Below are 56,987 nucleotides of genomic sequence, written 5' to 3'. Positions count from 1 at the left end.
GTTAAAGGGATCAAGACTTTTTAGACGGGCCAGCCTCTTGATGCCGGAAATGGCGCCTGGACCAAGGCCGGCTAAAATCGCCGGGCCGTCTTCCGTGATAAAGTCCGAAAACCCATCATCAAGATCGAGACTAAAGAGCTTCTCGAAGTAAGGTAAGGCATCGGGCTCTCCCAGGGCGCCCAAAAGGTACATGGCATGGATAGGGGCCCAACCTTTGGGCCATTCGGCGTTATGCAACTTTTTATCCAGCATGATGGCAGCCAATGGCTTTAAAGCCTTCTTACCGAAGGAAAGGATGTTTTGGGGCAATTCCTCAGGAACATCCAGGCCGCAACTTAAGAGCGTTTGGAGGCTTTTTTTGGGAGAGCCGAGCCTAAGGCCGAACATCGCTTGAAATTATAGCGCACAGGCACAGACCAACAACCTAAAATTTGTTTTGCTTGTATTTTCCACGGCCCTACACGCTTAACGTCATCATCCGCATCAAATCTACTGGAAGAACTATTTAAACTCTCCGGAAATCATATCGGCAAGGTAGACAGTGGCAGCGCCAAGTTCGTCCATAGAGCCGGCTTGCACGCTGCGGGAAGCTTGGATTTCGGCCGTCTCTATATCAACTACATTGACGGCGAGATGATACGTATTCTTTATTTTGGACACTGTTCCGTAAGCCATTTTATCCATCTTTAACAACCTTCCCAGGTTGACGGCGCAATCGTCCGTGGTGCAGACGGCGATCTGGAACTTCTGTTCGGCAAGAACCCTGCTCATGCTGGCTCGGTCAGTGACGCGGAAAAGCCCCGTATTGACAAAGGCCGCCCGCAGAAAATCAAGCACCATCAAAGATTCCTTCTCTTGAACGTCTACTCTTTGCAAATCAGCAATGCCCAGATTGATTTTATTGACCGACGGGTGCGGCATCTTGGCAGAGGGATAAGGCAGGGCGTCCGTTGCCAGCCGGAACCCTTTGGTCCAATGGGGTTTTTCCCCTGCGGGTTTTAACCAAGGTGGTATTTCATTTTTTTTAAATCCTTCGATTATTTCCAAAATTTCAAAACCGTATTTTTTGGCATGCTGGCGTCCCACGCCATCAATGGCACTCAGGTCATGGATTGAGGAAGGCTGGTTAATCGCGACTTTGTGCAAGGCCTGCAAAGGGAAAGCGGGTGTAAAAGGTAGACGCCGGTATTTCTGCTGGGAGTGCCAATACTGCAGGCGAGCCAAGAGTTCTGGATTTGGCTCCGGTGCGGAAGCTTCCACTTGAGCTCTAATAACAGAGGTCTGTTTATTTTTGGGAATCGTAGAGCACCCTGTTGCAAACGACAACAAGAAACAAAAAAAGACAACCCCCAATGTCTTTAGCATGACTCTTCGCCTTTAGAGGTTACCAGGAGGTTGCCCCGAATCCGTTCCCCCTCGGTTTCCTTCCTGATCAAAATGGTTTCTTCGGCTTCCCGGAGCTTATGCAGCGCCTGGGCAAGCAGACTGATCGGGTCGGACGGTTCGTCGCCGTTGACCTCTATTTTGCGGTTTAAGGCGATCGCTCCCAGGGCTTGATGGAGATTGAGCCCGCGTTCCATAGACTCCTTGAGCCAGGGAAGTCTGGAGAGCTTAAAGATCGCTTTATTTTCGATGCGCCGGACATTCTCCCGGGAACATCCAAACATACCGGCCAGCCTATCTAAGGTGCGGTAGTCTCCATCCAATACACCGCTTCTTAAGGCAAGGAACAGAGCCTCGCGGGAAGTAAGGGTGGAAAGAATCGTGGGGATATCATTGATCTCATTAAGGGATTGGATTGCGCTGCAAGAGGGTCCTGAAAGGAGTTCCAGATAGGGCTTGGCAACGCTCGTTATTTCCTCAAAACATATATCCCCACAGCCCCTGATCCAGATCAATCGGTCATTTTTTAAGAGTTTTGCCAAACCCCCCAGAGTTTTAACCCTGGCCACCATCAAAATATTGCGCGCCCTGTTACTTAAAGGAAGAAATTCAACGGAAATTTGGCTGGGATCCAAGGGTCCAGGCCTGCGGTATGGCCGCCTAGGGTTATTGTGTTTGGGAGGCGCAAAGCCGGCATCTGTCTTTTTGTTTGTTTCCCCTGCTGTCGCGTGTATTCCCTTTAGTTTGCCTCTTTGTACCCCCAAATCAATCCCCGTATCCAAAATCAATGTCCGGAAATCCTCTTGTTTTAACAAAGCATCCTTCCAGTCGTTTTGAGCAAGGAAAATGAGGCAGGCCAGCCAGCGAAGCCCAAATCTGGGGTCCTCCGGAAATTGATCTAAAAGCTTGTCTATTTCCTTCCCGTTTAGGCATCGGATCAAATCCTGACCGTCTTTTGTGTGAAGCGCTTGGTGCCAAATCCTCTGATGCAAAGAAGCGATCTTCTTATTGCGACTATGGCGAAGGATGGAGCAATGTGAAAGAAATCCTTTAACGCTGATTGTTTCTGGGTCCAGTCCCTCCAAAGTATCTTGCAGTTTTTCCGTCACTAACTCATCGCATTGTTCACACATCAAAATACCTCGCTTAAAAACGGGCCGTCAAACTCACCCTGTGCGCATTCCCCAACTCCCCAAAAGGAGTAATCGCGTAATCTAACCTATAGCCCATCATCCGCATTCCAAACCCTGCCCCCAGCCCGGAAAGGGCTTCGCTGTTCAGCCTACTGCTTAGGGCATAGCCTGTTCTCAGGCTGAAGGATGGGATCAAACTATATTCCGTCCCAACAGCCCAAGTAGTTTTTCTGTCATAGATGCGGTGCTTGATATCGGCAGCCAGGGTCAACGCGCCCAGGACATGCACCCCAACGCCGCCTGCCGCTGTTAATGGCAGTTTTGTCTGCTCATTGATAAATTGAATCCCTGGCCCTATATTCTGGAGAGCAAAACCGATAGAAACCGGCGCCTGGTTCATGTAACGAATAGCTCCCAGGTCTAGAGCAACCCCTTGCGCCTTATCGCTCGATATCTGACTTTGGATCAGTTTAACCCCTAATCCCAATTGTGTTCCCACAACAACCCTTCTGCTTAAAGCCAGATTAAAAGCGCTGCTTCTTGGGGTAAAGCTAGAGGTTAATCTACCCTGCTCATCTCTGCCCTGCTGATCTGGATAAGACAACATGGAAACCCCAAAGCCAAGGGTTCCGATTCTTGAAGGAACCCCCATGCCAAGGAAATCGTAAGTGGAACCTAATAACCACTCTCCGTGCATGGCGGAGAACTCTTTTTTGTGAAGGCTGGCCAATCCCGCCGGGTTCCAGTACAGGCTGGTGGCATCATTGGCAATGGCAGTGTAAGCGGAGCCTAATCCAATGGGTCTGGCTCCTACCCCGATCTTTAGGAAAGAGAACCCGCTTTGGTTCTCCGCAAATACAACGCCTACCAAAGCAACTGCCAGGACGATCCAGAGGGCCACCTCCACCGCGCGTTTTTCTTTTCTCCCTACTATCATGGTCTTTTTCCTTTTTAATCTTTTCTTCCCCGTCTTCTTAAGCGTCTGCCCGTTTCTTCTGGCCTGGATCACATAAAGGTAAACGTCGCTGGGTAAATCCTGATCCAGGGTGTATTCATAGGCGTATTTAGGCCCTGCGCCTCCTCGATCCACTACTTGGGGGACGCCTCCTATCGCAGTCTCAACAACCTGTTCCCCGCTCATGTCATAGACGCGTATAGCTATCTCATCCGCGATTCCCGCTTCAATATGGAACACCGGCTTCTTGCCTCCCCTGGCAGGATTAGGGAACACAAAGACCTCTCCCCAGGCAAAAGCTGAGTTTGAGGGAACCATAGGAGCCAATACCGCATAGAGGCTAAAGTGATTCGTTTGCGCTTTTGCCAGTTTAAGACCGGTATCTATGGCGATGCCGGACAAGGGTTCCCATTGCTGGGTCTGGGGATTGTAATAGGCGACTATAAGATCGGATTCCTTGGCTCCTGCCAGTTCATCGGCATTGTACGGCAGGGTTAGGGTCACCGGCTGATTAAAGGTTGTCCCTTCCGGTTGGAACTCTATGGCTTGTCCAATGATTTGGTAATATGGACCAGAGGAACTATCAGAGGCAGCGGGCGCTGCATTGCCCGCAATGGAAACCTTGGCAGATGGCGCTTTTGTTTTTGGCTCCACCGTAATCGTAATGGTTTCCGAGCCTACGGCATTAGCCGGAATCTCCACCTTGGCTCCCTGGGGGTGAACCACAATGCCGCCGGAGGTCTTGGTAACGGTTTTAGATACCTTGGTTGTTAGAGAACCGTCTTTTGTCAGTCCCGACCGGGAGGGATCGGATTCCCCCTGGCTGGCAATTACCACCAACTCTCCCTCAACCCCAAACTTCTTGACCTTTGCGTTATTAGAGTCCGCAACGAGCAAGTCTCCTTCTTTGGTGACTGCCAGGCCCCCCGGGTGATTTAAAGATTCTGGATCGTTCTTGGGAACGGAGAAAACAAGAAGGGGATTCCCCTGGGGATCAAACTTCTGGATTCTTGAGTTGTTTTGATCGCTGACATAAACAAAACCCTTGCCATTGATAGCTATACCGTCCGGCTTATTAAATTGCCCTGCGGATAATCCGGAACCATTGCCAAGCTGCCTTTTAAAGCCTCCGGTGGAAGAGAAAATTAAAACCCGGTCATTGTTCCTGTCCGTGATATAGAGCTGGCTCTGGGAATCTACGGCCAATACCCCCTGGGGCTTATTAAAGTCTTGCTCTATGGCTGTTGTGACGGCCTGGAGGATTTCCCCTGTAGTCGTGCTGATCTTAACGATCCGGTCATTGTTTCTATCGGCAACATAAAGATTGCCTTGGGAATCCAAAGCCAATCCATGAGGCTTGTTAAAGTTATAGGGGTTTCCGGACAGCTCCCTAATAATGCTTCCGGTAGAGCTAAAGACTAAAACCCGGTCCTTGTTCCTGTCCGCCGCATAGAGGTCCCCGGAAGCCTCCACCGCCACTCCGGTGGGTTTATTCATGTTGCCGGCGAGATTGTTGCCGCCTCCCTGGGTATTTCCATTGCCGCCGGAGTTGCTGTTCGCGTTGCCTTGACCGTTGGCATTTCCATTTTCCCCGGCATTGCCGTTATTTGTTTGAGAGTTGCCGTTGGAATTACCGCCTGCATTTGAATTTGCCTGCCCATTTCCGTTGTCGTTTCCCCCGGCATTGGAATTTGTATTGTTCTCTTGCCCCGGAGGATTATGGTTGGGGTTATGGGATAGGGTTTGGTAACCTAAGGCTGTTGAGGCGCTTGCGCTATCTGCGGAGTTGGAAACGGTTATCCCTGCGCTGTTGTCAAAGAGCTGGGGGCTGTTGCTGCTTGTGCCTATTGTGATCTGATAGGGACTGGGGCCGATGGCAAGTAAAAATGTTCCCGAGCTGTTAAACTTCTGGATTCTGTCATTGTTTTGATCGGAAACCCAGAAATCCCCGTTTCTTGGGTCCACGGCAATGTAGCTGGGCTGATTGAACTCTCCTAAGCCTTGTCCATGCCGGCCCAGAGATAATAAAAGTTTGGGTTTTGAAACAATGACCTGGACTCTTTGCTCCGATTCATTGCCCACGCAGTCTTTGGCTGTTATCTTTAAAGTATAGACGCCTTCCGGAAGACTGGAAGTGTCCCAGCTTGCCAAGACCGCGTTTTCCAGACTTACTTGTGTAACGGTATCAATAATCGTGGTGAAGCTCACGGGGTCGCTCCCTAAGCCGAACTCCACCCTGTAGGACTCAAAATGATCGAAGATTTGATTGTTTAAGTGGGTTCCCTTGTCCTTGACTGTGCCGATAACCCTGATTTGGTCCCCTCCCACCAGCTTGCAGAGTCCCGGGTTTTCTGTTGATGTTACTGGGGATATGAACTCAATGATAGGCGGGGTGTTGTCTAGAACCACGGTTTTGGATTTGACTTGCTCGTTATTGCCCACATTGTCCACGGAATAAAACCTCACATCAACAAAGCCATCCGGGGTGGAAGCGGAAACAAAAAATGGCGTTTCCGTGTTGGAGCGGGTGTCGCGGGATAAAAAGTCGGCATTATTGAAATCTTTAAAAAAGCTCTTGGCCAAGCCCGAGGCCAGGTCCTTGACAATGGGATCGTTGGCGTTGATGGTTAGAGGGGTCTTGGAGCTGATGACGGTCCCATCTGATCTAACGCAGGGGGAAGAAATGATTAATTGGCTTTGGGGAGGCGTGGCATCCACATAAACCGTAACCCCTTTAAGGACCTCGAGATTCAAAACATTGTCAAAACTCTTAAACTCCACTCTGTGTATGCCTTCGGCTAAACCAAAGGAAAACCCCGTGCCAAAGGGGGCATTGGGGTCCAAGGGATCAACCGCGATAAAGTCAATCGCGGCCTTTTCTTGGGCTGAGGGCTCGATCAAAGAACCTAAGGGAGCGCCGAGCGGCACGCTGCGGTAGCGCGTGACCAAGACCCCGGAGGCGACTTCCTCTGCCACGGGATCAACAGAGGGCAGTTGATAGAGAAAACCGGGCAAGGCATATTGCTTGATCCCAGGGACTTGATCAGGGAAAGAGCCGCCAAAGCCGTTCTCAAAGAAGGGAGCACTGGCTCTAAGGCTGGTGATTGGGGGCGTCGCGTCCACATGGAGCCGCTGGGTTTTAATTGCTTCTTCATTGCCCAGCCTGTCTGTACTTTTAAAGTCAACTGTTCTTATTCCTTCAGACAAGGTAAAGCTTGAGGCAAACACACCAAAAGGGGCGCCGTCTACCCTAAACTCCGTTGTTGAGACGCCCACAGCCACGGAATTGACCAAGGGATCATCAGCGTTGAACCCGATCAAGGTACCGGCATTGATGAATCTCACGGAATCAAGGACAAACGTGGGCGTACCAATGGCAATGACAGTTTGAGGCGTGGTGTTGTCCACTGCGACTGTGGCGATTTTAATGCCTTCCCTGTTGCCGATGATGTCATCGGCAAAAAAGCCTAAAGTATAAAGCCCGTCCTCGTCTGCGGCCAGCGTAAAGCTTGAGATGAACGTTGCCCCTTGGCCGGGATTGGGATTAACAAAAGTGGAACGCTCCACGCCATTGACCAGGAGCTTTTGCAAGGCCACCCCAAGTCCAATTTCATCCCCCACTGAAATCAAATCATCAATAGAATCTAATACCAAAGGCGTGTTCTTGGTGAAAAAGATAAGGCCAGGATCGGCCGGTGTTGTGCCAGGTATTGCCGTTGTAACCTCAACCTTGGGATCACCCATTTTTATGGCTGTTCTTGGCGGTTGGATGTCGTGGATCACCTCAAAAACGCCGGAAACCACTTTCGTCGAATTATCCACCCAATCCTTGGCCTGGGCCTTCAAAACCCACAATCCATCATCAATGGAAAAAGGATCGATGAATTCCCCGGAATGAACGATGAGCGAGGTTGCGCCCCGCAGAAGGCCCCTGTTTTCCAGTTCTGTCAGTTCCAATCTTGTGAACCGAGGATTGGGATCAAGGTTATCCGTTACAATTACATTAATGGGAATGGAACTGATGGTGGCAATAAATTTATCCCCTTCTTTTGGGGAAGTTATGGTGATTGCCGGCGGCCTACCGTCAGAGAGAATCTCTGCTTTATTGATTGGCTCTTCGTTTTCCAAAAGATCTGTGGATTTAAACTGGATCGCGTAACGGCCCTCTGCCAAAGTAAAGCCAGCGCTAAATAAAGCAAGGGGGATTTCCTCCGGCGTGGTTTCTGTTGCGAGGACAACCCTAAAGCTGGTGCTTCCAATTCCTACGGCCACTTGATTAATAACCGGATCATCGGCTAAAAATTCTATCGGGGTTATGGCGCTGACCACGGTGATACTATCAACCGTTACGGCGGGTGTAGAAACCTCGAGCTTCGTCATGGGCGGCGTATTATCCAAGGCTAATTTCTTGGATTTCTCTTCTTCCAGATTGGATACCAGGTCGCTGGCGGTAAAAGAAATGAGTTTGACTCCATCCGCCTCCTCCTCCAAGGCAATGGGATTGGAAAATAAGCTCCCCGACACAGGGTTCGGATTTATAAACTCTTTTGGCGCTCGGCCATTAAGAGAAAACTTCTGCAAAGCCACCCCAAAACCCCTAGCATCCCCTACTTTAACCAAATCATCAATGGAAGTCAGAAAGTTGCGGGACCGTTTGCTCACAAAAACCAAATCATCTTTGGCAACTTTTGGCTCGCCTACTTCCACCATGCTTCTGGGGGCAAGAGTATCATGTACCACCTCAAAAACTCCTGAAGTTGCGAATGTAGAATTAAATACCCAATCCTGGGCGCTGGCCTCGGCTACCCAAAGCCCGTCATCCAAGACAAAAGGATCGATGCCGGTTCCATTGGCAGCCACAAAAACCGTGGCTCCTTGTTTAAGCCCTTTATTGGCTACTTGGCGCAATAGAATGTCCTGCGCCAACTGAGGGGAAGGATCGAGATTATCGTTGAGCGTTACCTGTATTGCGACCGAAGAAACGGTGGCCGCGAATTTCTCCCCGGCTCGCGGAGAAACAAATTGAATCACCGGCGGCAATGTATCCACCGTAAGTCTGCCGGTTTGATCCTCCCCGACGTTGCCCGCTAAATCAAGACCTTCAATAACAACAGGATGAAGGCCGGAGACACTCTCCTCTTTTGCCGTAAAACGGAATTTCCAGGACATGCTGGGCGGAAGATTACCGTCAAACGCCGGAGAGCCTCCAATCGTGACGGTGGGGCTGCTAATCACCCGCTCCGAGCCGATAAAGAATATATCCGCCAAGGGGCGCTTGGGTCCAACTACCGCGGTGCTTACCAAAACCTCGCGTTTAAGCTCGAAGGAAACGCCGTCCAAAAGAGGCGAGGCCTGTTCCAGCGAGCTTCTCTTTAATGTGGAGCGGAACTTGATCTTTCCCGAAGTTATATCCGCTTGGGAAAGCTGGGCAACCGGCAGAAAAGTTAAACTGTCCATGGAGAACTCATGTAGGATTTCCCCTTCCTTCACGTCCTCGAACGCCTTAAAACCATTGATCTTTGTAACCTCCGGCAAGAACACAAAGGATGTTTCCACGCTTCCGGCTAAATTGCCCTCTAGCTTCGGGGTCGGGTCAAGGGGCGTGGTGGGATTCATCCGCAGATAATCGATCTCTAAACCGTTATCCTTGGCGTTAAAAGCAAAAAGATTTAATAGCAACTTGGAAGTGGTCTGGCTTCCCAGGCGTGCCGGCCCCTCCAAGGCCTTGGACCCGTCCACATATAGCGCCACCTGACCTTCTTTTAAAACTATTCGATAAACGTGGAACTCCCGGACATCTACGGGAACACAGGGGAAGGTATTACCTATGCGGAAACAAGCCTGATTTGGTTTTAGAATTAAATTAACCCTGGATCTGCCTCCCGTTACAAAGAGGGACGTTTCAAAAAAAGATGAGCCGGGATGTGGGACCAGTTTCAGTTTAGTTCGAATTTCGACGGTAAAACCGGCTATTTCGTCAAGCCCTATGTTAAACCAAGATAATTCGTTGGTGTCGTCGCTGTGCACAAAGGGATCATTGATTAATAAGCTGTAAATTCCGTTCTCCAACGACTCCCCAATTCTTCCTGTTTGCAATAAGACATTCATTGGAGGCTGGTTGTTTTTAGGAAGAACGTCCCCCTCATAACGGATGGTCCAGAAATCATCCGGAGTATCAGCGGCTATAACGCGGGTAATCAGGCGCAGGGAGCCATTGGCGCTCTCTAAACCATCTACAACGTTCTTAGAATCCTCCGCTTCCAGACGCACCGCCTGTGCTCCGCTAAAGGAGGGGCTCGTATTGTCAATTACGATCGTTACCGTCTGCATTGCTTCCTCATTGGCCACCTGGTCTATAGACTTGAATCTTAAAACAAACCTGCCTTCGGAACTGAAGGAAATGGGAAGGGTGGGATCAAAGGAGTTTAGCGTGCCATCATCAATACTAAATAAAGTCTGCCGGACGCCGGATAAATTGTCTGTTGCTACAAACCCGAAAGTATCCCTGCTGGTTGCGTAAAACGTGCCGTTCTCCCTAAAAAGCGGCCGAGAAGCAGCCAGCGTTGTCTTTGGCGCCTCGGAATCCAGCGCAATTTTTACTGTTTGACTTGACTCCTCAATACCCCCTTGATCCACTGCGGAAAAACGAAGGCTATAAACCCCGTCCGGAGCGCCGGCCAAGCTGAACTCCGATTGGAAAGCCTCTCCCGGCCTTGGCGCAGGGTTTATAAATTTCCTCGCCAGAACGTCATCTAGGGCAAGCCGTTGGCGCGCCACCCCTAGCCCTGTAGAATCAAACACCTGGAAACGGTCATCTGTCGAACTTAATGCAAGCATGGTTTGAAGGCTTACAAAATCTACATCCCCTGCCCCAAATCTTGGTTCCCCCATAGAGAGCAAGCTGCGGGGCGGCTGGGTATCATGGAGGATTTCAAAAATACCGGAGGCAATGCGGGTAGAGTTTTCCACCCAATCTTTTCCCTCGGCCTCCAGAACCCACCGGCCATCATCCAAGGAGCCGGGTTCCAGGAACTGGCCGCTGGCAACCGCAAATACAGTCGGGCCTTGAAGCAGCCCGGTATTCTCTCTTTGCACCAGTTCCAAACGCGTAATCCTGGGGTTAGTATCCAGATTATCTTGGATGTTTACGCTAATGGGTATGGTATGAATAGTTGCCAAAAACCTTTCTCCGCCAACAGGGGAAGCAATGACAATCTGCGGCGCTTTGGTGTCTATGTTCAACCTTCCGGTATTATCCTCCCCGGTATTGCCCGCCAGATCGGCTCCAACAATATGAATAGAATGACTTCCATCGACCATTGCAGAATCCGGCGTAAATCTAAAATTCCAGAGAAAACTGGGTGGGTTGTTGCCGTCAAATGCAGGGAATCCGGCAACAGTTACCGTTGGGGGGCTCTGAAGCTGCTCCGATGTGATGAAGGTGATCCGAGCGATCCCTCCTTGAGGACCGGCAACTGCCGTGCTGACCATAACATGTCTTTTTAGGTCAAAGGAAACGGCGTCGAGCATTGGAGAAGTCTTATCCAGCGAGGCCCTTTTTATAGTGGAACGAAATTTAATTCTTCCTGCGCTAATATTTGCCTCGGAAAGCTGGACAACTGGCTTAAACACTGTTCCATCCGTAGAAAACTCATGAGTTATATCTCCCTCGTTGACGCTTTGAATGGTTTTGAAGCCATTGACGGCATTAATCTCCGGAAGGTTTATAAAAGGCGTTTCCACCGTTCCCTCAAGCTCTCCAACCAATTGAACCGGCGGCGGGAAAACTCCCTGGTTATTGACTCGAAAATAATCAAGCTCCACCCGCCCCTTTTCCGAGCCATTGCCGATTTGCATCTCCAGAGCTCTGCCTGCAATGGAACCCAAGGACTGGGCTCGGCCCTCCACAATCAGCTTGCCGTCTATATAAAAAGAAATCTGCCCAACCTTCGAGGTTACCCGGTAATCGTGGAAAATGGCCGCATCCAGGCCCAAACGGGCAAAAGAGCTGAAGCGGCCTACCTCTATCGTAACATTGGGAACGTGCGCTATGATTTCCGGAATTTCTCCCTCAAAAGAAAGCGAAACATCGCCAGCAGTAATGGAGATACGGTGGTTATAATTTCCGTCACGATAAGCTAATAAGAAAGGAACGCTGGGGGCTACCTTAACCCGCCACGCTGCGGTGTGGCCGACAGCAAAGCTCATGCCGGCATCGTTCTGCTTTAACTGGAGAATTCTGAAACTCCCCCCCGGGACAAAAGAAAAATTAACCACGTAATTGTCCTGTTCCAGCGACTCATCAATAGTACCGCTGCCAAAAATAAATCTGGAAACGCTAAAAGGAGGGCTGGTTTGGGAAGCGAGCCGGTCTCCTTCCCATCGGAAGGTCCAGGTTTCCTCCCCCGTTGCAGCACTGACTTGCGTGGGGAGCCGCAAGGCCCCATCGAATGTTTCCAATTTGACGATGGTATTAAGCGGGTCTTCGGCCTGAATAGTCACGGCGTTGACACCAGAGAAGGTAGGCGGGGTATTATCAATGATGAGGGCAACGGTGCGTTCTGCCTCCTCATTGCCCAACTGATCCCGTGATTTAAATGTGATCTCAACCCTTCCCTCCTGGGGAAATGTCAAGGGATTACTGGGATTAAACGACTCAAATGGTGCAGCGTCGATCCTAAATAAAGTTTCTTTGACTCCGGAGAGGTTATCTCTTGTCACAAACCCAAACGTATCGCGGCTGGTGGCGTAAACCGTATTGTTTTCTTTAAAGAGCGGCCGGGAACCGGCAAACTCCGTAAATGGAGCCGTATTATCCAAAGCAACGGCAATGGTTTGGGTGGACTCTGCTTGATCCAGGGCATCGCGGGCCAGAAAGCTTAGTTGAAATACCCCATCCAAGATATCCGATAGAGTAAAGCTGGAAACAAACACCTGGCCTTCTTGGGGATTAGGGTTTTGAAAAAGCCGATTAAATAGACCGTTTAAAGAAACTGAATGACTTAAAACACCAACACCCTTTTGATCCAGCGGCCGCAATGCGTCATCTATGGAATTTAGGGTCAACAATGTTTCTGAGCGGACAAAGGTTAAGGGAAAAGAAACGGCTGCTGAGTCTAGGCGGCTTAATTTAAGATCGTTTGGAGAGGCTGCTATAAAAGCCGGTGTCCCGATTGCCAGATTTGACCTTGGGGTCAGGGTGTCATGGACCACTTCAAAGATGCCGGATAATACCTTGGTTGAGTTAGCAACCCAGTCCCGGCCTTCCACCTCCATATTCCAAGAGCCGTCATCCAGAGCCCTAGGGCTGATTTGATCGTCGTCTTTGGCAAAAAACACCGTCGGCCCGCGCAACAAGCCCTTGTTTTGAACCTGAAATAACTTAATAGCAGCGGCGGGCTTTGGGTCTAAATTATCCTGGATACTCACGTTAACGTTTATTGTGGAAACTTCCGCAACAAAAACATCGCCACCCCTCGGAGAAATGTTATTGACTTGAGGTGCAAAGGAGTCAATGGTCAAACGGCCGGTGTCGTCAATTCCAAAATTTCCGGCTAAATCATTGCCGGAAATAACGATCGGGTGAAGGCCAGGGGGATTGTCTTCCTTCGCTTGAAACCTAAATTTCCAGGACAGACTTGGCGGCGCATTTCCATCAAACGCTTGGCCGCCGTCAATAGTAACCGTCGGGCTGCTGATCAGTCTTTCCGAGACGATGAAGGAAATAAACACCGGGGAGGCAAGCCCCGCCGCCGATGTGCTGACCAGCACATCTCTTTTAAGTTCAAAGGCAAGGGCGTCGAGCGACGGCGACTTCTTTTCCCCGGAGACTCTCTTGAGAGTAGAACGGAATTTTATTTTTTTGGCGCTTAGATCCGCCTCGGCTAAACGGCCCACGGATAGAAAGGTATTCCCATCCGTGGAAAACTCATGAACGATCTCCCCTTCTCCAACGTCCTGGAAGGCGGCAAAGTGGTTGATATTTTGTATCTCCGGCACCTCAATAAAGGGAGTCTCAATCGCGGCCTCTAAAACCGGTTTGACCGTGTCCGGGGGAAGCGGGGCTTCGGAACCGGCCGTATTGATCCGGATGTAATCTATTTCGATGCCTCCCGCGATCGTCATCACGCTCTTTTGAGCAAAAAACCTGAAAGGCGAAACATTGAAGCTGACCGGAGTCGTTTGGCTAACCAGAGCGCCATCCATAAAGTAATTGACCTGATTTTGTGATACCTTAACCAAATATGTGTGAAACTGCGTAAGATTAAGGTCATCCAGACGGACCGTGCTGCCTCCGAAGAAAAAGGCCCGGTTTATACCGCTTTGCGAAATCCTAAAGATGCTGACGCCGATGGTCTGGCCTGCTAAATCTCGGGAATTAAAACCCCATTGACTGTTATCCTTAACCCGGGCGCGTACCTCCATGCTGTAGCCTTTCTGGGGATCAAGCGAGAGCGTGTTGAGCGAATATGCCGCGAATGTGTCGCCTGGCGGGGCCGCCTGAGTAATAGTTAAATCGAAAATACCGTTCTTAATCTCTTCTATGAAAAATTGTTCATTCGGTTGAGTGCCGATTTCCCTTTGGAAAACAGGATCATTCTGACTGGGAAGGACGTCCCCTTCAAAACGCGCCACGCTGCCTGAGCCCGGGTCTGCCGTTAATGTCCCTAAAACCAAAGAACCGTTGATTTCTTGAAACAACGCTCGGGAAAATATGTTATCCGCGTCCTCAACTTCAATCCGCACTCCTGTTGTGCCGGAAAAATTGGGCGGGGTGTTGTCGATAACAATGGATAAAACATTCTCCGGCTCTTGGTTGCCCAACTGATCCACGGATTTAAAGGCGATAAGAAATTTTCCTTCGGAATTAAAAGATAGCGGCATTAAGGGATTAAAGACAGCGAAGGAACCGCCATTGATGCTCAAAAGGGTTTCCCTTACGCCAGAGAGATTATCCTGGGCCACGAATCCGAAAGTATCCCTGCTCATGGCGTAAATGGTGTTGTTTTCCCTAAAAAGAGGCCGTCCGGCAGATAAAGCCGTTGCCGGAGGCAAGGTATCCAAAACTACGGTTCTGGTTATAGTGGATTCTTCAACGCCAACCGCATCCTGGGCCGTAAAACCCAAAGGGTAAACTCCGTCTGGAAGCCCGAATAAAGTAAAGGTGCTGACAAAAGGCATGCCTTTGCCGGGCTTGGGGTTGACAAAAGCAAGCGCCGCCATATCGCCCAACGTTGCCCTTTGAAGGGCAATTCCGGGGCCGGAGCTGTCGTCAACTTGAAGCAAGTCGTCTATAGAGCTTAAAGAAAATAATGTTCCCATCCCGGCAAACTCCAATGGGAAAGAAAGTCCCTGGGTATTTAGAACGCTTTGCCTTAAGTCGCCGGCCGATGCCGCAACAAATCCAGGCTCAAAAAACATGGTGGTTCTGGGCGGCAAGCGATCCACAATAATCCTTCCTGTCCCATCGAACCCGGAATTTCCCGCCAGATCGGCGCCGGTAATCTCAATGGGATAAGATCCGCCAGCCAAGTTGGAGTCCAAGTTAAATTTAAAGTTCCATAAAAAACTGGGTGGCAGATTGCCGTCAAAAGCATGAAGTCCTGCCGCCGTTACGGATGGGGTATGCGTCAGCCGCTCGGAAACGATAAAGGTGATGGTGGATGCCGTGATCTTTGGGCCAAGAACCGAAGGATTGCTTTGGACCAAACGTTTTAAACCAAAGGAAATGGAATCCAAGGAAGGAGACCTCTTTTCCGCCAAGGCTCTCTTGAGACTGGAGCGGAATTTGATCTGTCTTGCGAATACATCGGCTTGAATCAACTGCGTGACAGGTAGAAAGGTTGTCCCATCCGTGGTGAATTCATGGATAATTTCCCCTTCCCCAAGGTCCTGGGCCGCCTTAAAGCCATTGATCCGGCTAACCTCCGGCAAAGGAATAAACGGTGTTTCCACGCTACCCTCAGTTGGCCCCTCAAATACCAACTGGGGATGAGTTGTTGGAGGAAAACTGCCCTGGTTATTAACCCTCCAATAGCCCAATTCCGCCTGCCCCCCGACTCCGGCCTGGTAGTTAAAGGCTAAATCCATTTCTCCAAAACCGAAGGCGATGGAAGCAACTTCTATTATTCTCTGTTGATCCACAAACAGGATGAATATGCCGTTTTGGGAGATTACCCGGAAAGTATGGAATGTATCCATGGAGCCCACAAAAAACCTTTCAATGAAAGGAGACTGAGGAAGGCTCACCTCCAGAAGGCCGCTCTGGAAAACTCTCATAAAAAAGACGTTGTGATCCGCGATGCGAAAATTGACAAAAGCGCCGGAGCCCATAAATGCCGGATTGACCGACATGCGCATCTGCCATTCCACGGTGTAGCCTGTGGCTGAACTTAAATTAAGATTCTGCGGCCTCAAGCCTCCCGCGCGAAAAGTCTGTGCCTGGCCCTCAAATAAAATTTTATAGATGCCTCCCTCTGTACTCTCTTTTATGGATGGGTCCATAAATGGAGAACGAAACAAACCAAAAGGCGGATCGTTATTCATGGGCAAACCATCCCCTTCAAAACGGAATGTCCAATTTTCCGTGGGTTGCCCAAAAAACGTCGTTGTCGGCAAAACCAAGGAGCCATTGGATAACGCCAGTTCTCTGATGGTATTTCGAGGATCTTCGGCCTCCACCATTACCGGCGCTTCGCCGGAGAAGGTGGGCGCAGTAGTATCCACAACAATGGTGAAGGTTTGTTCCGGCTCCACATTGTCAAAATTATCAATCGAATGGAAACGCAGTTTAAACTCCCCCTCCCTCTCGAATCGAATCGGCTGCGTAAATTGCGTTTGCGTCCCTTCCTCAATTCTAAACAGGGTTTCCCTTACACCGGAGGCCGCATCCTGAGTCGCCAAAGAAAAGGTGTCCAGGGTCGTGGCATATAAAGTGTTATTTTCCTGAAACAAGTTCCGCGAAGGGACGAGAACAGTGACAGGAGGAACATCGTCCACTATAATCGCGACGGTTTGAGCGCTTTCCGGGTTTTCCAACGCATCCTTCGCGGTAAAAGAAAGAATATGAGCGCCGCCGCTTACCCCCAATAAACTCATCGAGCTTGCCAAGGGGGCGCTAAAATCCGCGTTGTTAAAGCTCTTGACTAACGCATTATCTATAAACACTTCCAAGGACTTAACTCCTGCGCCTTTTTTATCCCCAATCGTAATCAAGCCATCCTCGGATAAAAAGCTAAAAATAGTTCTGGGACCAACAAGAATGGGATCGGTTTCAAGTTTGGGCTCTCCTATGGTCAGGACGGATTGAGGCGCTAAGCTGTCTATCGTGATTCGGCCGGAAGCATCCGTTCCCAGATTGCCCGCGAAATCAAACCCCTCGATTTTAATGGGGAATACACCACTGGATTGATCTTGTGGCGGCCTAAACCGGAACGTCCAGGATAGGCTTGGCGGAATATTTCCATCCTCGGCTTGGCCCTTATCAATAGTCACGTTGGGCGCTTGGGAAAGCCTCTCCGAGGCGGTAAAGGTAATCAAGGATGGGCCGAATGAATGCGGCCCGATCATGGCAGGGTTCGCTTCCACCAACCGGGCGATAACGTCAAATGCAATAGAGTTTAAACTAGGCGAGGCATTTTCCAGGCTTGCTCTCCTTAAAGTAGAACGAAATTTGATTTGCCTCGTTGTAAGGTTGACGTTCGCAAGTTGGGCGACCGGCAGGAAAGCGGCTTCATCCGTCGTAAATTCATGAAGGATTTCACCCTCCCCCAGAGTTTGTATTGCCGCAAAATTATCCAGCTTGGTAACCGTAGAAAAAACAAGGAACGGCGTCTCAACAGACCCTTCCAGTTTTCCCGTCACCTGGGTTACGGGGTTTATTCCCGGAGGCTGCGTCTTTTGGGTGTTGGCGCGGATATAATCCACATCAATCCCTCCCCCGCCTGGGTCAAAACTCAACCGGATGGCAACGCTATTAACCGATCCAAGCAAAACCTGGGAAAGGGCGGTGGCTTGCCCCATAACGAACAACTGGTGATCCACGAACAAAGAAAAGGAGCCTCCCTGAGATGTGATGCGGTACGTGTGGAATGCGTTGGGAGACACCTCCATAGTGGCCAACCTCACGAATTGGCCCCCTTCAAAAACGGGAACCTCCACCGTATTATTGAAAAGCCTGATAAAACTATTGAAGTTTTGGCTTCGCAGGCTCATATTCATGATGGCATTGGGCAGCATGCGTATTCTCCATTCCGAGGTGAAGCCTTGCTGGTCATTAAGCGTGGCCGGCAGGCTAAAACTCAACTGGCCGCCGGAACCGGAAGCCGGCGAAGTCCCAAAAAGAATGCGGTAGACCCCGTCTTCAATCTTTTCTTTGATGGGAGCTTCTGGCCGAATAAAGGAACGATCCACCATAAACGCCGGGCTGTTATTATCCGGCAATACCTCCCCTTCATAGCGGATATCCCATTGGTCATCCGGAAAGAAACTGACGGTATCGGTCTTGAGCCTTAAAGCGCCGTCCGCCAAATCCAAACCCTGCATAGCATTGGAGAGATCCTCCGCCTCTACGCTGATCCGGGCCGCCTCCGAAAACGTGGGAGGAGTATTCTCCAGAACAAGCTGGATGGTTTGAAGGGGCTCCTCATGTCCCAAATTATCCACGGACCGGAACTGAATTTTTACCTTTCCCTCCTGGGAAAAACTGAAAGCCTGAGTGAATCGAGTGAGCGGCGCGTCATTAATGCTAAAGAAGGTTTCCCGAACCCCGGAACCCGCATCCGTGGCCACAAATCCAAAAGTATCCCTTGTGGCGGCATAAACCGTGTCATTTTCCCGGAAAAAATTACGGGAGCCGCTAAAAGCACTGCCCGGAGGCAAAGAATCGAGACCGATTCTTTTAGTCTTTACTTGCTCGGTATTTCCTATTCTGTCTTTTCCAAAAAAGCGCAGGTCATAAATTCCATCCGCAATGCCCAATAAGGTTATCGTTGCCGTAAAAACGGCAGCCATAGGATCAGGATTGTTTATCGTGGTTGAGGAAATGCCTTCTAAGGCCAAATGTAAACTCTGAACCCCGGTTCCCAGCTTATCTCCAATCCTGTTTAAATCATCTTCCAGGCGAAACTCAAGAGGGGTAACCGGAGTCACGAATACAGGCTCTACCCCGGATTGGGGCTGCCCGATGGAAAGGGAGGTCCGCGTTGGGAAAAAATCGCCGACTCCGATGCGAGCCGTTTGATCGCGGCCCTTATTGCCGGCCAAGTCTACCCCCTCAATGACAACCGGCAGCGGCCCAGCGGTGTTTGCGGGAAGAGTAAAGTTGAATCTCCAAGAAAGACTGGGCGGTTTATTGCCATCAAATGCTGGCTCGCCTCCAACGGTTACCGTTGGGGATGATGCGAGCCTTTCCGAAGATGTGAACTCAATAAGAAGAGGTTGATCCTGCCTAAGGGGCTCAAGCAAGGTAGGAGTAACCACAATACCGCGCTCGGCATCTACAAAGACGGCATCCAAGGAGGGGGCTTGCTTTAAAATCGAATCTCTCGCAAGGATGCTGCGGAACTTTATTTTTCTTTCCGGCAGCACTGTTTTGGGCAATTGCTCAATAGGCTGGAAAACAGCCCCATCTAAAGAAAAGGCGTGTGCTATGGTGCCCTGCCCCAAACTGCCGGCCTGCCGGAAGTTGCTCACAAAATCAGCATCAATAAACGGCGTTTCAATGGTGGCGGATGTTCCAACCACCGTTGGCTCCGTGGTTAACCGAAAATAATCAATTTCCGCGCTTGCCGGCTGGCCCGACCCTTTGCAGCTAATAGCAAGAACAACATTGCTTAAAAGATCAGGGGACGCTGAGGGGGGTCTTTTACTTACCAGATTACCGTCTACCAATAAATCTGTCGCGCCACCTGGTTGCTTTTTAATTTGAAAGGTATGGAATTGGCCGGCGGCAAGCGCAACCGGCGCTGCGCCAAACAACGTAGCCTCAACGGCTGAAGTATTAAGGGATTCGAAAGAGCCCGGACCACTGACCAAGACGCTACCCAACGCGCTTCCCGACGTCTTAAACCTGGTTTCCAAAACGTAGCTTCGGTCCGGAAGGGTTGCGTTAGGCCGGAGTATTAACACTACAAGACCAAAAGATTGCAGCGGATTAGTGGAAGCTGGGCAGGCATCTAAGTTTATGCGATAAATACTGTCCCCCAGAAGGGTTTCTGTGCCTCTTGAGAGGGTTTTGTCAAAGCGTCCAGGCTCCGTGTTTTGATCCGGAAGCACATCCGCCTCCCAATGGATGTTAAAGCCGTTGGGCGGCACCAAGGCGTTTTCCGTCAACCGGATAGAGCCATTGGCGATCTCAACCGCCTCTAAAGGAACAATAAGGTTCGCCGGATCCTCAGCGTCGACTTTAACCGTAGATACCCCGGAAAAGTCGGGCGGCGTATTATCAATGACAATGCTTTGCTGCTTTTGCGATAAATTGCCCACTTGGTCCAGGGCGCGGATGGTAATAAAGAAATTGCCTTCTTGTTTCAAGGAAAGAGCATGGCCGGAGGCAATGCTTTGAAACGGTTCGCTGTTGATACTCAGACTGATAGATTTGACACCGGAGAGCCCGTCCCTGACCGCAACATGGAATGTATCCGAACTTGTTGCGTAAAAAGCGCCGCTTTCCTGAAAAAGAGCCCGGTTTGGTGTTACCGTGATTTCAGGCGCAGTGTTATCCAACGCAAGCAACCGGCTCTTGATGCTTCCTTGGTTTCCAAGGTTGTCTACGCCAAAAAAGTCAATGATGCGGCTTCCATCATTGCCCACCATGCTGAAAGTTCCCCCAGTAACCGCAAAAGAACCTCCAGCCGTTCTATCCTTAAACGAACCGCCGGCCCCGCCCGAAGCTACACCGTTAACCAAAGGATCAACAGAATTAATTTTAAGAGGGGTTCGGGAAGTGACATAAAGAACCGTTCCCGATGAAAAAGCAAGGCCGGGATCGTCGGCAATAAGGTCAGCGTCCGGCGCAGTATTATCCAGCGCGATAACCTGTGTTTTTTGCGCCTCCCTATTTCCCAGTCTGTCAATACTCAAGAAATCCACGAAACGCAGACCATCTTCCCCGGCGATGGTGAACGGCTGGGAAAATGTTTCCAATGGCGGCAGGCTTTCTTTGCGTACCCGAAACAACGATTTTTCGATACCGCTGGCGTCTCCCGCCTCAATTCTTAAGGAAGTCTTGGAAGCGACAAAGAGCCGCTGATCAGGGCCAATGAACTTGGGCTCCCCGGTAGCCAAAGTAGATATCGGGGGGCTGGTTTCCTTGCCCCGAAAATGAAAAGCGGCAAACAAGGAGGCTTTCTCGGTGGTGGCGATAAGTTCCCCGGAAGTCAGATCAAAAGTCGTTGGCAAAGGCTCCCAAATGTTGGTTGCGGTATCGTATCGAAAGATGCTCATTTGGCTCGGATCATCCCCGCTCTTGGGGGAAGGCTTTATCCGAAGGACCGCTACCAAAGGACTAAAAACGGTTCCATCCGGATTAACGTCAAAAAAGGCGCTCGTCCGCAAGGGAGCAAATGAAGTTCCTGCGAATTTTGCCCCAACCAAACTCAAACCCGTGGGCACACCCGTGGATTGAGCAATCGTCATGTTCAAAGAGGAAGGAAAAATTAGTTGTGCCCGGCTTAAATCACCGGCTGCGGCGAGTTGGGTCCCGGCATTAGGATACTGGACCAAGGTTCCTTCCTGCAGGACATTAAGGCCGGTAACTAAAAAATCAAAACCGCCGGCGCTGTGCCATTCTATGGCCTCCAGGCTGTAGCGAAAGAGCGCCACGGTGCTTCCCGCCACGCCGCTCCAAGTCATGGAAGAGCTGCTGATCGTGTCCACCGTAACCGATGACAAGGTTATGGTGTTGTCATGAATGATGCTGCCTGCGCTATCCCTTATCTTTAAATTGACATGGAGTCCCCGGTCTGCTCTGCGGAATGTCTTAAAACGCAAGACAAAAGGCGCGGTAAAACTATTGGCGTCATGAAACGTCTCGCCAGTTTCCGGCACCAAAGCGGGATGCCGGCTGTCCACAGAGACGAAGGAATCAACAAAGACGCTAAAAGGCTGCGACTCAAACGGCGGAACGATTGAATTGGATTGAATGCAGCCCCTGTTATAAAAGAAGGTGCTGTTGGGAAACGCCCCTAACCGCCATTGGCCGTCCGTGATATTAGAAGGAAGCGTCAATCGAAGAAGGCTGCTGGAGTCATTGACGCTAAGACCCTGCGCGGAAAGCGAAACGCTGGTCTCCCCCCCGGAAATCCTCCTCAAAAAAAGATCGCCGCTTACCAGTCGGACCACGGAGTCGGAAGTAAATGGATAAAGAATACGCTTCTGAAGCTGAGAATTGACCAAATGGGGCTTGGCCCTATGGTCTGTGCCAATAACGGGGGCTCCGGTTTCCCATTGAAGATCCCGCTGAATAGTTATCGTTGAACCAAAAACATCAAAAGCCTGAAGCACAAAAATCAAGTTTCTCCTGGCTGAGACGGCCGGATCGAAGACAAGCTGACTATTGGCATCCCGCCCATCCCAACTGATTTGGGACCGCGTCCGAAATGCTTGGAAATCATCAAAAAAGACAATCGGATTTGAAGGCGCGGGTTCCAGAATGGTTGCGGACCTGCCCTGCGCAAATAGTCCGGCCCTGCCGCTAAATTTAGGGATTGTTACTTCGGCCACAAACCTGCCGTCCAAATAGCTTTTAGCTACCCCTCCTTGGAACCGAATCTCCAGATGGTGCCAGCCTGGACTCTCTTCTCCAATACCCAATGAAGCGGCGACACCCCCTGGACCGGGAACAGACGTATCAGTGCTTTCGAGGTAAATGCCGCCAAAACCTCTTGAGGCCTTCATAAGAACGGAAACGCTGCCCTCTCCCTCGACTCCTGCGCCAAAAGAATCGGTTCTCACCAGGCGGCCTGAGAATGCTGTCGTGGAGAGCCTTAACATAAAATTGCCGGTACTTACGTTGGTCACAAAATCGGAATCGCCAAACCCTCCCCACCCCGCCGCGCTACGATTGTCAAAATTATCAATGACATCATTGGCCGCCATCTCCCTTACGATAAAATTGGGATCTAAAAGGATTCTTGCCTTGCCGCGTATCGGCCTATTCTTGTTAAACCGGACCTCTAGGTTTTGAATGCTGGAATTGGAAGAAGGATTGATATAAAAAGGATCGTCAAAATTCGGCTGGACTGTTCCGCAGAATAAATTCTGGGATTGCGCCATTTGTTCGTTTGGTATTTGCAATGGAGCGGCAATAGCCTTTGTTGCCGCCACCGCGGGCAGTTTTTGCACTGCGTTGGCTGCCCGGCTGAAAACGCCGTAATGGTAAACCCTTCCATCTTCCAGCGGGCCTAGGGCGGTTCCCTTGTCAAACGCCGGCGGGCTCGTAGTCAGAATAAATTTCCCTCCAGCCAGGGTGCGAAACCGGAATTCCCTGTTATTGGCGCCGGTGAGAAAGAAGTCGACGTTGGGATCGCCTACGGACACGCCATAGTTAAAATCCCGTAAAGTAAAATCGGGAAAAGTTGGCGATCTTATGGCCGCAAGATCAACGTTTTGGAATTCTGAAAACGCCGTGGTTGATGCCGAATTTGAAAAGCTTTGCATGCTCGGCATATTGGTGAAATACACCGCTTTTCCTCCGCCGCTGGGTCTGGTGATGGTATTGTTGCCCTCAACTGTGACGACAGGAGCCGGGTCCGGCTCATCCGATTTCATAAAAACGGCGGAATTGCCCGTGGCTGAAAAACCGAGAAAATCAAAGAGCGAGTGGGCAAAGACAAGCCTGATCCCCGGGAAGGAAACGGACAGGTTCTCTCCTCTAAAAACGCGTCCGTTGACCGTGACCCATTCTTCCTTTTCTTGCACAATAACCATATTAGCGTTGATTTCACTTCTCCCAAGAAAAAATACAGGAAAAGCCACGAGCTCTACTTCATAGCAACCCCCTCGTTGAAACATCTCCCTTCTATGTTCCACGTGAGTGCCGCCCCCACCTTCCTTGTTGATATCAGACAAAAAGGCTCCTACAAGAACTTTATCTGGATCAGCGCACATGATAAACGTGTGCCTTTCTTCCGAATCAGAACTCCTGTTTTCTGACTTAATGAAATTTACCGTCCGAACGGAAAACGAAGCGACCAAAATGGTGTCCGTGAAGGTTTGCCCCGCATCCCCTGTAATAGTGGCCGTATAAGTAAAGTCGGTAAAGGCGGCGGGGTCTAAACCGGGAATGGCGAAGAAACGCAGCTTTTCCTTATTGGGTCCATCCTGAACGAATTCAATGCGCGGGTCCGGCTGCGTGACCTGGTAAACGAAGCCTTTCATGGGAGCCGGGGTTCCACCGCGAAGAGGGTCGGGAGCCACCGGCGGGATAAGCATTGTCAAATCAATCTCCCTAACCACATTAAAACCCACATCCCGGAAGGACCGGCTTACGGATTGAATGTTCTGCTGCGTCGTGCGGGCAAAAACATTGGCGCCGTCAATGGAAAGGATGACGGCAGTGTTTTGAGGAAAGGTCTGTTCGAGCGAAACAATCCGTAGGCCGGACACGGGGATGGTGGTCGTTTCATTGGCGTAGGTCCGGCTGCTGCCGGTGACGGTGATGCGTTTTTCTGTTTCTATGATCATGTTGCCTGAAATACTGTTTTTTTCTCCCTTTATCAATTGCAATTCAGTAATAGGCTCGGCCCGAAGTTTAACCTGGTAGCAGCCGCCAAGGGCGTTAAGGTCTTTTCTAAGTTCTTCAAAATGAGCGTTACCGAGCTGGCCAGTCACGTCAAATCTTGCGGATACAAGCATGAAGCCCGCGTTGGCATTGGCACAAAGAGTTGCAAATTTTTCATCTGCCTTGAACAAATCTTCGTTTGTAACTGAGAGAGGGTTTTCTGGATGAGCGATTGTTTTTGCTTCCGTAACTATCTGGACCGAATATCCAAACCCCTGCCCCACATCCCCCGTAACCGTGGCCTGGTATTCAAAAGAAAGCGTTGATCTTTGGATCAAGTAAGAGTCAGCGCCGGCAACGGCTGTCCAGTCAAGGGCGATGGTATCAGTGGCTGTTGGTCTGGCATAAAGGTCGGTTACCGGCTGAGGTTGGCTCCACAAGGAGACAGAAATGCCCGACAAGACAAAGGCAAAAACGAAACTATCTCTCCCCCTACTCATAAGCACATTAAGCCTAACAGAAGACCTGCGACTTCAGAGCGACATCAGGCGACATCGTGCGACAGGGCCAGGAACCTGGGTCCCCCAAAAGGGAAAGGGACCCCCCTTGCAACAAAAGCAAAAACACCTTATAAGCAATGGTGGCCTCATGGGACCAAAAAATGTCCTTTTCTTTAGCTTCTTTCTTCTAACTACCCCATTATGGGGGCAATCCCCCAACGTTGCAAGAAATTCAGTGCGTCAGCAATTACGGGAGGACCTAAAAAGACAACTTAGAGATAAATTGACCCGTGATCGCATCCGGGAAAACCATATAGAAAAAATAAACCAGGAAGCTAAAAGGGAGGGCATTCCTAATACCAAAATTGCCATCGATTCCAGGGGAAGAAGGGTCAGAATCGAGGAACGGTTGATATGGCCGGCGGATAATCAATTCAAACACATTCTTCTTAATTTTAGGGAGGGATCACTCCACTATTACTACGAGACTACGACAACGAAATATGGCCTTTCAAAAAACTTGGAAATGGCAAAAAACATTCTTAAGGAAAAAAAGTGGTGGACCAGTGCTCCTAACAACTGGATTACTTCCAGTGAAATGGCATTTTCAAACAGTATTGATATCATTCAGTTAAAAGGCACATATACTGATCCGGTCGCGGCTATCCAGGACTTTAAATCATGTGTTGATTCAAATTGTATCGAACCTGGAACTTTGGTCTGGGCGCATCAGACCAAAGAATACACATTACGACTCGTTGGTCCAGGTTACGATGTTATTAAAGAAAAGGAGATTTATAATTGGACGATAGCACCCAGTGGCCCATATAGCAACGTATGGTACTCAAACTCCTATGAAAAACAGGCTGTGAACCAAGCTGGCAATCTGGCAGCATCAGATGTTCCCCTGTATACCACCAGAATCAAGTCTGCACCATTCAAAGACTCAACATTGGAAATAACAAGGGTCGATTATAAGGATGGCTCTTGGATCGAGGCTGATTCTATGATCCTTAAAAATGGTCGCGTTGCCAATAAAAGCGAGATTCCTTCGATTGGCTCATCTCGGGATGCCTGGAATCAAGGATTTTATGCCGAGATAGTTTTTAGAGCCAAAGAGTTCCAAGGAAGAGATATAGACCTTGTCTACCAAGGCACAATGCCTGGCGGCGGAGTGGGTGTTATTCCGGTTGCCAGTGTAGCCCTTACTCAAATTGCCAAATAAATCGTCAAAATCGCCAAGCTAACCCTCCAAAATAATTAAGCAGAAAGTAATTGTAGGTGTAAGGTGCTTTATAAAAGTTATTAGACAAACCAAACCCAATATTCATTGCTATTTGCCACGCCCAACCTCCTCCTATAGGTGCCCCCAGCCTAAGTTCTAAGTTATCGCTTAAGGTAACGGTTTTATTCTCGCTATATTCTCCTCCGCTTTTTTGGGCATCGCGCCCCAGGTAGCCTCTAAGTATCACTTCATTGCTTAATTGTAGATAAGGCGGCTGCTTACGGAATCCCCAAAGTGGTTTCCAGGTAAGTTCTGCGTAATCATAATAATCTGGAATAAATTTAAGACGATCTAGATTGGCATCCAAATGATTCTGATTGGAATCGAGGTAAGTTAGGGAGATTTCCGACTCTTTCTTGCGCCTATCTGTAAAAAACCTGGTTTTTGATAGAGTAAACGTCAAATCGCGCCTCTTTTTGGCCGCATAGGTGCCGTCTTGGTTGATAATCTTTTGATCCTCATAAAGCCTTTGGATTAGAAACAGATCATAGCGTCCGGTCTTGTCTTCAGAGGGCTCGGAAAAAGCGGAACCCAAGGAAAGCTGGTGGTCTACGGAATCTAGGAGCTTTGAGCCTGGATTAAACTCTTCCTGGGCTAATTCCTGGCCGAAGCGAGCTCCGAGATTGTCCTTAAAGTTAGGGTATGTATTCTGGAAGAAATCGTAACCCAAGGACATGTATTCATTGGATTCCTGGTCGCCAAAAAATAAATCCGTGCCGAGATTGATTCTGCGGTAATCAAAAAGCCCCTTGCTCCAGGGTTCATCCTTGGTTTCGTTGAAGAAACCGCGTTTTATGCCGAGGCGGGGCTCAAGATTAATTTTGGTCTTAATCGGCATTACACCGCTGATATTCACCTGATGCGTCATAGATTGCTGGAAGAGATAGCCTCCTCCCACTAATTGCTCTGTATTGACGAAGTTGCCGTACTGGCCGGAGTAGCTCGCCATAATGGAACGCGCCTCATTCAGCCGGGTGGCCAAAGCCAGATTGCCGGACGCATTGCCGTTAAAAGAGGAGAGTTTCCTTTGGAAAAAGCTCTGGCCGAGGGCGGCGGAAAAATCCCCCACGTAAACCGTCTCCGCCCCTGCCCAAAGAGGGCAAACAAGCAACCCCCACCACAATACTATCTTGTGATGCATATCATCAGAAGTGTAAAGCCAAAAGGCCGGCTCTTCCAGCAGAAAAGATGAAACTTAAGCTTCCCAAAATGATCTACGGTTATCTAGGCCGTTTGGGCGGTTTCAATACGACGCCTGCTCCCTCAATCGTGGTAATATAGGCTCCCCATGGACCCAGGGTTTCCCTAAGCCGTTCAACTTGCCTTTGAGTAGACCTAGGGTTTGGAATATCATTAGGATCTTCAATCGTTTCATGGGCGAGAGTGGGAAAGGATACCGCCTGATGAGCTTTCTGCATAAGGCTTCGAAAAATCTTAAATTGGCAAGGCTTTTGGGTGAAGTTGATTTCTTCCTTGATTTTTCCACTGATCGTCAAGACCCGCAACTCGGTGTCGAGCTTAAAAATTCCTTCTTCGATAATACGCGCTGTGTCATTGGAAGGGAACCCGTTGGTTTTTAAAAAAGCCCCTGATTTGCCATTCGAGATGCAAGGCTGCTTTGCGATGCAGGCTGAATCCAGTTTTTCCCGAATACGTCTAAAGAGAAGGGGCATATCAAAGGGTTTGGTAATATCGGAATCCTTTTTAATATGGAGGCCACCCAAGTGTTCCGTAAATGTCTGAAGGACATTATCATCCTTTTTTTCCTTAGCGCTCATGGTGATGACGGGAATGTCTTGAGTTCTTGGGTCCTCCTTGAGCTTGATGTGAAGCGTACCGCCGTTGATATCAAAAAGATAATAATCGAGCAGAATTAAATCAGGTAAATCTTCCTGGGCAATAATAAGGCCTGTTTTCCCATTTGAGGCTGTCAACACGTGATAACCCTGGAGTTCCAAGGCATCTACAAGCAATTCCCGGATACCTTCTTCGTCGTCAATAACAAGAATTCTTTTTTTTGTTTCACCATTGCGACCTGCCATCGATGCCCCCCTCAAACCCAAATATAAAAATAATAACGCGAAGCCGTCATTGCCTCGGGTGTTGTGCTTTCTATTAGGTTAACACCGGCGTGAAATTTTTCAAGGGAGATTTTTCTCTAAACTATCATTTCAGCTAAAGTGGCGCTTTACACCTCGACCTTCCCTCACCCAAAGAAGGAAACAGGGGTCAAGTCCACGCTTGAGGCCGAGCGGACGTCCCAGCCTTTTTTGCGGAAGGCGCGGCTGAGAATGTTGATGATATCCGGATCGTCATCCACCACTAAAATTTTTGGAACCATAACACCCCCACCCCTGATTGAAATTTATCCTTAGCCCAGAGCCATCTGGTATTAGCCTAACCCCTGATGGAAGCTTTTTTCAAGAGCCAAGTCTTCACTTTTGGTGAACGACAGGGAGGCTGCTTGGAACAAGCGCTTTGACTGTGAACAGACCGGGCACCAAAGGTCATAATGAGCAATATCGCTGGGCCTGCGAGAAAACATATGCCCTTTGGCGCATTGCCATTTTAAAGGTCTCAGCATATTGAGATAGATTTTGGAAAGACAACGGCCTCCTTTTGATCGCGCCAGCTTGCACATGTCGCCAATCGTCCTTTCTTTGACGCCGGCGCACTCGGGACACCAGGTTCCCCGGCCGATCCCGCCACCATAGCAAGCGACCCATTCATGACCTTGTCGGCATCGCCAGCGAAGAGGGGTATCACCATTAAGGTATCGTTCCGACAGGCATTGGGGACACCAGTTGCCCTTCCTTATGTTAGATGCCAATGGTTGCCATTGATGTCCTTTGGCGCATTCAACCCTAAGGCGCGTAGAGCCGTTTTCAAATTCATAGGCTCTGCTCAGGCACCGACCGCCCTTGGCCGTTATCGTTTCCCACATCTCCTCAAAACTGTACGGAGTTCCCCTGACGGGATCGCACCGGGGGCATTGAAAACGCCGCTGCATCAGCCAAGGCAAGGCCCGAAACTGGTGCCCTTCGGCGCACTCCCAAAGAAGAGGGGTCTCGGCGCCTTTATAGGATTGAGAAAGGCATAAAGCGCGGTGTTGCCGGGCCAAGGAACGCATATCCTCGATGGTCTTTCCCAAGCCTTGACAGCGGGGGCACCATCTGCCCAGTCGTAACATGGCGCCCTTGGCATGCCAACAATGGCCGTTGCCGCAGCGAACCTTTATACGGGTGGTCATGGTTACCGGTCCGCGCGTGAGACAGGCGCCGCCCTTGGATTTAATCAGACGGACAACCTGATCAAAGGCGGGGCGGCAACGCTTCTCGTAGGCGCACCGGGAACACCAGAACCCGGCATTGACGACAAGATCCAGCGTCATGCGCCAGCGGTGTCCCTGGGCGCATCGCCATTGTAACGGTTTCTTGACATGAACATACTGTTGCGACAACAACACGCCGCCTTTGGCCTGGGCGATCGCCTGGACCCTGGAAAGGGTGTATTTGGCATTGTAAACACATTGCGGGCACCATGTAATTCTCAGAAAGACAATCCCCTCCGCGCGATTGAGCTATTCTGCGCATCTCATCAATGGTAAGTTTGGGTTTCCAGTTGCATTGATGGCACCAATGACCCCGAAGAACATGGGCCGGGGCCGTACTCCAGATATGACCTTTTACGCAGCGCCACTCCAGAGGAGTCCTCCGGTTGCCATAGCTTTCAGACAAACAGACGCCCCCTCGCTTTTGGGCCAGCCTTTGCATGTCTTGAATAGACCATCTTTTTTTCCCCACAAGGAACCCTCAGGAATGAATCCACGCTAAAAAAAGAAATTGAGATTTCTTCAGGAAAGCTGGCCGCATAACTTATCTAAATTTTCGCCTTCCGAACGAATAAGCCCGCGGGCATGGTCTTTGAGTTTTTTTTCCAGGTATCTACGCAAGCCGTCCGCAATAGACCAGTCGTCCTCAACGATCAAAATTTTCCCGCTCATCATCCCCCCTGCGTAGAATTTTAAACCACCAGGCTCCTGGTAAAGTTTGGCCCATAATCTCAAGAAAGGCAAGAAGAAAAATTAGGCTCGTCGGCTAAACCGAGTGCATCTGCGGCGACGGGGGTTACTTAAGATAGCCCAGGGCTTTTAACGCCAGGGTCCTGTAGCGCGATAAGACGGGGTCGGCAATACCGAGTTTTGAAATTCGTTCAAAGGCATTAAGAGCCAGCCTGGGTTGACCGTTTTTTAAATAAGCAATGCCAAGGTTGACCAATGCCTTGTGATTGCCAGGATCAAGCTGATTGGCCAAAAAGTTCAACCTCACGGCTTCGGCATAGTTTTTTTCCTCCATGCAAAGAATCCCCAAATTCATTAGGGCCGTGGCATAGAATTCTTTAACCTGCGGCGTAATGGCCATTCGCTGGGTCAATCCTGAATGCTGATCGTCTTTCATGGCAGGGATCAAATAATTCAATGCTTCGCGAGGCCGTTTTTCATCCAACAGAACCATCGCGGCAAGGCGTTTCGCCCATGCCATGCTTTTATCTAAAGCCAAAGCTCGTTGGGCTTCTCTAAGCGCGTGGCGTTTTTGGCCATATAGATAATAGTAATGGGCCAACATTTCATGAGCTTTCGCGTTGTTTGTAATGTCATAGATCAAAATGGAATAGCCGGCCCGGTCAATGGGTTGAAACATTTTAAGCCAATAAAAGGGGTCGGCGCCCAATTGAGGCGAAAAATAGACCCCTTGTAGTTTCGTGACGCTGATGGCCAAAATCTCCCGTTGGGGATTTGGCGTATTAATGTGCGGATGCTGTTCGGAAAATTCCGATAGAAAATCCTGAAACGTGAAGCCGATTGATTTTGGAGGCATGGGTCCAAAATAACTGAGAACGACTTCCGTATCAGGATGCTGCTTGAGGTAACGACGCAGATACGACAAATCCTGGCCCCAATCGATGTTTGAGTCCACTAAATAATGCCACCCTTTTTTAGCCCCGCCGAACATTTCATTGAAGTATTCCAGATGATGGGGACCGATGCTTACTGCCGAAAGAATATGCCATGGCAGCAGAAACAAGGCCGCAAGTTTAAGCCTTGGGCTTTGCGTAATCTTAGCGCACAACACATACAACAGCGGATAAATAGGCAAGATGTGCCGGTGGCCTATTTTAAGCGGGGTAAACATGCTGGCTGTAAGCAGAATAACAGCCGGCAAAAGAAGAAAGAAAACGGTGCGGGTGCGGATACGATCGCGAAATTCCAGCCAAAGCCCAATGGTTCCAAGCAGCAACACCGGGATCGTTGTTTTGGCAATAAAGGTAAAAAAGAAATAGTGCCAAAATCCGGTTGAAGAATACTGACCGGCCATATAACTCATCTGCCCACGGCTGATATACCTATAAGCACCCAAGACACCCTTGAAGTATTCATCAACATGGATGAAGCGATAGAAAAGAAGGATGGTTATGATCAGCGAAAGTGCTGCCAAGGGAAGATGTCGGGACAGCCTTGGTCCGGGTTTTTCACTGCTAAAGCGCATTGAACACCAAACGGCACCGATCAAGGCCGGTAACAGAATAATAGCGCTGTGCTTGGATAGCAGCGCCAGGGCCGCGCAAACGCCTAAACCTATGGCTCTGACGGCGACAGGTTTCTCGTAATAAAGCCAGCAACTATACGTAGCCATGAAAAAAAAGGCCGTGATCAGAAGATCCTCGGTAGCTAAAGACGAGTGGGCTAAGATGTTCGGACAAAATGAATACAGAGCCAGGGCCAGCAATCCGCCTTTAATCCCATAGAGTTGCCTAGCCCAGATAAAGATTGCCAGCGCCAACAAAAGGGATGCGGCAAGAATGATGAAACGGCCAGGCATTAGCATGCCTTCGGTAGAAACAAAATTGTTGAAAATAAAATCCTGCACAAACGGAACAGCCCTGCTCCATTCGCTGGGTTCGGGCGATCTGGCATAAATAGCATCTTTCCAAAGTTGTGTATCCGTTCTCATGCGCACATTTGTAAAAATCAAGGGCAAGCTAACCAAGGACATAGGCAAAATGCCCTTATCTTTTCTTAGCCTGAAATCTCCTGTATTCCAAAGACTGTATCCTGCGGTAATAAAATAAGGTTCGTCGTAAGTGGCCGAATGATTAAGAATCGCCCGGCCGCCCTGAAGGGCCAAGCCAAACAGACACAGCGATGACAGTGTCCAAATTACCCAACGATGAAGATTTATGTTTTTTATTGACACCGGCTCTTGAGAAGGTAACTTTTGTTTATTGGTCAAGGTGGAAAAATTGAAGAGAATCGTCGCATTGAGCGGCTTTGACAATGGTTTCCGATCAAAATTTTTTCGCTCATGACCCCCCCGGCTATTGTAGTTGGAAATTTAAAAGATCGTTCTTTGCGATCCTGTTCAAGCCTAACGCTGCCCAGGGATTTTTTCAAGGGCAAAAACCGGCGAACATAGACTAAGAATCAAGCATGCTTAAACTTCGATTTTTCCGCACCCCAAAACCAATTCGTAAACAAGCGTAAACAAAATTAAAGAAAAATAGCCCGACGAAATCCTGCGGTTAACCGTAAACAACCGTAAATTATCGTAAACATCGCCGCTCCCTTCTTTTTTGTCGGTCCCCTTATTGGGTTTTAATGGCGAGGCATGAGATCAGACGTAATTTGGCTTTATGCGGATGTCGCGCTTGGGGAGCCTGTTTTTTCCGCACTTTGCCTCAATACTCCTCAACAACGTTACAACTCGTTAATGTCTAACTTTTGGATCAGCCTTTTCCTCTCCCTCGGAAAACAGCCTACCGAACCAGAGAGGTCGTTATGATTCGTTATAAGTCGTTATTCCTTAATTCTTTGTTTTGCCAAATTCATGTTTTGGCCCCAAGGGGCTATATAGTCTGGTTATGAAGTTTGAGGGGTCAAAGAAAAAGCCATATGCACGACGAATACACCACCGGCTTCATTGGCGTAAACTTGAGCTACGGGGCTGGTGTATTGGTTTGTACCCCCTTTCCTTGGTTTCCGCCACTGGCGTTCTTGAAATTGTTCGTTTTATTGCGTTAATGTCCCGCCCCCTGCCGTTTGGAGGCTTTTGTTTCGCGGTGGAGGGTGGTCAGTCTTCGCTGGCGCGAACCCTGACCACCCTCCACCCACCAGCTAAGCACAACAATGCTGTGAGCTGGTGTTTAGGTGGTGAATGTCTCCCAAACGGCAGGGGGCGAGGCAATTGGTAAGACTCTCGGTTGGGAAGGATTGGAGGTCTAAGGAATGGGGGTTGAGGAAGGGATGATTGAGATAGGGAAGAAAGAGGAATCTTTGGGGAATGGGATTTATAGGAATGATGAATTAAAAGAAAACGGCAATTTAAAACCGGAAAAGGAAAAAGAACGATTAACCATAACCCCCAAGATGCTGGATTTGATGGGGGTGATGGCGGAACATGACTTTTTAACGATTCATGAAGCCAAGCTGATTTATTCCAATGAGAGTCATGCCTACAAGGTCTTAGCCCAACTTAAAGACGAAGGCATTATCCGCGCCTTTGAGAGTTACGGCAAGCCCAAACAAGCCTATTGTTTGACGCCGGCCGGATACAAGCTTTTGGAAGGCCAGGGAAAACTAAGGGTCCGTTCCCGCTTCGATCCAGGCCAATATAAGTCTGTTGTCTTCAACCACAGCATCGCTTGCGCCAGGGTCCGCTTAATCCTGTCCAAGAATCCCTTGATCACGGACTATATGCCTGAAAGCATGATCCGGGAGCGATTCCCTAACGATAAGAAAATCCCGGACGGGATGATCCGATTCAAGCGCTCCAAGGAAGAGGGCGGCTTTCAAGTAGCCATTGAAGTCGAATTAACCCTAAAGAACAGGGACAAACTCAAAGAAGCCTTTGGAGAACTGACGAATTGGCGCGGCATCAAGGCCGCCTGGTATATCTGCAAGGATCAGAACCTGGTTAATTCTTTGAGGGGCTTTTTAATGGATGGACTTGAAGGCCCTTTTCCAGATGCGCCTTTTTTCTATTTTACGACCCTGGACATTATTGAAAACAGCAAATGGCTGCTTTGGGATGCGCGGGGAGGGAGCTATTCCTTTGGGCTGGATAACAGAACTTGGCCGCCGGAGCCGGAAAAGAAGGATTCCCCGCAAGAGCCGCTGGCCGGTGAAGAAACCGGCCCCAGCGCTCATGAAGAATCGGCCGCTGCCGATTTAACGCAAAAAATAGCGGTTTCCCAGCCACAGGTTAAAAAAGACGACGCGGCCGACCATGTGGATTTTTTAGATCGGGTCTGGAAGAAATACGAACCAAGCCGGGTTCAGGCCCCTGTCCGGATCGAAGACCCTCGTTATTTTTTTGAACAGGCACAGCGGCCTTACATTGAAGAAGGACTTCACGTATTTTTTTGGTTTCTCTGGGGGCAGGCGTGTATGGCTGTGATCGGCATATGGGCCCTGAGCATCGTTGGATTTAAAAGCGGGGTTATTTATCAAAACGTCCGTTCTGTTTATCATTTTTATTTGATTCGGCGCGATGAAGCCACGGCTAAGGCTGTGTGGTGGGGGGCTGTACTTGCCTGCGCCGGTCAAAAAACAGGTTTAGTTGTGCCGTCTAATAACTGCGGCGATAAAAATCATCAGGTATCTAAAGGAGGATCATTTCGATGAACACGCAAATTGAAGAATCAAAAAGACTCTTGACTCCAAAAGAAACAGCCCAATATCTGGCTGTTTCCCAGAAAACCGTCTACAAATGGGTGTTCTTTAGAAAGATACCCTGCGTTAAGCTGGGCAAGGCGCTGAGATTCGACAAAACGGAGATTGACCGGTGGGTGGATGGGCAGAGAAAGGCCGGAGCGCCAGCCGTCTGAATTGCGGGCAATCGCTATATAATGAGGGGGCTTTTTCATGGCTATTTATAAAAAAGGCGGAAATTGGTTCATTGATTATTACTTCCACGGCCGCCGCATTAGGGAAAGCGCCGGGCCCAGCAAGTCCTTCGCCAAAGAGGCCTTGGCCAAAAGAAAAACAGAAATCGCCGAAGGAAAATTTTTTCCGCAGCGGCAAAAGGAAACCATCAGCTTTGCGGAAATGTGCGGCCTTTATTGGGAGCTTTACGCCAAACATAAACGCGGAGCCATTAATTCAAGAAGCCTACGTAATGCCAGGCACTATATCCAAAGAATAACAGTAGCCTTTGGTGATAAGAAGCTGGACGCCGTCAAAACAACGGATGTTTTGTCTTATCTGACCAAGCTCAGGGAGCATAATTCGCCGGCTACGTTTAACCGCCATTTGGCGATTATTAAAAGCGTGTTCAACCGCGCCATTGAATGGGGCAAGTTTATGGGGCCGAATCCTGCGGTCAAAATTAAAAAACTTCAGGAGAACAATAAACGGCTCAGATATCTTTCTAAAGAGGAAATTCCGCGGCTGTTGGAATCGTGCCACCCCCGGCTTTTCCCTTTACTGGCTTGCGCTCTTTGGACCGGCATGAGACGGGGAGAAATTTTGGATTTGAAATGGGAAAACGTGGATTTGGAGAGGCGTCTGCTTTATGTTTTGGAATCAAAGAGCGGAAAAGCCAGAGAAATTCCCATAGCCCCTACCTTAGCCAGGGTATTCGTGTCAATGGGTCCTAAAACCATGGGGCCGGTATTTCATGTTCCCATTATTATGATTGCACGGTATTTCGATCAGGCTTTAACGAGGGCGGGTATCAGGGATTTCAGGTTTCATGATTTGCGGCACACATTTGCCAGCCATTTCATCATGAAAACCCAGGATTTGCCCGCCTTGCAGAAGATTTTAGGCCATGCCTCGCCCATGATGACCCAGCGTTATGCTCATTTGGCGACCGGGCATTTGGCGGTGAATATGGCCAAATTTGACTCCGGGATGGACACTTTTTGGACACCAAGGCAGATACCGGCCTTGCCGAACGTTCAAAACTCCCTGAAAGTCAGGCAATTGTCCCCATAGCTCAATGGATAGAGTGTTGCCCTCCGAAGGCAGAGATGGTGGTTCAATTCCACCTGGGGACAAATTGATTTGTGACCAAACAGGGGTACCCGCGAAGCGGGTCTGTGCGGAAATGGTTGGAGGTCGGCAGACCGGAAACCATGACTAACATCCTTGTTTGTTTTGTTACGGTTCCTAAAGCGAAGGCCAAGCCCATGGCCCGGAAGCTCGTTGACATGGGTGTCGCGGCTTGCGTCAACGTGATAGGACCGGTGTCGAGTCATTTTTTCTGGGAGGGGAAAGTCGATCAGGCGGCGGAGCATTTGTTGATCATAAAAACCACGGTTGCCGGTTTTCCGGGTTTAAAAAAGGCCGTTATCAAAATCCATCCCTATTCGATTCCGGAAATCATCGCCTTGCCGGTGACGTCGGGCCACAAGCCTTATCTTGAGTGGGTTCGCCGATCCGTCAGCCGCGAACGCCGCTGATCGTTGGACATCCGAGCATCCCCTCAAAATCGTATCCTATGCCCGTGACGGCCAAAAAAAGTCTGGGACGAATCAAAGAGCTTCTTGAGGAAAAAAAGAAGCTTCATTTGTTGATTTCTTTCCATCGCCGTTCTCTGCTTCTTCATAACACCGTGGAAATGTTAAGTCTTTTAAGCAAAGAGATTAAACAGCTGCTGTCGGCCGAACGCGTGACGATTTTTTTGCTCGATCCCAAAAAAGAAGAGCTGTTCGCCCGCTCCGCGACCGGCCTGGACACCCGAATGACGGCGAGCTTGCGTTTCCCGGTAAGCCAAGGCATCGCGGGCTATGTGGTCAGGACGGGACGCTCGGCCAATGTCAAAAACGCTTATCGCGATAAGCGTTTTGATCCGCGCTTTGATGAGCTCTCCGGTTTTAAGACGGGGTCGGTCCTGGCTGTCCCCTTGAAAAATTCGACGAGTGAAATCATCGGTGTGCTGGAAGTGTTCAATAAAAAAGGCGGCTCAAAATTCAGCAAGGAAGACGAGGGGCTTTTGGAGCTGGTGTCCGGACAATTATCCGGTTCGTTTGAAATTTCCCAGCTTCTCGATCAACTGCGCCGTTCGAATCTGGAGGCCATTTATATTTTGGCCCAGGCCGCCGAGTACCGGGACCAGGAGGATACGGCCCGTCATCTAAAAAGAATTAGCGATTATTCGGCGGTTCTGGCCAAGGCCATGGCCTTGGATGATCAAACGGTGGAGATGATCCGCTTCGCAAGCCCGCTTCACGATATCGGAAAAATAGCGATCCGCGACTCGATTTTAAGAAAACCGGGGCGTTTTACTCCGGAAGAACATGATGAAATGAAGCGGCATACTCTGTTGGGCTATGAGATTTTAAAAGACGCCCAATCACCGATGCTGCAGTTGGCCAGGGAAGTGGCCTTGACCCATCATGAGCGTTATGACGGCGCCGGCTACCCCAGGAAATTAAAGGGCGAGCAAATCCCGTTGGCGGCGCGCATCGTTTCCATGGCCGATGTGTTCGACGCCTTATCCACGGAGCGCATTTACAAGCCGCCGTGGCCTTTTGAGCGGGTCGTGGAATATATCGAAGGGGAAGCGGGCAAACATTTCGACCCTGCGGTCGTCGAAGCATTTAAAGGCGCTTTGTCAAAAATCGAAGCCGTGATGAAGAGCCCGGTCCGGGAATAATTCAGTCCAGCCTCAACAAGCGCCCGGCGCGGGTAAAAATTTCATTTGGAAAACCTAAGGCTTTTTTAAGTTTCCAATCTTTGTAGATAGGATTTTGGCTTGATTTTAGCCGCTCCGCTAAATCCCGGCCGACCAAACCGCTTATTTGATCGAGGCTGGGCTGAAGCGTGGCGTCGCTGCCGTGAATTAGGCGCTCATGAACCCAATCATGATGAATGATTTTGGGCAAAATGCCCACGCGCGTCCAATGCGTGAACGCGGCCATATCTCCGTAACAATGCGGGTAACGCCTGGCCAGTTCAATAAAATCATTCCAGTATTCGGGCTCCCCCGGCCCTCCGGATGTTCCTGAGTGGGCCATAATAACCGTCACCCCGGCCTCGAGCGCGTTGTTCAAGCGTTTCGGTTCGCCGAAGACCTGCTGCTCTGATGGGGCCACGATAATATGCTCAAAGCCCGTGTGCACCAGCAGAGGAATTTTTTTAGCTGCTAGTTTTCTATAGAAGGGGAGAATGCGCGAATCAGCCGGATCAAAGCCTTGTGATGAGGGCAGCCATTTGATCAGGCGCGCCCCGGAGGCAACGACGCGCTCAAACTCTTCCTCCCATTCCTTCCTTAATGGATGAATGCTGGCTCCGGGGATCACTTTTTTGCACTCTTTGGCCAAGCCGATTACATATTCATTGGGCACATAAAAATTGGTGCGTTGTTCATCCAAGTATCCGTCCCGGTTATAAACCCCGTCCATGGCTAAAACAACCGCATAATCAACAGGCCCTTCATTAAGAAAAGAAAACAGGCGTTTTTTAACCTGGCTATCTAAAAGTCCCAGCCATTCTGCGATTTGAAAGCGCCAACGCAGCGAGCCCGGCATTTCTTTTTTGAGCTTGATTTTTTGCGGGTGCGACATGAAGCAGCCGGTCGTCCGGCGATCAATGCCGCCGATATGAACGTGAATATCGAAGGTGGACACTGAGGGAAGGATACAGAATTTTGTTTTGCCGGGTTATCGAAGCATCTCTACTCGCCCGATGCATTCGTAGAGAGTGTCCAAGGCATGGGTGGCGTCGCGAGCCCATCGGGGCATGAGCCCTCTGGTGCAATCTTCCATGCTCGTGGTGTCTAAGGCCAGCTCATCATAAACGCCGCCATGATGATGAAGGCTTCTCGGCGGTGCGAGGGGCAGTTGACCGCGCCGCACCTCTGTGCGTTGTTGGTCGTCCAGGATCGCGGCCTGTTGTACCACCCTGGCCATATCGGAAGAATCCGCGCCATCAGCCGGTAAGTTGTGCGCCGCCAGCTGAAGCGTGCCCCGGCGTCCGCTGCCGTCGAAGTCGGCATTAGCCGGATCCCCTGCGTTAAAGCCGCCGAGTTGATTGCGCCGCCGGCGTGAGGAGCCTAATTGAGGAGCTGAAATCGGATCATCGCCCGCTCCCGGCGTTAAGACAGGAGGAGCGCCGTCTCCCGTGGCTGCCAAAGCTGTTGTCCCGTCTCCGGGAACCGGCGTTCCAGCCGGCGCACAGGTGATACCGGGCAACCCAGCGTCGCAACTGACAATGGAGCCATTGGGACATTGGGCAAAATTACCGGTCGGACTGCCGTGATCTCGGCGTGCCGCAGCCAGCGCAGGGCCGGCTAGTTGGGTGCAGGTTTGGGTTCCCGGTTGTTGCTCTCCGGGGCGGTATCCGGCCAATGCGCAAAGATCACCGCCTTCCGCCGCAATCGCCGCTGCATCCATCGGGCAGGTTGTTATGGGCGCGTCCGCCTCATCTTCACCGGGCAGGGGATCGCAGACAGCCACCTGAGCCCCTTCCCCAAAAACAGCCTGAGCTTGCGTCAGCGCCGGACCAGACAGCATGCGGCAAGCGCGCGTGGGCGACGGTTGCGATTGGGTTTTGCAGCGCGGGTCGTCGGGGGCCGTGACTTGGCAGAAACAAGTCAAATCCGTGCTCGGATCATAGGATGTGTCGGGGGCGCATTCGCCGGTTTGCGGGGGCGTTTGGGGTTGGCAGGCCGGGTATGTTGAACCCGGCGAACAAAAATCAGCGACTTGCTGTCCGGCTAGTTTGCATAACTCAACATTGCTCGGCGGATCATTGCAATCGAGAAATTCCAGGGTTCCGTTCGGCAGGACGCAAGCCACGTCCGGGTCCGTTTGATTGACGCGCGCGCACCAGGCTGCTGGGCAGGCTTGTTCTTCCATCGGCACCCAGGAACCGCCGGCGATATTGGCGACACCTAGTTGCCAGCGTCCCGCCTCATCATCAAAAGTCATGAAAACGTTCCATTCGCCGCTTCTTATTTTTTGGCGCACCGCCTCTTCGCCGCCGATGTCCTGTAAATAATCAGGATTCTCCATGTCGCTTTTTAATTGGTCGATATAGTCATCGGCCGCAAAATTTGAGCTGGGGCCGTCGGGGAAAAAACATTGCTGTCCTTGGGCTGAAATTTTTTGAGCCCCGGATGCCGTCAGCAGCAAAATCAAAACCGGTGTTGCGGCGCGCATGTCAATAGTATGACCCCCGAAGGAAAAACAGGCAAGAGGGGTCTCTATAAAGGAAAAGGTGAGACGGAGCCGCCGGTTTTTTTAAGCGCGGGTTAGAACTTGACGCCTAAGCCCGCTTCAAATCCTGTTTTGCTGTTGGCCGAGAGCACGGCGCCGTGCAGGTAAACAAGGGGCAGAGGTTTTAAATTGACGCCCGCGGCGAAACGCGTGCCCGTGGCTTTGGCGTCCAAACCCACTACGCCCGCGACATCCGCTTGATTGACTTTGACGCGCGTGCGGTCCATGCCAAAGCCGATATAAGGGCTGACGATGGGCACGGACAAGTCCAGCGCGATATTGGCGGATTGATGGGCTACGGAGAACGCGGTGTGGTTTAACGCATGGCCGAATACGGAAACCGCGAGGCCGGGAGAGAGAGGAACCATCCTCAGTTTAAAAAGTCCGTAGCGCAGCCCGCCGCCGACAACCGTGATGTCTTGGAGGCTGATGCCGCGCAGAATCACATCGACGTTGAAGGGAAGGCCGACTTCCCCTTGAAGGAACGGCAAACCGAAGGCATCCACCTTGGCGTTTTTTAAAATTTTATTGTCTTCGGACGGCTTGTTTTGAACGGTGACATGGCCGCCGATATCAACGCCCGGGAATCCCAGCGAGCGTCCGGTGTGGAAACTGCCTCCGCCCATGACCGCCCCGATATCTTTGGCGAAGGGCTTGAGGAATTCCTGCGCCACGTTTTTTTTGAAATCATCAAACGGATCAGCAAATAGGGGAGCCGTTGCAGTGGCGAAAGCGGCGAAGGCGATTAAAAACCGGCTGATCATGAACCCCTCCGAAAAAATCAATTCGTTATGGCGATCCGGCGATTATTAGACTAAATTTGAATAGGAGGGAGAACCCTTCTTGTTTAATGTTGAAGCGATGGTTGATCGCGTGATGATTCATTTATGATCGGCCGGCGTTTTATCGCGTTGGCGATCGTGATGGTGGGTGTGGCCGGTTCGGTGGTGGCCGGGCTGTTCGTGCGTCATGCCGGAGAAATCATTCAGGAGCAAATCGAGCACCGGGGCCGCATTTTGCTTCAGGCCGTAGCCAAGCAGGCCATGGAGGCCATCCGGCACGGGGATTTCGGCGCGGGTTTGGAAGGCGTGGTGCGTTCCTTGAAGCTCGACCCGGATGTGGACATCGCCATTGTCGTTGATTCGGAAGGCAATATTTTGGCTCACTCGGATGAGAAAAAGAAAGGCAGCAAGCTGTTCTTGTCGCTGTGGGATCAGGATGTGATGAAAAGCGCCGTGCCCATGATCCGTCATGATAAAAGCAACGCGCGTTATATCATCGGCATGGCCATCCAGGGTCCGCGCTCCTTCCGCGAGGGCGACATTGAATTGATGCTGCCCACCGGGCAATCTGCGATCAGCTTGGGCGCCATTTACGTGGGCCTCTCCGAGGCCAAAATCAGAGAGCATATCAATCAGACGATTCTATTCGTGGCGGCCTCTTTGGGCGCCATTGTGCTGGGCGCCTCGGTGATCGTGGCGCTCTTTACCAAGAGAATCGTGCGTCCGCTCCATGACTTAAACCGCGCCACGCAGGAATTGGCCGGCGGCAATTTAAACGCCCAGGTCAAAGTAGCCAGCGAGGATGAGGTTGGGCAATTGGCCACCTCCTTCAACAAAATGACCAAACGGTTAAGGGAAACAACGATTTCCAAGAATCAGCTGGAATCCATCGTCGAGCAGAAAACCAAGGCGATTAAGGATGCGAATGAAACGTTGCTTGAAACCAACATGGAGCTTAAAAGGCTTCAGGAATTGGAATCGAATTTCGTGTCCATGGCCTCCCATGAATTGCGCACGCCCCTGACCTCGATTTCGGGATTCACTACTTTGATGCTCAAGTACGCAGAGCGTTTGACCAAAGAGCAAATGACTAATTATTTAAACGCCATCGTCGCTGAAACCGCGCGTTTAGGCCGCATGGTCAATGAGGTGTTGGATTTAAAGAAAATTCAAAGCGGAAAAATCGAGTTGCACGTTACCCGCGTCGATGTCAAAGCCTTGGCTGAAAAAGTGGCGAATGAGCTTCGGATGCGGCCGGATCAGCCTCATTACAAGGTTCTTTGCGAAACCCAGCAATTGTTCGCGATGCTGGATGAGGATAAAACAAAGCAGATTTTGATTAATATCACCGGCAATTCAGCCAAATATACGCCCGTGGAAAAATTCGTGTATATCGAGCTTTCTTTGGTCAATGAGAGAACATTGGTCATCAACATCCGCGACGAGGGCTCCGGAATCCCCAAAGAGCTTTGGTCCCGTTTATTCCGTCCTTTTGCGCGCGCCACGGATGAGAAAACGCGAAAAATGACGGGCACGGGCTTGGGGTTGGCCATCACGAAGTCCTTGGTTGAAACCATGGGCGGGAAAATTCGCGCTGAAAATTTAAAAACAGGGGCTCAGTTCACGGTGGTGCTGCCTAGGGGCATGGATTTAAGTCCGGCGCAAACGCCGCAGAAGGAAGCCGCGGCGCCCGCGGCTCACGGGTAGCGAATGAAGAGGCGAGGAGGTGAGAGCAGTGAGTAAAAAAGTTCTGGTTGTTGATGATGACACGCATACCAATGACTTGGTATCGGAGACATTGAAGCTGGAGGGTTACGAGGTGGTTCAAGTCGGTTCCGGAGAAGAAGCCCTCGCGCTTTTGGAAACAACGTCGGTCGATCTGATTCTTCTCGATCTTCTGCTGCCGGGCATGCGGGGGTGGAAATTGGCCGAAGAATTGAAGAAGAATCCAAAAACAAAAAGCATCCCCATCGTGGTCATTTCTATTTTATCTCCGGAGGATACGGAGATGGGCAAGGAAAATCCCAGCGTGATCGGCTACGTCTGCAAGCCGTTCGACTTAAATGTGCTGGTTCAGGAGGTGAAAAAGCACGCCGCTTGAGAACGGCGGCTGCTTGCCGGGTATGGCGATGATTTTGATCGTTGAGGATGATTTTCATATCAACACGCTTCTTCAGGAGGCGTTCAAGAAAGATGGATTCAAGGTCATGGCGGCTTTCGACGGCGAGGAAGCCATTGAAAAAGCTTGTTTGGGGGGACCCTTAGCCGTTATTTTGGATATTAACCTTCCCAAAAAAGACGGTTGGGCCGTGCTTCAGTATTTAAAAAGCGATGCCAAAACAAAAACGATTCCGGTGGTCATTCATTCCGCTTTGGATCAGAAGGCGGATATCGCCAAGGGGCTCAGCTTGGGCGCAGTGCGTTATTTGGTTAAACCTTGCTCTATGGCCAAGGTGGTGACCGCGGTACGCGATGTTTTGAGCGTTGAGAAAGGGTTTTAAGCGGCTGGGGCGGGCGCTTTCTTGATATGCCCGACCATTTCCCCAACGGCTTTGGCGGCGTCGCCTAACGCGGTTTTTTCTTCCGGCGATAAGGGAATTTCAAGAACGCGTTCTAAACCTTTGGCTCCCAGCACGGCCGGGACGCCTAAATACACGTCTTTTAATCCGTATTCTCCGTTTAAGTAAACCGAGCAGGTGAGGATTTTCTTTTTGTCTTTCAAGATCGCTGAAATCATTTCAAGAACGCTGGCCGAAGGCGCGTAATAAGCGCTGCCTGTTTTAAGCAGCTCCACGATTTCCGCGCCGCCTTGGATGGTTTTATGAACGATATTTTTAATGTCTTCCGTTGAAAAAAGTTTGGTGATGGGCACACCGAACACCGTGGAATACGAGGGAACCGGCACCATGGTTTCTCCGTGCGTGCCCAAAACGCAGGCAAAAACGTTTTCGATGGAGACATTCAATTGGCGCGCGATTAATCGTTCCATGCGCGAAGCGTCGAGCACCCCGGCCATGCCTAGAACGCGCTCCCTGGGGAATCCGCTGGCTTTATAAGCGGCGTAGCACATGGCATCCAGGGGATTGGTGACCACGATCAAGACGGCATTGGGCGAGGTTTGGGCCAATTGTTTGGCCGCGCTTGAGACGATTTTGGCGTTGATTTCCAGAAGCTGTTCGCGGGTCATACCCGGCTTGCGGGGCAGCCCGGCGGTAATGACGGCCACATCCGAGTTGTTGGTCGGGCCGTATTCCGTGGTTCCGGTGATGCGGCAGTCCGATCTTAAGACGGAGCCGGCTTGCTCCATGTCGATGCCTTTGCCTTTGGGCATGCCGCCGGTTTCCGGGATATCGAGCAGAACGACGTCGGCTAAGCCCGCGGCATGGAGGCGTTCGGCTAATGTGGCGCCGACATTGCCCGCGCCGACGATGCTGACTTTATGCCGCATGGAATGGCCGGGCGTTAGGTCAGGCTGAGTTTTTTAGCTTCGCCGAGGGGTTTGGGGCGCCGGTCCGAATGATCGTTGGTTTCCGATGCGCTGAAGCCGGAGCCTTTCTTGGAGAGCGTAATCGCCACGGTCAGCGTGATCAAGGATACGGCCACAATAGCGAATCTCAGGCCCATGGAAATGCCGCTGATGATGAATGGGGCGATCATAATGGACACCAAATTCATGACTTTGATCAAGGGATTTAAAGCCGGGCCTGCGGTGTCTTTAAATGGGTCGCCGACCGTATCGCCGATAACCGCGGCTTTGTGACAGTCGGTGCCTTTGCCGCCCAGGAACCCGTCTTCGATTTTCTTTTTGGCGTTATCCCAAACAGCCCCGGCATTGGACATATACACGGCCAAGAGCTGGCCCGTTAAAATCGCGCCGCCTAAAAATCCGCCCAAGCCGCCGACGCCGAGTCCAAAGCCGACCAAAATCGGCGCGAAAACAGCCAGAATCGCGGGAGCGATCAGTTCCCTCTGGGCCGCGGTGGTCACAATCGCCACGCAGCGGGCATAATCCGGCTTTTCCCGGTAATCCATAATGCCCGGTTTTTCCCTGAATTGGCGCCGGACTTCTTCGACGATCATGTAGGCGGCGCGGCCCACGGCTTTAATCGCGAATGAGGAGAATAAAAAGGGCACGCAGCCGCCGATTAACAAGCCGACGAAAACATCGGGCATATTGATCTGGATGCCGACGTCGAACAGGTGGGCCTCTTCGATGAAGGAGCGGAACAAGCTGACCGCTGCGATCACGGCCGTGGCAATGGCCAAGCCCTTGGTCAGGGCTTTGGTGGTGTTGCCGATGGCGTCCATCCAGGAGAGCGTTTTCTCCGCCCGTTCATCTTTAACTCCGGACATTTCGAAAATCCCATGGGCATTGTCCGTGATGGGGCCGTAAGTGTCCATGGCCAGGATGAATCCCGTGGTGGTCAAGAGCCCGAGGCCGACCAAGCTGACGCCATAGGCGGCCAAGGCCATGCTTTCCGGAAAAATCCACATGGAGGAGAGGATGGTGACGGCAATGGTCAATACAGCCCAAACCGAAGACTCCAAGCCTATTGATGTGCCGGTCAAAATCACGGTTGCGGGCCCGGTTCGGGAAGAGAGCGCTGTTTCCGTAGCCGGCCGTTTGCCCGGATGCGTGAAATAGTTGGTGATAAATAACGTGGCCACAGCCAGCAGGATGCCGATAGTGGCTGCGATGCCGTAGCGCCAATCCACGGCTCCGGTTGAGGCATCTTTCAGGAACAGGGCGTTGATGATAAAGAAGCCCACAACGCTGGCCAATGAGCTTAACAGATAGCCGCGTTCAATGGGCTTCATCGGATCAACCATGCCTTCGCCTTTGACGCGTACGGCCCAAATACCGATGATGCTGGCGAAAACGCCCAGCGCTCGGATCAAGAGGGGAAACAAAATTAATTTAAGGGCGAATGCCTGAGCTCCGTCGCCGTGTTGGCTGACAAACGCGCTGTCCGCCAAGCAACTGGCCGCCAAAATAATCGCGGCCACGAGCGTGACCTCGTAGGACTCAAATACGTCGGCCACCATGCCGGCGCAATCGCCCACGTTGTCGCCCACGTTGTCCGCAATGGTGGCGGCGTTGCGTGGGTCGTCTTCAGGGATGCCGACTTCGACTTTGCCGACTAAGTCCGCGCCCACGTCGGCCGCTTTGGTGTAAATGCCGCCGCCCATGCGCATGAAAAGAGCGGCGAGAGCGCCGCCGAAACCGAAGCCGACCAAAACCTTCATCGCGTCTTGTTTGAAAATCATGAAAATAACGGTTGCGCCCAAAAGCCCGAAGCCCACGGTGAACATGCCGGCCACGGCGCCGGCGTCAAAAGATAATTCCAATGCGCGTTTAAAGCTGGTCAAAGCCGAGAACGCGCTTCTGACATTGCCTTTGACGGCCAGCCACATGCCGATGGCGCCGGCGCCGTAGGAAGCGGCTACGCCCATTAGAAAAGCCAGGGCGACGCCCCCGGCCAAACGCGATCCGAAAGCGGGGTAGTAAACGCCCCAAAGGACGGCCGCCAAAAGACCCACAAAGGGGCTCATGGCTTTAACTTGGCGGGCCAGGTAGGCGTTGGCGCCTTCCTCGATGGCCTGGGCCACTTCCAACATTTTCTTATTGCCGACCGGAATGGCCATCACGCGGCGCACCAGATAGACGCCGTAAATGAGCGCTAAAACAGAGGAGGCGAGCACGCCCCATAAAATTTTCCATTCCGTGTCCCCGAACGGGGGCAATACAATTTTTCCTTCCACGATAATCCTCCTAGAGTGAGTCGATGACTATTCGTCCTCTTTTGATTTTTGCGGCGGGGTCACGCGGATGCCGGGCCCCATAGTGGACGTCAGCGTCACGCTTTTTAAATATGTTCCCTTGACGCTCGAGGGTCTGGCGCCCACTACCGCCTGAATCATGGCTTGGGCGTTTTCTTTGATTTTCTGCGGGTCGAACGACATTTTGCCGATCGCGGTGTGCACATTGCCCGTCTGATCCGCGCGGAATTCGATGCGTCCGCCTTTGATTTCTTTGACGATTTTACCCAGATCGAAGGTGACGGTGCCGGTTTTAGGGTTGGGCATCAGGCCCTTGGGGCCGAGTGTTTTGCCCAATTTGGCCACGTCTTTCATCACATCCGGCGTAGCGACTAAAACGTCGAAATCCATCCAGCCTTTCGCGATTTTTTCGATCAAGTCATTCTCGCCGACCTCGTCGGCGCCGGCGGCCTGGGCTTCCCTGGTTTTTTCGCCTTTGGCGATGACCGCCACTTTTTTGGCTTTGCCCGAGCCGTGGGGCAGGACCACGGTGGCGCGGACTTGCTGGTCGTTTTGCTTGGGGTTGATGCCCAGGTTGAAATGAAGCTCGATGGACTCGTCGAACTTGGCCTTGGCCGTTTTCTTTAAAATGTCGACGGCCGCGGCGAGATCGTAGGTTTTGGTTTTATCGTAGGCGCTGGTCCAGGTTTTTTGTCGTTTGGATAATGTGGCTGGCATATTCAACCTCTATTATTATTACGGAGTGACGTCGATGCCCATGGAGCGGGCCGTGCCTTCAACCATCAGAGCCGCGGCTTCAACGCTGTCCGCGTTTAAATCGGGCATTTTCGTTTTGGCGATCTCTTCGACTTGTTTGCGGGTCACTTTGCCGACTTTTGTTTTTCCCGGCATTCCGGAAGCGACGGCGAGCTGGGCCGCTTTCTTCAAGAGAGCGGAGACCGGCGGCACCTTAGTGACGAAGGTGAAGCTGCGGTCTTCAAAAATCGTGATGACGGCCGGGATCATCATGCCCGGTTCCGCTGTTTTCGTACGTTCGTTGAATTGTTTGCAGAATTCCATGATGTTGACGCCGTGCTGGCCGAGCGCCGGGCCGATCGGAGGCGCAGGGTTGGCTTGGCCGGCCGGGACCTGAAGTTTGATCGTCGTCTTGATTTTCTTTTTGCCTGCTGTTGGTGCTGCCATCGGATTCTCCTTGGTTAAATCTTTTCGACTTGAAGGAAATCGAGTTCCACGGGGGTTGCACGGCCGAAAATGGTGACCATGGCTTTCAAGCGGGCGCGCTCCTCGTTGATTTCTTCGACCACACCCACGAAATGCTTGAAGGGACCATCGTTGATGCGGATGCTTTCACCTTTGTCGAACATGACCGCGGGTCTGGGACGGTTGCCGGGTACGGCTTCGGTCAATTCCAGGATGCCTTTGACTTCGCTCTCCGGAAGGGGCACGGGATTGGCGCCGCCCAGGAAGCCGGAAACTCCGGTGATTGAGCGCACCAGCCAGTAAGTCTCATTGTCCACGATCATGTCAATCAGCACGTAACCCGGAAAAAATTTTCTTTTTCTGACGACCTTTTTGTTTTTTTGGATTTGGACTACGTCTTCGGTGGGGATGAGCACTTGATGGATGCGCTCGCCGACGACGGAAGTTTCCTTCGCTTTGTTGATGGCGGTGCGGACGCGGTCCTCACGGCCGGTCGTTGTTTGGACGATGTACCATGCTCGTTGTCCGGTAGTCATAGTCATAAATAAGACAAAAAAACTCCTTTATCTTAATTTTGTCGTCAACCCCGGCGGGATTGCCGGAGGGAATCGGCTATATTCTAATAAATATTGAGAAAAATTGCGCAATCAGAAAATCCACAAAGGCGATGAAGCCCGACACCAAAGACACCAGGATGATGATCATAATGGTGGAGGCGATCATTTGTTTTCTGGGGATCCAAGTGACTTTTTGCAACTCCCCATAGGCATCTTTTCCGAATTGGACCGGATTAAACATGTCGGAGGGAAGTATAGCTAAGTTCTGGGCAGGGTGGCCATGACGCGGCGGACGGCTTTTTCCGAGAGTTCCTTAAGGGGGTTGCGCAGCCAAGCCGCGCTCAGCCCTTTGGTCTTTTCATTGACCCCGGTGGAATAGGCGGCTTTTTCCAGGAGCCCCTTTTTGAAAGAGCTTTTGGCTTCATCGACGGATGTGGCGACATTGCGCTCCTTTATTTTGGCCTGATCGATCCATAAAAGGTTGCCGGTTTTCAAATCCACCATTTTAAAGGCCAAATGCACCCGTTTTTCCCGGTAAAATCCCAGATTGGTGATCCCGAAATCCACAACCTCGCCGTAAAACACGGTGTCCACGGGCAGGGCATCGGACAATTTTTTCATGGAAATGCTGCCTCTTGAGCCCTCGTCCATGGCTGCCGAAGGGTTCTGGGCGTTTAACCCCTCAAAGAGAACGCGCAATTGACCGCCGTCCGTGACGCCCAAAAGTTTTCTCAGGCGTTCATCCGTTTCCGCCTGGGTAAAGATGGCGTAGCCTTTCTGTCGCAGGGCTTGTTCGATTAAGGGGCGGATCATTTCCGGGGCCTTCATGTCGTTCGTTTGATTGCCCAGGGGCAGGACCGCGGCGTTTTGAGGGAAACGCAAATCCGTGGCCAGATAAATGGGTTTAATACCGGCGCAGGCGAACAGAAGCCCCGTCATCGCAAGAATCGCGGTTATTCTTTGAACGTTCATCAATAAGCTTTTGCGTTGGTAAAAACGCTCGGGGGCTGAAGGAGTCGAACCTTCAAGTGCGGTTTTGGAGACCGCCAGTTTAGCCATTAGCTTAAGCCCCCGTTGAAAAGTAAATTTTATCAAGTTATAGAATGGCCACGGTGAATCAATGGATTGATATTTCGGCTCCGTTGGGCCTAGGGGCGCCGGCGCGCGCTGTTTTAAGAAAAATATAGAGCGCGTTTAGTTCGCTTTGGTTTCTTTGTGTTTTGAATACTTACGGCACTGCGGGCAAAACTTATTGAGTTCGAGCTTGTATTCTTTTTTCTTGCCCCGGAAGAAATGATAATTGCGCCGTTTGCAGTCCGGACATTCAAGGGCGATCACGATTCGTTCGGCCATAGGATTTTTATTTTATCAGATTTTTCGGATAGGACAGCCTAAATAAGCTGGGGGAGGGACTTGAACCCTCGGCCCTCTCCTTACCATGGAGATGCTCTACCCCTGAGCTACCCCAGCGCTAACGACGAGTCGTATTATACAGAGCTTCGCCTTTGCTACTACTGGTCGGCGATTTCGAGCCAAAGGCCGTCATGATCCGAAGTGTGGTCGCTTTTTAAATCAATAATCCGTATTGCCTGCGGCTCTTCAAGATTCCAGGTGAATACGTAATCCACATGATTGTAGGCGTCCTGCCGGAAACCCAGATTTTTCAACCAGGCGGCGCCTGCTGAATCCGGCTTGAAATTGAAATCCCCGGTAAAAACAGCGGCATCGATTTCCGGGCGTTCGCGGGCCACGAGGGTTAAAATTTCATAAAGCTGGCGAAGGCCGAGGTCGCCGCCGCTTAAATGAGTGTTGTAAAGGCGCAGCAAGCGGCCGTCTTTGCGGCGGATATCGCCTCGGCAAAGCGATTTTTTGATCGTGCCGTTGAACGCCCCGCGTTTGGTGGCCTTTAAATGGCGGCAGCGGATGTTTTCCATGGCGACCGTCGCCGGATTCCAATAGAAGGCCAGGCCCTCCTCCCATATTTTAGGGAAACCTTCGGAAATCCAATGAATGTAAGGGAATCCTGTGCGTTGGGCGATGATTTTGGGAGGCTCGATCCATCGGGCGCCCCAATCGAATTCGCAATTGGCCATTTCTTGAAAGGCGATGACATCGGGCTTAATGGCGTTGATTTTTGCGATCAGCTTGTCGAGCCTGATCATGTAGGCTGCATGGGGTTCGCGTTCAACAATCGGGTTGCAGTAAAGGATATTGGCGTTGAAGATGGTGAGACCGGCGGCTTGGATCTCAGCGGTCAGCAGAAGGGCCAGGGCGGCTGCCGGAAGAAACATGGGGTTTCATTATACGATGGGAGCGGGGAGAGTCCATGAACTACTATAATTGATGGTCATGAAGAAAGTCTTGGTTACCGGCGGCTGCGGTTTTGTCGGCTCCACGCTGATTCGGGAGCTCTTGGATCAAGGCGTCGAAGTGGCGGCGCTTGATTTGCCCAATCTCGAGGCGCGTTTCGCGTTCAAGGGCAAGTCTCGTTTCATCGGCGCGGATATCGGCGATAAGGAAAGTTTGCGCCGGGCCGTTGATTCATCCATCGAATGCGTTTTTCATACGGCGGCTTTATTTAAATACGGCGCTCCGCGCGACCTGTTCCATCGGGTCAATGCCGGAGGAACCCGGAATTTATGCGAGGTCTTGGTTGAAAAAGGCGTGCGCCGCCTGATCAATTGGGGCTCTTCCACCGTTTACGGTTTTTGGGACAATCCCGGCCTCGTCAAAGAAGAAACGTTCCCGGTCAATGAAGAGGAATTGGTTGAAAATTACGCTTGGAGCAAGCGCCAGCAGGAAAAAGTGGGGGAGGAGTTCCAGAAAAAAGGCTTGTTGGATGTGGTGACGATCCGGCCCGGTGATATTTACGGCCCGGGCACGCCCAACGGCATTACCCTTCCCTTGTACATGTTTAAAATCGGGCTGATGCGCTCGGTCCCTGGTTTCAAGGAAGTCTTCATCTCTCATGTTCATGTCGACGACGTGGCCTTGGCCGCGATTCATTTGGCCCGGTTGTCCGAAGCTTCGGGTCAGATTTACAATTTGGCGGACAATTACCCTCTTTCCAATATCGAAACTTTTGATTTGGCGGCTAAAATTTTTAACGCCTGGGCTCTTCCTTCGATGAAAAAAACATTCGGCATTCCGATTTTTCACACGCACCCCGCTATTTTAAAAGTTTCAGGCATCGTCGAAGAATGGCGGGCGAAAATGAAAAAAACGTTCCCGCGTTACGATCGAAACAGCGCTTTATTCATGGTGAAGAATCATATTTTAAGCAACAAGAAACTCTTGGCCACGGGCTATCGTTTGCGCTGGCCGGATACGCGCGAGGCTCTGCCGCATGTCGTCGATTACTATGAAAAGACGAAATGGGCGGTGCTCAAAGGCTAGTGGCCGGGCGCTTCAAGGGCAAACAGGAGGCAAGCGATGCAGGCAGTGATGGAACGCAAGCAGGAGGCCGTTGTGGCGGATGATTTAAGCGCGCTTTTTGAGAAACAGAGGGCCAATCGCTGGAATGTGGCCCGGACAACGGCTTGGGAACGCGCCGGCAAACTCTCCAGGCTGGGTAAAGCCATTGAGCGGCGGCGCGCCGAGCTGCATCAGGCCTTGGTTTCCGATTTTCACAAAAATCCGGCCGAGACGGATATTACCGAAATTTTTACGGTTCTTTCGGAAATCAATCACACGGTGCGCCATCTTGAGGAGTGGATGCGGCCGGTGCGCGTTAAAACCCCGATGGCGCTCTTCGGCACCAAAAGCGAAATCCGCCACGAGCCCAAGGGCCAGGTGTTGATTTTAGCGCCTTGGAATTATCCGTTTTCATTGGCGTTGTCCCCGCTGGTGGCGGCCGTGGCCGCGGGCAATTGCGTGACGCTGCGTCCTTCGGGCAAAGTTCCGGCGACCGCGCGTTTTATTAAAAGCCTGCTTGCGGAAGTTTTCAGTCCCGATGAAGTGGCTGTGGTGGAAGGCGGGCACGAGGTGTCGGACGCTTTGCTGCAAATGCCCTTTGATCATATTTTCTTTACGGGCAGCACGAATATCGGCAAGCGGGTGATGGCGGCCGCGGCCAAGCATTTGGCCACGGTCACGTTGGAATTAGGCGGAAAATCTCCGGTAGTTATTGATGAAACCGCGGATATCCCAACAGCCGCCAAACGTATCATGTGGGCTAAGTTTTTAAACGCGGGCCAGACCTGCGTGGCTCCGGATTATGTGCTTGTTCATGAGAGCAAGGCAGAAGAGTTCATCGAGGAGTCGAAAAAAGTCGTTGCCGCCCGCTATGGGGCCGGCGAAGAAGAACGCCGCGCCAGCTCCGATTACTGCCGCATTATTTCCAAGGAATCCTGCCGGTCCCTGGCCTCCATGGTCGAGGAATCCGTGCGCCAGGGCGCCAAAGTTGTCATGGGCGGCCAAGCGTCGGAGAATGAGCGCTATTTGTCGCCGACCATCGTGACCGGCGTCGATAAGGATTCGGCCTTGATGCGCGATGAAATTTTCGGACCCGTGCTGCCCGTGCTGACGTGGCGGTCTCTTGAAGAGCCGCTGCGCATCATTCGCGAGCGGGCCAAGCCCTTGGCCCTTTATTTGTTCAGCCGCAGCAAGGACAATGTCGAGCGCGTGCTCTCAGGCACGACGGCCGGCGGCAGCTGCGTCAATCATGCGATTATCCATTTGGCCAATCCCAATCTGCCTTTCGGCGGGGTAGGAGCCAGCGGCATGGGCCATTACCATGGGTATTACGGATTCAAGACGTTTTCCCATGCGCGCTCGGTTCTTTATCAAGGGGCTCTGAATGATCCGCTGAATTTCTTTTATCCGCCTTATACGCCCAAGGTGCGTAAATTGGTTGAGCTGGCTTTAAAATATTTGACATGAAAAATAGTGACAGACACCATTACCCCCTTTTTTTAGGGCGGGCCACGTTTCAGACGTTCGTAGTTGATCCGCCGACCATGTTGGCGTTCGGCATCGGGGCCGCGTTGGTCGCGGTCAAGTTTTTGAAAGGCAACAAGAAATTTTTGTTTTGGGCCTGCGTTTTGTTCCAGTTGTCGTTTTGGATTTTCGGGCCCATGATGTATTTCGATCATCCCTTTTTCGCCAAGCAGGGGCTCGGCAATGATTTTATGTGGAACGGCTATTTAATGGGTTTGCGCGTAGTGCCGGAATCCATGATTCCCACCTACCGGTATCCGTTGATGAATGTCTTGGCTGCGATCGGCTGGCTGGTGCAGCCCTTTTTCCTTTATTGGGGCGCGCGTCTGGGTTTGCGTTGGGTCGCTTGTTGCAGCAAGAGTCCTTCCGAACAGGTCAAATTACGCGTTTAATTTAGTCCAAAAAATGGGGTCATGTCCGGCATTGGATAAATTAAACTTGTTTGAAGAATAAAATTTACCGACGCCCTGCCCGGTGTCAAGCAGAGTTGGGGTCATACGGTCAGATGATGTTCGGACATCAAGCCTTTCGGGATCGGCAGCAATTCAATCCGGGTGCCCGCCTCTTCATCGGAGTTAACCATTACCTTTGTTGCGTTTAAATAAATAACGCAGGGGTTTTGCCCCTTGGCTTTGCAAAATAAGGTTTTCTTGAGGGCATTTAGAAGCGGTTTTAGGAGATTGTCAAGATTGGGCCAGACAGCAAGACGGGACGGGCGTTGGCCGGGCGGCAGCATAAACGTTGCTCGAAGAAGACAGGCGCGGGTGTCCAGATGCAAGCCTTGAGTCTGTTTTTTGATAGCGCTTATCCACGGGAGGGGGCCCGGCTTGTTCCACCCTGATTTATTTCGTCGGTAGGGAATTCCTTTAATATCGAGAGTGATGGATTTTTGTTTCATCGGTGTAAGGTTATCCCCAGATTTTTAGTTTGTCAATACTATAAGGTTTTATAAAAACCTTATTGGCTCTGGCTGAAATACGGGCTGCCCTTGCAGAATGAAGGTGGCTCCATGGAAAAGGATATCTATCGAATCGTTGGTCAGAGGGTGCGCATGGTGCGTTTGAAGCGCGGCTGGACGCAGGAAGAGCTGGGCGCGCGCTCTGAGCTTCACCCGAGCTTCGTGGGCCAGGTGGAGAGGGGGACCAAGAAGATCAGCCTGGTCACGCTTGCCAAACTGGCCCATGCGCTCCGAGCGACAAAGGCCGAGCTTTTAGATGAACAACCGGTGCGCGATGATGCTGGATTGGAAGAAAAAATAGCGCATTTGGTGCGAGAGCAGCCGGCGGATCGGCAGCGTTTTATCTACAAGGTCGCCAGCGATCTTTCCCGTCTGGCCTCAGGCTACCGGCGCGAGCCGGAGCGCCGTCAAAAATCCCGCAAGCAATAGCCGCCGCCGGCGCGCAGCCAAGCCTCGAATCAAAAAAATCTAAAATCCTAAACGCATGGGAATTGGATTTTTGAAGGGCGTCATCGCAATTTTGCGCGGGCAAAAAAGCCCTGCGGCTACGGCCGCCGGCTTTGCCGTGGGCGCGATCCTGGGTTTGTTGCCCAAGGGCAATCTGCTGGGTATTTTTTTCTTCCTTCTTTTTTTCTTGACCACCGTCGATAAACCCGCCGCAATTTTAGCCTCCTTGCTGTGGACGCCGGTCGGCCTCTTGGTTGATTCCTTGGCGCATCAAATCGGCTACGCCGTCTTATCGCTGGAGGCGCTCGGGCCTTTATGGACGGCGCTTTATAACACGCCCATCGTGCCTTGGACGCATTTCAACAATACGGTTGTGATCGGGCAATTGATCATCGGGTTGGCGCTTTTCTTGCCTAATTATTTGGCGATGAAAAAAGCGGTTGCTTACTATCAGCAAAACTTAAAACCCAAAGTCGACAAATTAAAAGTCATCCAGGCCTTGAAAGCTATGCGCTGGTATCAATGGTATGAGAGCATGAGCGAATAAGCCCATGGTTAAAAAAGGCAATTTAATTTTTACTCTTGTTTTGACCGGCGCCATCGCCGCGTTCGGGTTTTTTTTCATGGATCCGTTGATCAAGCGCGGCATCGTCAAGGCCGGAGAGGCGGCTTTGGGCGCCAAGGTCGACGTTGCGTCGGTTCAAACCCAAATTTTTAAGGGCAAAATCAGTGTCCGGGGTTTTCAGGCCGCGGACAAAAGCGATCCCTGGAAAAATTTGATCGAGTTCAAGGAAGCCGGCTTCCAGCTTTTGCCCGCGTTGCTCCTGGAAAAGAAAGTCGTGATCGAAGACGCTTCGTTGCAGGGGGTGGCTTGGGGCACGCAGCGTAAAACATCCGGAGAACTTTCAAAAAAGGAGGCTAAAGAGCAAAAAGAAGAAAAACCGTCCGCGGTCGAGAAAAAATTGGATGCCATGACGGCCCAAACCAAGGATTTGGGTTTGGCGCGCATGGATGCAATCAAAGGCGCCGGGGCCTCCAAAGTGGATGCGGTTAAACCGGAAAATCTGGCCTCTCTGAAAGTGTTGGATGAGGGAAAAGTCAAAATTGAGTCGTTGAGTCAGGATTGGGATAACCGGATTGCCGCGTTGACAACCGAATCGGAAATGGAGGCGATCAAAAAAGATTTGGCCGAGTTAAAAGCCGAGGGTTCGGATATCGAGGCCATCGCCCGGAAAATCAAAAAGGCCAAAGAAATTCAGGAGCGCATCAAAGCGGCGCAGAAAAACCTCAAAGAAACCAAGGATAAGGCGGAAAATGATTTCGGTCAGGCGAGGAAGCTTCTGGACGAAGCCAAGAAGGCCAAGGCCGGGGATTTGGCCGCCTTGAAAAATTTAGCCGGCATCCCTTCGCTCGACGCCGAAAGCATTTCTCTTTTTCTTTTGGGCCCGGCGGTTAAAGCCAAAATGGGCCCGGCCATGCGCTGGATTGATTTAGCCAAGAAGCATTTGGGTTCTAAAAAAACGGGTGAAGGGTCCTCGGGCGCGTCCGGCGCCACGGATCAGGCAAAGGCGCCTCCGGAGCCGCCCAAGCGGCGCGGGGTTTTTGTGGGGTTTCCCAAGCAAGCGTCGTTTCCCGCATTTCTCTGGAAACATTCGTTGTTGTCCGGGACAGCGACCATGGGCGCGGGCGCTTTGGGTTTTTCCGGGGAGTTGAAGGATTTAACCACCGAACCGAAACAATGGGGAAAGCCGCTGACCGCGCAGATCAAAGGCGAGCAGGGTGCGCAAAGCCTGAGGCTGAATGTTCTGGCGGATCATCGCAGCGCCGAGGGCCGGGATGAATTGATGGTCGTCTATAAAGGATACCCGGTCGAAGGCCTTGAGCTGGGCAGTCCCGACGAGTTGGGCGTTACCTTGACCCGGGGTCAGGCGAATTTGGATTTTAAGGTCAGGAAAGAAGGGGAGCAATGGCAAGGGAAAGCGGATGTCATGGTTGAGGGAGCACAACTTCAACCCAAAACCAATCTGAAGGGTTTCATGGCTGAGAAATTGAACGAAGCCGTGCGCTCGATCAAGCGTTTTAAAATCGAAATTACATTCACCGGCCGCGAAGACGATCTGGATTTC

General features: G+C 51.0%; 37 protein-coding genes and 3 tRNA genes. 17 read left to right on the top strand and 23 right to left on the bottom strand.

Annotated features, from left to right (window positions below; all coding sequences use genetic code 11):
- From HYT79_12165 to HYT79_12150, 4 genes are all read right to left on the bottom strand, one after another.
- The coding region (locus HYT79_12165) for a DUF1186 domain-containing protein (GenBank protein MBI2071334.1) at positions 1–387 on the bottom strand (387 nt) is incomplete at its 3' end.
- Between the two features lie 114 nt (positions 388–501).
- Entirely contained in the window at positions 502–1,365 is an 864-nt protein-coding gene (locus HYT79_12160; protein ID MBI2071333.1) for an HRDC domain-containing protein, read from the bottom strand.
- Positions 1,359–2,018 (bottom strand): hypothetical protein, encoded by a 660-nt coding sequence (locus HYT79_12155; GenBank protein MBI2071332.1) that lies wholly within the window; start codon positions 2,016–2,018, stop codon positions 1,359–1,361. Before HYT79_12155 ends, HYT79_12160 begins: the two co-directional genes overlap by 7 nt.
- A 511-nt stretch (positions 2,019–2,529) precedes the next feature.
- Positions 2,530–24,156 carry a PorV/PorQ family protein gene (locus HYT79_12150; GenBank protein ID MBI2071331.1) on the bottom strand — a complete coding sequence of 7,209 codons (21,627 nt, stop codon included), beginning with the start codon at positions 24,154–24,156 and terminating at the stop codon, positions 2,530–2,532.
- A gap of 487 nt (positions 24,157–24,643) precedes the next feature.
- Between HYT79_12150 and HYT79_12145 the strand changes: the two genes are divergently transcribed.
- A complete protein-coding gene (locus HYT79_12145) occupies positions 24,644–25,918 on the top strand; it encodes a hypothetical protein (protein MBI2071330.1) in 1,275 nt (424 codons plus the stop codon).
- A 4-nt stretch (positions 25,919–25,922) separates the two neighbouring features.
- On the opposite strand, the gene HYT79_12140 is transcribed toward HYT79_12145, so the two are convergent.
- Together HYT79_12140 and HYT79_12135 are read right to left on the bottom strand one after the other, a co-directional pair.
- Positions 25,923–27,119 (bottom strand): hypothetical protein, encoded by a 1,197-nt coding sequence (locus HYT79_12140; GenBank protein ID MBI2071329.1) that lies wholly within the window; start codon positions 27,117–27,119, stop codon positions 25,923–25,925.
- A 79-nt stretch (positions 27,120–27,198) separates the two neighbouring features.
- Positions 27,199–28,020, bottom strand: a complete 822-nt coding sequence (locus HYT79_12135; protein MBI2071328.1) for a response regulator — start codon at positions 28,018–28,020, stop codon at positions 27,199–27,201.
- 1,160 nt (positions 28,021–29,180) lie between these two features.
- On the opposite strand from HYT79_12135, the gene HYT79_12130 reads away from it, so the two are divergent.
- The gene (locus HYT79_12130; GenBank protein ID MBI2071327.1) at positions 29,181–29,405 is read left to right on the top strand and encodes a hypothetical protein; all 225 of its coding nucleotides are present in this window, start codon (positions 29,181–29,183) and stop codon (positions 29,403–29,405) included.
- A gap of 426 nt (positions 29,406–29,831) precedes the next feature.
- Here the strand turns inward: HYT79_12130 and HYT79_12125 are convergent, their stop codons facing one another.
- Entirely contained in the window at positions 29,832–29,984 is a 153-nt protein-coding gene (locus tag HYT79_12125) for a hypothetical protein (GenBank protein MBI2071326.1), read from the bottom strand.
- A 121-nt stretch (positions 29,985–30,105) separates the two neighbouring features.
- Positions 30,106–31,989 (bottom strand): glycosyltransferase family 39 protein, encoded by a 1,884-nt coding sequence (locus HYT79_12120; protein MBI2071325.1) that lies wholly within the window; start codon positions 31,987–31,989, stop codon positions 30,106–30,108.
- 1,289 nt (positions 31,990–33,278) lie between these two features.
- On the opposite strand from HYT79_12120, the gene HYT79_12115 reads away from it, so the two are divergent.
- From HYT79_12115 to HYT79_12090, 6 genes are all read left to right on the top strand, one after another.
- Positions 33,279–34,658, top strand: a complete 1,380-nt coding sequence (locus tag HYT79_12115) for a hypothetical protein (GenBank protein ID MBI2071324.1) — start codon at positions 33,279–33,281, stop codon at positions 34,656–34,658.
- Positions 34,655–34,861 (top strand): helix-turn-helix domain-containing protein, encoded by a 207-nt coding sequence (locus HYT79_12110; protein MBI2071323.1) that lies wholly within the window; start codon positions 34,655–34,657, stop codon positions 34,859–34,861. The genes HYT79_12115 and HYT79_12110 overlap by 4 nt, the downstream gene beginning before the upstream one ends.
- Before the next feature lie 37 nt (positions 34,862–34,898).
- Positions 34,899–35,972: a tyrosine-type recombinase/integrase gene (locus tag HYT79_12105; GenBank protein MBI2071322.1), complete on the top strand. Its 1,074-nt coding sequence runs from the start codon at positions 34,899–34,901 to the stop codon at positions 35,970–35,972.
- Positions 35,963–36,034: transfer RNA gene (locus HYT79_12100), tRNA-Arg, on the top strand. Before HYT79_12105 ends, HYT79_12100 begins: the two co-directional genes overlap by 10 nt.
- A 78-nt stretch (positions 36,035–36,112) precedes the next feature.
- Entirely contained in the window at positions 36,113–36,439 is a 327-nt protein-coding gene (locus tag HYT79_12095) for a divalent-cation tolerance protein CutA (GenBank protein ID MBI2071321.1), read from the top strand.
- Positions 36,440–36,483: 44 nt separating this feature from the next.
- Positions 36,484–37,635 (top strand): HD domain-containing protein, encoded by a 1,152-nt coding sequence (locus HYT79_12090; GenBank protein MBI2071320.1) that lies wholly within the window; start codon positions 36,484–36,486, stop codon positions 37,633–37,635.
- Position 37,636: 1 nt separating this feature from the next.
- On the opposite strand, the gene HYT79_12085 is transcribed toward HYT79_12090, so the two are convergent.
- The 3 genes from HYT79_12085 to HYT79_12075 all read right to left on the bottom strand — a co-directional run bounded on the left by HYT79_12085 (position 37,637) and on the right by HYT79_12075 (position 40,962).
- Positions 37,637–38,608, bottom strand: coding sequence for an amidohydrolase family protein (locus HYT79_12085; protein ID MBI2071319.1), 972 nt, complete (start codon positions 38,606–38,608; stop codon positions 37,637–37,639).
- 33 nt (positions 38,609–38,641) lie between these two features.
- A complete protein-coding gene (locus tag HYT79_12080; GenBank protein ID MBI2071318.1) occupies positions 38,642–40,141 on the bottom strand; it encodes a hypothetical protein in 1,500 nt (499 codons plus the stop codon).
- Between the two features lie 92 nt (positions 40,142–40,233).
- A complete protein-coding gene (locus tag HYT79_12075) occupies positions 40,234–40,962 on the bottom strand; it encodes a hypothetical protein (protein MBI2071317.1) in 729 nt (242 codons plus the stop codon).
- Positions 40,963–41,085: 123 nt separating this feature from the next.
- Between HYT79_12075 and HYT79_12070 the strand changes: the two genes are divergently transcribed.
- Genes HYT79_12070 through HYT79_12060 form a run of 3 tightly spaced genes read left to right on the top strand, consistent with a single transcriptional unit; the run spans position 41,086 to position 43,481 of the window.
- On the top strand, positions 41,086–42,687 hold the full coding sequence (locus tag HYT79_12070; protein MBI2071316.1) for a HAMP domain-containing protein: 1,602 nt from the start codon (positions 41,086–41,088) through the stop codon (positions 42,685–42,687).
- Between the two features lie 28 nt (positions 42,688–42,715).
- Positions 42,716–43,081, top strand: coding sequence for a response regulator (locus tag HYT79_12065; GenBank protein MBI2071315.1), 366 nt, complete (start codon positions 42,716–42,718; stop codon positions 43,079–43,081).
- 22 nt (positions 43,082–43,103) lie between these two features.
- Positions 43,104–43,481, top strand: a complete 378-nt coding sequence (locus tag HYT79_12060) for a response regulator (protein ID MBI2071314.1) — start codon at positions 43,104–43,106, stop codon at positions 43,479–43,481.
- Here the strand turns inward: HYT79_12060 and mdh are convergent.
- The 11 genes from mdh to HYT79_12005 all read right to left on the bottom strand — a co-directional run bounded on the left by mdh (position 43,478) and on the right by HYT79_12005 (position 50,809).
- Entirely contained in the window at positions 43,478–44,428 is a 951-nt protein-coding gene (gene mdh, locus HYT79_12055; GenBank protein ID MBI2071313.1) for a malate dehydrogenase, read from the bottom strand. The genes HYT79_12060 and mdh overlap by 4 nt on opposite strands.
- Before the next feature lie 14 nt (positions 44,429–44,442).
- The gene (locus HYT79_12050; protein MBI2071312.1) at positions 44,443–46,746 is read right to left on the bottom strand and encodes a sodium-translocating pyrophosphatase; all 2,304 of its coding nucleotides are present in this window, start codon (positions 46,744–46,746) and stop codon (positions 44,443–44,445) included.
- Between the two features lie 24 nt (positions 46,747–46,770).
- Entirely contained in the window at positions 46,771–47,478 is a 708-nt protein-coding gene (locus HYT79_12045) for a 50S ribosomal protein L1 (protein MBI2071311.1), read from the bottom strand.
- A gap of 18 nt (positions 47,479–47,496) precedes the next feature.
- A complete protein-coding gene (gene rplK / locus HYT79_12040; protein MBI2071310.1) occupies positions 47,497–47,943 on the bottom strand; it encodes a 50S ribosomal protein L11 in 447 nt (148 codons plus the stop codon).
- Positions 47,944–47,957: 14 nt separating this feature from the next.
- Positions 47,958–48,497, bottom strand: coding sequence for a transcription termination/antitermination factor NusG (gene nusG / locus HYT79_12035; GenBank protein MBI2071309.1), 540 nt, complete (start codon positions 48,495–48,497; stop codon positions 47,958–47,960).
- 76 nt (positions 48,498–48,573) lie between these two features.
- Positions 48,574–48,759 carry a preprotein translocase subunit SecE gene (gene secE, locus HYT79_12030; GenBank protein MBI2071308.1) on the bottom strand — a complete coding sequence of 62 codons (186 nt, stop codon included), beginning with the start codon at positions 48,757–48,759 and terminating at the stop codon, positions 48,574–48,576.
- Positions 48,760–48,776: 17 nt separating this feature from the next.
- Positions 48,777–49,490: a DUF799 family lipoprotein gene (locus HYT79_12025; GenBank protein ID MBI2071307.1), complete on the bottom strand. Its 714-nt coding sequence runs from the start codon at positions 49,488–49,490 to the stop codon at positions 48,777–48,779.
- A 29-nt stretch (positions 49,491–49,519) separates the two neighbouring features.
- Positions 49,520–49,591: transfer RNA gene (locus HYT79_12020), tRNA-Trp, on the bottom strand.
- A 121-nt stretch (positions 49,592–49,712) separates the two neighbouring features.
- A complete protein-coding gene (gene rpmG, locus HYT79_12015) occupies positions 49,713–49,871 on the bottom strand; it encodes a 50S ribosomal protein L33 (protein ID MBI2071306.1) in 159 nt (52 codons plus the stop codon).
- Positions 49,872–49,916: 45 nt separating this feature from the next.
- Positions 49,917–49,988 (bottom strand) — tRNA-Thr (locus HYT79_12010).
- A 41-nt stretch (positions 49,989–50,029) separates the two neighbouring features.
- Complete coding sequence (locus HYT79_12005) at positions 50,030–50,809, bottom strand: endonuclease/exonuclease/phosphatase family protein (protein ID MBI2071305.1); 780 nt, start codon at positions 50,807–50,809, stop codon at positions 50,030–50,032.
- Positions 50,810–50,867: 58 nt separating this feature from the next.
- On the opposite strand from HYT79_12005, the gene HYT79_12000 reads away from it, so the two are divergent.
- Genes HYT79_12000 through HYT79_11990 form a run of 3 tightly spaced genes read left to right on the top strand, consistent with a single transcriptional unit; the run spans position 50,868 to position 53,848 of the window.
- Positions 50,868–51,914: an NAD-dependent epimerase/dehydratase family protein gene (locus HYT79_12000; GenBank protein ID MBI2071304.1), complete on the top strand. Its 1,047-nt coding sequence runs from the start codon at positions 50,868–50,870 to the stop codon at positions 51,912–51,914.
- Between the two features lie 36 nt (positions 51,915–51,950).
- Complete coding sequence (locus HYT79_11995) at positions 51,951–53,399, top strand: aldehyde dehydrogenase family protein (GenBank protein MBI2071303.1); 1,449 nt, start codon at positions 51,951–51,953, stop codon at positions 53,397–53,399.
- Positions 53,396–53,848, top strand: coding sequence for a hypothetical protein (locus HYT79_11990; GenBank protein ID MBI2071302.1), 453 nt, complete (start codon positions 53,396–53,398; stop codon positions 53,846–53,848). The genes HYT79_11995 and HYT79_11990 overlap by 4 nt, the downstream gene beginning before the upstream one ends.
- Before the next feature lie 101 nt (positions 53,849–53,949).
- Here HYT79_11990 and HYT79_11985 read toward each other — a convergent pair whose 3' ends face one another.
- The gene (locus HYT79_11985) at positions 53,950–54,354 is read right to left on the bottom strand and encodes a hypothetical protein (GenBank protein MBI2071301.1); all 405 of its coding nucleotides are present in this window, start codon (positions 54,352–54,354) and stop codon (positions 53,950–53,952) included.
- 111 nt (positions 54,355–54,465) lie between these two features.
- On the opposite strand from HYT79_11985, the gene HYT79_11980 reads away from it, so the two are divergent.
- The 3 genes from HYT79_11980 to HYT79_11970 form a co-directional block, all read left to right on the top strand.
- Complete coding sequence (locus tag HYT79_11980; GenBank protein ID MBI2071300.1) at positions 54,466–54,843, top strand: helix-turn-helix transcriptional regulator; 378 nt, start codon at positions 54,466–54,468, stop codon at positions 54,841–54,843.
- Positions 54,844–54,898: 55 nt separating this feature from the next.
- Positions 54,899–55,408, top strand: a complete 510-nt coding sequence (locus tag HYT79_11975; GenBank protein ID MBI2071299.1) for a TIGR03546 family protein — start codon at positions 54,899–54,901, stop codon at positions 55,406–55,408.
- A 4-nt stretch (positions 55,409–55,412) separates the two neighbouring features.
- Positions 55,413–56,987 (top strand): TIGR03545 family protein (locus tag HYT79_11970; GenBank protein ID MBI2071298.1); only part of this gene is annotated, 1,575 nt, incomplete at its 3' end.

Source organism: Elusimicrobiota bacterium, assembly GCA_016180815.1.
In the GTDB taxonomy this organism is placed as follows: Bacteria; Elusimicrobiota; Elusimicrobia; order JACQPE01; family JACQPE01; genus JACPAN01.
The sequence above is the reverse complement of the archived record's forward strand: the minus strand, read 5'-3'. Positions and strand labels throughout refer to the sequence as shown.

Excerpts from the sequence above, each read along its gene's own strand:
- rpmG (MBI2071306.1), bottom strand. The coding sequence starts at position 49,871 with ATGGCCGAACGAATCGTGATCGCCCTTGAATGTCCGGACTGCAAACGG.
- HYT79_12110 (MBI2071323.1), top strand. The coding sequence starts at position 34,655 with ATGAACACGCAAATTGAAGAATCAAAAAGACTCTTGACTCCAAAAGAA.
- rplK (MBI2071310.1), bottom strand. The coding sequence starts at position 47,943 with ATGGCAGCACCAACAGCAGGCAAAAAGAAAATCAAGACGACGATCAAA.
- HYT79_11975 (MBI2071299.1), top strand. The coding sequence starts at position 54,899 with ATGGGAATTGGATTTTTGAAGGGCGTCATCGCAATTTTGCGCGGGCAA.
- secE (MBI2071308.1), bottom strand. The coding sequence starts at position 48,759 with ATGTTTAATCCGGTCCAATTCGGAAAAGATGCCTATGGGGAGTTGCAA.
- HYT79_12145 (MBI2071330.1), top strand. The coding sequence starts at position 24,644 with ATGCCCGACAAGACAAAGGCAAAAACGAAACTATCTCTCCCCCTACTC.
- HYT79_12150 (MBI2071331.1), bottom strand. The coding sequence starts at position 24,156 with ATGATCATAGAAACAGAAAAACGCATCACCGTCACCGGCAGCAGCCGG.
- HYT79_12000 (MBI2071304.1), top strand. The coding sequence starts at position 50,868 with ATGAAGAAAGTCTTGGTTACCGGCGGCTGCGGTTTTGTCGGCTCCACG.
- HYT79_11990 (MBI2071302.1), top strand. The coding sequence starts at position 53,396 with ATGAAAAATAGTGACAGACACCATTACCCCCTTTTTTTAGGGCGGGCC.
- HYT79_12135 (MBI2071328.1), bottom strand. The coding sequence starts at position 28,020 with ATGGCAGGTCGCAATGGTGAAACAAAAAAAAGAATTCTTGTTATTGAC.
- HYT79_12125 (MBI2071326.1), bottom strand. The coding sequence starts at position 29,984 with ATGATGAGCGGGAAAATTTTGATCGTTGAGGACGACTGGTCTATTGCG.
- HYT79_12025 (MBI2071307.1), bottom strand. The coding sequence starts at position 49,490 with ATGAACGTTCAAAGAATAACCGCGATTCTTGCGATGACGGGGCTTCTG.
- HYT79_12140 (MBI2071329.1), bottom strand. The coding sequence starts at position 27,119 with ATGCATCACAAGATAGTATTGTGGTGGGGGTTGCTTGTTTGCCCTCTT.
- HYT79_12005 (MBI2071305.1), bottom strand. The coding sequence starts at position 50,809 with ATGTTTCTTCCGGCAGCCGCCCTGGCCCTTCTGCTGACCGCTGAGATC.
- HYT79_11985 (MBI2071301.1), bottom strand. The coding sequence starts at position 54,354 with ATGAAACAAAAATCCATCACTCTCGATATTAAAGGAATTCCCTACCGA.
- HYT79_12060 (MBI2071314.1), top strand. The coding sequence starts at position 43,104 with ATGGCGATGATTTTGATCGTTGAGGATGATTTTCATATCAACACGCTT.
- HYT79_12130 (MBI2071327.1), top strand. The coding sequence starts at position 29,181 with ATGCCAACAATGGCCGTTGCCGCAGCGAACCTTTATACGGGTGGTCAT.
- HYT79_12095 (MBI2071321.1), top strand. The coding sequence starts at position 36,113 with ATGACTAACATCCTTGTTTGTTTTGTTACGGTTCCTAAAGCGAAGGCC.
- HYT79_12120 (MBI2071325.1), bottom strand. The coding sequence starts at position 31,989 with ATGAGAACGGATACACAACTTTGGAAAGATGCTATTTATGCCAGATCG.
- HYT79_12105 (MBI2071322.1), top strand. The coding sequence starts at position 34,899 with ATGGCTATTTATAAAAAAGGCGGAAATTGGTTCATTGATTATTACTTC.
- HYT79_12070 (MBI2071316.1), top strand. The coding sequence starts at position 41,086 with ATGATCGGCCGGCGTTTTATCGCGTTGGCGATCGTGATGGTGGGTGTG.
- HYT79_12045 (MBI2071311.1), bottom strand. The coding sequence starts at position 47,478 with ATGCCAGCCACATTATCCAAACGACAAAAAACCTGGACCAGCGCCTAC.
- HYT79_12115 (MBI2071324.1), top strand. The coding sequence starts at position 33,279 with ATGATTGAGATAGGGAAGAAAGAGGAATCTTTGGGGAATGGGATTTAT.
- HYT79_11995 (MBI2071303.1), top strand. The coding sequence starts at position 51,951 with ATGCAGGCAGTGATGGAACGCAAGCAGGAGGCCGTTGTGGCGGATGAT.
- HYT79_12160 (MBI2071333.1), bottom strand. The coding sequence starts at position 1,365 with ATGCTAAAGACATTGGGGGTTGTCTTTTTTTGTTTCTTGTTGTCGTTT.
- mdh (MBI2071313.1), bottom strand. The coding sequence starts at position 44,428 with ATGCGGCATAAAGTCAGCATCGTCGGCGCGGGCAATGTCGGCGCCACA.
- HYT79_12080 (MBI2071318.1), bottom strand. The coding sequence starts at position 40,141 with ATGCGCGCCGCAACACCGGTTTTGATTTTGCTGCTGACGGCATCCGGG.
- nusG (MBI2071309.1), bottom strand. The coding sequence starts at position 48,497 with ATGACTACCGGACAACGAGCATGGTACATCGTCCAAACAACGACCGGC.
- HYT79_11980 (MBI2071300.1), top strand. The coding sequence starts at position 54,466 with ATGGAAAAGGATATCTATCGAATCGTTGGTCAGAGGGTGCGCATGGTG.
- HYT79_12075 (MBI2071317.1), bottom strand. The coding sequence starts at position 40,962 with ATGATCAGCCGGTTTTTAATCGCCTTCGCCGCTTTCGCCACTGCAACG.